The organism is Williamsia sp. Y844 (assembly GCF_056786475.1).
Genome location: NZ_JBXCJB010000001.1, coordinates 344,581 through 402,005 on the forward strand (window position 1 = coordinate 344,581; position 57,425 = coordinate 402,005).

General features: G+C 64.6%; 52 protein-coding genes (2 of these 52 only partly in view). 20 read left to right on the forward strand and 32 right to left on the reverse strand.

What is annotated here, in order from left to right:
• On the reverse strand, positions 1-1,419 hold the 5' portion of the coding sequence (locus AC1TQG_RS01690) for a glycoside hydrolase family 31 protein (RefSeq protein ID WP_482135221.1). Its footprint begins 1,008 nt before the window's first position; only the first 1,419 of its 2,427 coding nucleotides appear in the window; it begins with the start codon at positions 1,417-1,419; the stop codon falls past the left edge of the window.
• A gap of 357 nt (positions 1,420-1,776) precedes the next feature.
• Between AC1TQG_RS01690 and AC1TQG_RS01695 the strand changes: the two genes are divergently transcribed.
• Both AC1TQG_RS01695 and AC1TQG_RS01700 read left to right on the forward strand, forming a co-directional pair.
• Positions 1,777-3,156 (forward strand): NAD(P)-binding protein, encoded by a 1,380-nt coding sequence (locus AC1TQG_RS01695; RefSeq protein ID WP_482135222.1) that lies wholly within the window; start codon positions 1,777-1,779, stop codon positions 3,154-3,156.
• Between the two features lie 142 nt (positions 3,157-3,298).
• Positions 3,299-3,589, forward strand: a complete 291-nt coding sequence (locus tag AC1TQG_RS01700; protein WP_482135223.1) for a hypothetical protein — start codon at positions 3,299-3,301, stop codon at positions 3,587-3,589.
• Positions 3,590-3,891: 302 nt separating this feature from the next.
• Here AC1TQG_RS01700 and AC1TQG_RS01705 read toward each other — a convergent pair whose 3' ends face one another.
• The 5 genes from AC1TQG_RS01705 to AC1TQG_RS01725 form a co-directional block, all read right to left on the reverse strand.
• A complete protein-coding gene (locus tag AC1TQG_RS01705; RefSeq protein WP_482135224.1) occupies positions 3,892-5,532 on the reverse strand; it encodes a hypothetical protein in 1,641 nt (546 codons plus the stop codon).
• A gap of 77 nt (positions 5,533-5,609) precedes the next feature.
• Positions 5,610-7,679, reverse strand: coding sequence for a heavy metal translocating P-type ATPase (locus tag AC1TQG_RS01710; protein WP_482137226.1), 2,070 nt, complete (start codon positions 7,677-7,679; stop codon positions 5,610-5,612).
• Positions 7,680-8,018: 339 nt separating this feature from the next.
• Entirely contained in the window at positions 8,019-9,230 is a 1,212-nt protein-coding gene (locus AC1TQG_RS01715; RefSeq protein ID WP_482135225.1) for an HNH endonuclease, read from the reverse strand.
• A 215-nt stretch (positions 9,231-9,445) separates the two neighbouring features.
• Positions 9,446-10,138: a response regulator gene (locus tag AC1TQG_RS01720; RefSeq protein ID WP_482135226.1), complete on the reverse strand. Its 693-nt coding sequence runs from the start codon at positions 10,136-10,138 to the stop codon at positions 9,446-9,448.
• Positions 10,135-11,700 carry a sensor histidine kinase gene (locus AC1TQG_RS01725; RefSeq protein ID WP_482135227.1) on the reverse strand — a complete coding sequence of 522 codons (1,566 nt, stop codon included), beginning with the start codon at positions 11,698-11,700 and terminating at the stop codon, positions 10,135-10,137. The genes AC1TQG_RS01720 and AC1TQG_RS01725 overlap by 4 nt, the downstream gene beginning before the upstream one ends.
• A 105-nt stretch (positions 11,701-11,805) precedes the next feature.
• On the opposite strand from AC1TQG_RS01725, the gene AC1TQG_RS01730 reads away from it, so the two are divergent.
• From AC1TQG_RS01730 to AC1TQG_RS01740, 3 genes are all read left to right on the forward strand, one after another.
• The gene (locus AC1TQG_RS01730; RefSeq protein WP_482135228.1) at positions 11,806-13,203 is read left to right on the forward strand and encodes a cation:dicarboxylate symporter family transporter; all 1,398 of its coding nucleotides are present in this window, start codon (positions 11,806-11,808) and stop codon (positions 13,201-13,203) included.
• A 335-nt stretch (positions 13,204-13,538) separates the two neighbouring features.
• A complete protein-coding gene (locus AC1TQG_RS01735) occupies positions 13,539-14,624 on the forward strand; it encodes an SDR family oxidoreductase (protein WP_482135229.1) in 1,086 nt (361 codons plus the stop codon).
• Between the two features lie 64 nt (positions 14,625-14,688).
• Complete coding sequence (locus AC1TQG_RS01740) at positions 14,689-15,666, forward strand: pseudouridine synthase (protein ID WP_482135230.1); 978 nt, start codon at positions 14,689-14,691, stop codon at positions 15,664-15,666.
• Positions 15,667-15,705: 39 nt separating this feature from the next.
• Here AC1TQG_RS01740 and AC1TQG_RS01745 read toward each other — a convergent pair whose 3' ends face one another.
• Complete coding sequence (locus tag AC1TQG_RS01745; RefSeq protein WP_482135231.1) at positions 15,706-16,047, reverse strand: DUF1801 domain-containing protein; 342 nt, start codon at positions 16,045-16,047, stop codon at positions 15,706-15,708.
• A gap of 38 nt (positions 16,048-16,085) precedes the next feature.
• A complete protein-coding gene (locus AC1TQG_RS01750) occupies positions 16,086-16,712 on the reverse strand; it encodes a TetR/AcrR family transcriptional regulator (protein WP_482135232.1) in 627 nt (208 codons plus the stop codon).
• Between the two features lie 103 nt (positions 16,713-16,815).
• Here AC1TQG_RS01750 and AC1TQG_RS01755 point away from each other — a divergent pair, with 103 nt between their 5' ends.
• Positions 16,816-17,673, forward strand: coding sequence for an SDR family NAD(P)-dependent oxidoreductase (locus AC1TQG_RS01755; protein WP_482135233.1), 858 nt, complete (start codon positions 16,816-16,818; stop codon positions 17,671-17,673).
• A gap of 125 nt (positions 17,674-17,798) precedes the next feature.
• Here the strand turns inward: AC1TQG_RS01755 and AC1TQG_RS01760 are convergent, their stop codons facing one another.
• The 6 genes from AC1TQG_RS01760 to AC1TQG_RS01785 all read right to left on the reverse strand — a co-directional run bounded on the left by AC1TQG_RS01760 (position 17,799) and on the right by AC1TQG_RS01785 (position 22,517).
• Positions 17,799-18,335, reverse strand: coding sequence for a TetR/AcrR family transcriptional regulator (locus AC1TQG_RS01760; protein ID WP_482135234.1), 537 nt, complete (start codon positions 18,333-18,335; stop codon positions 17,799-17,801).
• A complete protein-coding gene (locus AC1TQG_RS01765; RefSeq protein WP_482135235.1) occupies positions 18,328-18,756 on the reverse strand; it encodes a DUF4260 family protein in 429 nt (142 codons plus the stop codon). Before AC1TQG_RS01765 ends, AC1TQG_RS01760 begins: the two co-directional genes overlap by 8 nt.
• Before the next feature lie 590 nt (positions 18,757-19,346).
• Complete coding sequence (locus AC1TQG_RS01770; protein WP_482135236.1) at positions 19,347-19,703, reverse strand: zinc ribbon domain-containing protein YjdM; 357 nt, start codon at positions 19,701-19,703, stop codon at positions 19,347-19,349.
• Complete coding sequence (gene ychF / locus AC1TQG_RS01775) at positions 19,696-20,775, reverse strand: redox-regulated ATPase YchF (protein ID WP_482135237.1); 1,080 nt, start codon at positions 20,773-20,775, stop codon at positions 19,696-19,698. The genes AC1TQG_RS01770 and ychF overlap by 8 nt, the downstream gene beginning before the upstream one ends.
• An 84-nt stretch (positions 20,776-20,859) precedes the next feature.
• Positions 20,860-22,086 (reverse strand): AI-2E family transporter, encoded by a 1,227-nt coding sequence (locus tag AC1TQG_RS01780; protein WP_482135238.1) that lies wholly within the window; start codon positions 22,084-22,086, stop codon positions 20,860-20,862.
• Between the two features lie 182 nt (positions 22,087-22,268).
• Positions 22,269-22,517, reverse strand: a complete 249-nt coding sequence (locus AC1TQG_RS01785; protein WP_482135239.1) for a hypothetical protein — start codon at positions 22,515-22,517, stop codon at positions 22,269-22,271.
• A gap of 209 nt (positions 22,518-22,726) precedes the next feature.
• On the opposite strand from AC1TQG_RS01785, the gene AC1TQG_RS01790 reads away from it, so the two are divergent.
• The 5 genes from AC1TQG_RS01790 (at position 22,727) to AC1TQG_RS01810 (ending at position 27,699) form a co-directional block, all read left to right on the forward strand.
• Complete coding sequence (locus AC1TQG_RS01790) at positions 22,727-24,244, forward strand: AlkA N-terminal domain-containing protein (protein ID WP_482135240.1); 1,518 nt, start codon at positions 22,727-22,729, stop codon at positions 24,242-24,244.
• Complete coding sequence (locus AC1TQG_RS01795) at positions 24,241-24,762, forward strand: methylated-DNA--[protein]-cysteine S-methyltransferase (RefSeq protein ID WP_482135241.1); 522 nt, start codon at positions 24,241-24,243, stop codon at positions 24,760-24,762. Before AC1TQG_RS01790 ends, AC1TQG_RS01795 begins: the two co-directional genes overlap by 4 nt.
• Positions 24,763-24,850: 88 nt before the next feature.
• Positions 24,851-26,002, forward strand: coding sequence for a DNA recombination protein RmuC (locus AC1TQG_RS01800; RefSeq protein ID WP_482135242.1), 1,152 nt, complete (start codon positions 24,851-24,853; stop codon positions 26,000-26,002).
• A gap of 149 nt (positions 26,003-26,151) precedes the next feature.
• The gene (locus tag AC1TQG_RS01805) at positions 26,152-26,691 is read left to right on the forward strand and encodes a hypothetical protein (protein ID WP_482135243.1); all 540 of its coding nucleotides are present in this window, start codon (positions 26,152-26,154) and stop codon (positions 26,689-26,691) included.
• Positions 26,692-26,751: 60 nt separating this feature from the next.
• A complete protein-coding gene (locus AC1TQG_RS01810) occupies positions 26,752-27,699 on the forward strand; it encodes a DUF6542 domain-containing protein (RefSeq protein ID WP_482135244.1) in 948 nt (315 codons plus the stop codon).
• A gap of 26 nt (positions 27,700-27,725) precedes the next feature.
• On the opposite strand, the gene AC1TQG_RS01815 is transcribed toward AC1TQG_RS01810, so the two are convergent.
• Positions 27,726-28,532 carry a fructosamine kinase family protein gene (locus AC1TQG_RS01815; protein ID WP_482135245.1) on the reverse strand — a complete coding sequence of 269 codons (807 nt, stop codon included), beginning with the start codon at positions 28,530-28,532 and terminating at the stop codon, positions 27,726-27,728.
• Between the two features lie 6 nt (positions 28,533-28,538).
• Here AC1TQG_RS01815 and nadE point away from each other — a divergent pair, with 6 nt between their 5' ends.
• On the forward strand, positions 28,539-29,363 hold the full coding sequence (gene nadE / locus AC1TQG_RS01820; RefSeq protein ID WP_482135246.1) for an ammonia-dependent NAD(+) synthetase: 825 nt from the start codon (positions 28,539-28,541) through the stop codon (positions 29,361-29,363).
• Here nadE and AC1TQG_RS01825 read toward each other — a convergent pair.
• The 3 genes from AC1TQG_RS01825 to AC1TQG_RS01835 all read right to left on the reverse strand — a co-directional run bounded on the left by AC1TQG_RS01825 (position 29,332) and on the right by AC1TQG_RS01835 (position 32,476).
• A complete protein-coding gene (locus AC1TQG_RS01825; RefSeq protein WP_482135247.1) occupies positions 29,332-30,282 on the reverse strand; it encodes an SDR family oxidoreductase in 951 nt (316 codons plus the stop codon). The two genes, nadE and AC1TQG_RS01825, sit on opposite strands and share 32 nt — an antisense overlap.
• Positions 30,283-30,310: 28 nt before the next feature.
• On the reverse strand, positions 30,311-31,615 hold the full coding sequence (locus AC1TQG_RS01830; protein WP_482135248.1) for an N-acetylmuramoyl-L-alanine amidase family protein: 1,305 nt from the start codon (positions 31,613-31,615) through the stop codon (positions 30,311-30,313).
• A 246-nt stretch (positions 31,616-31,861) separates the two neighbouring features.
• A complete protein-coding gene (locus AC1TQG_RS01835; RefSeq protein ID WP_482135249.1) occupies positions 31,862-32,476 on the reverse strand; it encodes a TetR/AcrR family transcriptional regulator in 615 nt (204 codons plus the stop codon).
• 98 nt (positions 32,477-32,574) lie between these two features.
• On the opposite strand from AC1TQG_RS01835, the gene AC1TQG_RS01840 reads away from it, so the two are divergent.
• Complete coding sequence (locus AC1TQG_RS01840; protein ID WP_482135250.1) at positions 32,575-33,537, forward strand: zinc-binding dehydrogenase; 963 nt, start codon at positions 32,575-32,577, stop codon at positions 33,535-33,537.
• Positions 33,538-33,556: 19 nt separating this feature from the next.
• Here the strand turns inward: AC1TQG_RS01840 and AC1TQG_RS01845 are convergent, their stop codons facing one another.
• Together AC1TQG_RS01845 and trhO are read right to left on the reverse strand one after the other, a co-directional pair.
• Entirely contained in the window at positions 33,557-34,588 is a 1,032-nt protein-coding gene (locus AC1TQG_RS01845) for a CobW family GTP-binding protein (RefSeq protein WP_482135251.1), read from the reverse strand.
• A 7-nt stretch (positions 34,589-34,595) separates the two neighbouring features.
• A complete protein-coding gene (gene trhO / locus AC1TQG_RS01850) occupies positions 34,596-35,453 on the reverse strand; it encodes an oxygen-dependent tRNA uridine(34) hydroxylase TrhO (protein WP_482135252.1) in 858 nt (285 codons plus the stop codon).
• 18 nt (positions 35,454-35,471) lie between these two features.
• Between trhO and AC1TQG_RS01855 the strand changes: the two genes are divergently transcribed.
• Positions 35,472-36,185 (forward strand): hypothetical protein, encoded by a 714-nt coding sequence (locus AC1TQG_RS01855; RefSeq protein WP_482135253.1) that lies wholly within the window; start codon positions 35,472-35,474, stop codon positions 36,183-36,185.
• 80 nt (positions 36,186-36,265) lie between these two features.
• Positions 36,266-36,859, forward strand: coding sequence for a DUF4190 domain-containing protein (locus AC1TQG_RS01860; RefSeq protein ID WP_482135254.1), 594 nt, complete (start codon positions 36,266-36,268; stop codon positions 36,857-36,859).
• Positions 36,860-36,866: 7 nt separating this feature from the next.
• Here the strand turns inward: AC1TQG_RS01860 and AC1TQG_RS01865 are convergent, their stop codons facing one another.
• The 9 genes from AC1TQG_RS01865 to AC1TQG_RS01905 all read right to left on the reverse strand — a co-directional run bounded on the left by AC1TQG_RS01865 (position 36,867) and on the right by AC1TQG_RS01905 (position 47,206).
• A complete protein-coding gene (locus tag AC1TQG_RS01865) occupies positions 36,867-37,241 on the reverse strand; it encodes a hypothetical protein (protein ID WP_482137227.1) in 375 nt (124 codons plus the stop codon).
• A 68-nt stretch (positions 37,242-37,309) separates the two neighbouring features.
• Entirely contained in the window at positions 37,310-37,945 is a 636-nt protein-coding gene (locus AC1TQG_RS01870; RefSeq protein WP_482135255.1) for an LON peptidase substrate-binding domain-containing protein, read from the reverse strand.
• A gap of 64 nt (positions 37,946-38,009) precedes the next feature.
• A complete protein-coding gene (locus tag AC1TQG_RS01875; protein WP_482135256.1) occupies positions 38,010-38,870 on the reverse strand; it encodes an SDR family NAD(P)-dependent oxidoreductase in 861 nt (286 codons plus the stop codon).
• Positions 38,871-38,923: 53 nt separating this feature from the next.
• Positions 38,924-39,487, reverse strand: coding sequence for a type 1 glutamine amidotransferase domain-containing protein (locus tag AC1TQG_RS01880; RefSeq protein WP_482135257.1), 564 nt, complete (start codon positions 39,485-39,487; stop codon positions 38,924-38,926).
• 67 nt (positions 39,488-39,554) lie between these two features.
• Positions 39,555-40,646, reverse strand: coding sequence for an NAD(P)H-dependent amine dehydrogenase family protein (locus AC1TQG_RS01885; RefSeq protein ID WP_482135258.1), 1,092 nt, complete (start codon positions 40,644-40,646; stop codon positions 39,555-39,557).
• A gap of 365 nt (positions 40,647-41,011) precedes the next feature.
• The gene (locus tag AC1TQG_RS01890; RefSeq protein ID WP_482135259.1) at positions 41,012-42,583 is read right to left on the reverse strand and encodes a GMC family oxidoreductase; all 1,572 of its coding nucleotides are present in this window, start codon (positions 42,581-42,583) and stop codon (positions 41,012-41,014) included.
• A complete protein-coding gene (locus tag AC1TQG_RS01895) occupies positions 42,580-44,088 on the reverse strand; it encodes an aldehyde dehydrogenase family protein (protein WP_482135260.1) in 1,509 nt (502 codons plus the stop codon). Before AC1TQG_RS01895 ends, AC1TQG_RS01890 begins: the two co-directional genes overlap by 4 nt.
• A complete protein-coding gene (gene betT, locus AC1TQG_RS01900) occupies positions 44,085-46,253 on the reverse strand; it encodes a choline BCCT transporter BetT (protein ID WP_482135261.1) in 2,169 nt (722 codons plus the stop codon). The genes AC1TQG_RS01895 and betT overlap by 4 nt, the downstream gene beginning before the upstream one ends.
• A 185-nt stretch (positions 46,254-46,438) precedes the next feature.
• On the reverse strand, positions 46,439-47,206 hold the full coding sequence (locus AC1TQG_RS01905) for an SDR family NAD(P)-dependent oxidoreductase (protein ID WP_482135262.1): 768 nt from the start codon (positions 47,204-47,206) through the stop codon (positions 46,439-46,441).
• Between the two features lie 194 nt (positions 47,207-47,400).
• On the opposite strand from AC1TQG_RS01905, the gene AC1TQG_RS01910 reads away from it, so the two are divergent.
• The 5 genes from AC1TQG_RS01910 (at position 47,401) to AC1TQG_RS01930 (ending at position 55,324) form a co-directional block, all read left to right on the forward strand.
• Positions 47,401-47,940 (forward strand): VOC family protein, encoded by a 540-nt coding sequence (locus tag AC1TQG_RS01910; protein ID WP_482135263.1) that lies wholly within the window; start codon positions 47,401-47,403, stop codon positions 47,938-47,940.
• Positions 47,941-48,037: 97 nt separating this feature from the next.
• Positions 48,038-49,423 (forward strand): benzoate 1,2-dioxygenase large subunit, encoded by a 1,386-nt coding sequence (gene benA, locus AC1TQG_RS01915; protein WP_482135264.1) that lies wholly within the window; start codon positions 48,038-48,040, stop codon positions 49,421-49,423.
• A complete protein-coding gene (gene benB, locus AC1TQG_RS01920) occupies positions 49,420-49,959 on the forward strand; it encodes a benzoate 1,2-dioxygenase small subunit (protein WP_482135265.1) in 540 nt (179 codons plus the stop codon). Before benA ends, benB begins: the two co-directional genes overlap by 4 nt.
• A gap of 11 nt (positions 49,960-49,970) precedes the next feature.
• Positions 49,971-52,625, forward strand: a complete 2,655-nt coding sequence (gene benC / locus AC1TQG_RS01925) for a benzoate 1,2-dioxygenase electron transfer component BenC (protein WP_482135266.1) — start codon at positions 49,971-49,973, stop codon at positions 52,623-52,625.
• A 41-nt stretch (positions 52,626-52,666) separates the two neighbouring features.
• Positions 52,667-55,324, forward strand: coding sequence for a helix-turn-helix transcriptional regulator (locus AC1TQG_RS01930; protein ID WP_482135267.1), 2,658 nt, complete (start codon positions 52,667-52,669; stop codon positions 55,322-55,324).
• A 3-nt stretch (positions 55,325-55,327) separates the two neighbouring features.
• Here AC1TQG_RS01930 and AC1TQG_RS01935 read toward each other — a convergent pair whose 3' ends face one another.
• The 3 genes from AC1TQG_RS01935 to pcaD all read right to left on the reverse strand — a co-directional run.
• Entirely contained in the window at positions 55,328-56,116 is a 789-nt protein-coding gene (locus AC1TQG_RS01935) for an IclR family transcriptional regulator domain-containing protein (protein WP_482135268.1), read from the reverse strand.
• Positions 56,117-56,204: 88 nt separating this feature from the next.
• Positions 56,205-56,984, reverse strand: coding sequence for an IclR family transcriptional regulator domain-containing protein (locus AC1TQG_RS01940; RefSeq protein WP_482135269.1), 780 nt, complete (start codon positions 56,982-56,984; stop codon positions 56,205-56,207).
• Positions 56,981-57,425 carry the 3' portion of a 3-oxoadipate enol-lactonase gene (gene pcaD, locus AC1TQG_RS01945; RefSeq protein ID WP_482135270.1) on the reverse strand. The gene runs 305 nt beyond the window's last position, so only the last 445 of its 750 coding nucleotides appear in the window; its start codon lies beyond the right edge, outside the window; its stop codon occupies positions 56,981-56,983. Before pcaD ends, AC1TQG_RS01940 begins: the two co-directional genes overlap by 4 nt.

Sequence of the window (57,425 nt, forward strand, 5' to 3'; positions counted from 1 at the left end):
CCATGGTCCCGGCCGGGTACCCACCATGTCCCAGTATGATGCACCGTTGCGGGCCAGGAGTAGCCATCGGTTTGTCGACGCTTTCGGTCGGCGGCCATACGCCCGCGCGATCCATACATCGTCAGCGATTTCTGCTGGACCCGCTCCGACACACGACTCGTCGATGATCCAGTCCAGCCACCAGAAGTCGACACCGTCGGCCTCGAACGAATCATGCAGCCGCATAAAGGAATCAATATGGCCGCGCTTGCCAAGGTCCCAGACATACGAGGGACCCAATGCACCGGCAACGTCGAGCTCCAGCGCGGAGAAGAACCGGGACGCGGGGGTCAGTGCCGGCTGCAATGTGCCGCCCGCCCGACTCGAGGCGTCACCGAAACGACTGTCGTTGCCGGCGATACTGGGATGGATGTTCAACCCGACCGCCATCTTCTCCTGGTGCGCCCAGGCCAGGAACCGCTGCGGGTCGGCGAACAGTCTGCGATTCCAGCCCCACCCGTTCCACGAGTTGGGTTCTTTGAAGTCCGTGTCGATGATCAGCACGTCCAGCGATGCTCCCACCGACTTGTACTTCGGCACCAGTTCGGTTCGGTAGTAGTGCTCGTCGTAGGGCGCATACCGCGAGAACCAATTCCCGAAGGCCTGTCGCGGCAGCAGAGGTGTTGCCCCGGAAAGGGTTCGGTAGTCCGCGAGTACCTGTTTGTAGTCGGCGCCGTAGGCGAAGATGTATCCGTCGCGGTATCCCGCGACGCTGCGGCGAGGGACATAATCGTCCCCGTCGTCAGGAACGAGGACGGATCGGGTGTCGTCGATGAAGAACCATCCGGCGCGCGAGAGCAGTCCGGGTTGCAGCGACGTCTCACCACGAACCGAGTCGAGGCAGCGCAGCCAGCCGCCGAGGTTGTCCGGCGGCAGCGGCGGGATCGACGCGGTCCAGACTTCGAGATTGGCGAGAAAGACGATGCCGGTCACTTCCGGCACATACTGTTCAGAAAGCCATGTGGGAGTGACTGTCTCACCCGAATGCACCAAATCGACCTGTGGCGCATCGGCTTCGAACCGCGACACCGGACACCTCATCGTCATCACGTCGGTCTCGAATCGGACGGTATCTCCCGACTGCCGTACCCGATACTCCGGCGTCCGCGCGTCGCGGTGATGGCCCAGCATCGTCGGACGGTCCTCGAACTGCCTGTTCGGCGAGTATTCGTACCGGACCAGACCTGGCGTGATGACGGTCAGACGGACATTGCCCACGGTGACCAGACCTTGACCGTCGTCCACCAGATCAATCGGGTCGGCAGCAGCCGTGCCACCCGACAGCGACAGAGCCCCCGCCGCCGCTGTGAGACCGATTCCCGCAATCGCCTGTCGCCGACTGATGCCCGCGTGCACACCCGGTGCACCAGTGTCTTCCACACGGCGGAGGCTACCTGCGGACCTGCGGCGATTCTCGGCTTCAACAGAATCGAATCAGCAGCCACAGGCCCATGGCTGAATCTTTTCGAAGGTTGTCATTTCCGCCAATGGTGTCGGCATCCTACCGACTGCACACTGTCAATCATGAGCGTCGAAGTCTTCGAAATCGTCCTGGCAACAACCATGTTCACATTGGTCGCGGCGTCGGTAATCTCGCTCGCCGTCAGCAAGTGGCGGCGAGAAGTTCGCCCAGGATCGCGCACGCCAACTGACGACCACGCCGGAACCCATCCGCCTGTGCCTAAATTTTCCTTATCTCCGTAACCCGGCAGTGGGAGAATCCGAGCAGGAGGTCCTGTGAATACCACCGATTATCTGGTCGTGGGGGCGGGCGCCAGCGGGCTCGCGTTCACCGATTCCCTGCTGAACGAATCGGATGCCGAGATGCTGCTCGTCGACCGACGCACCGAGGTGGGCGGGCACTGGCGCGACACCTACCCGTTCGTACAGCTGCATTCGCCGTCGGCGTATTACGGTGTCGGTTCCAGGCCACTCGGAAAAGACCGGATCATCGAGTCCGGCCGCAACAGCGGATTCTACGAGCAGGCGTCCGGCCCCGAGATCCAGGACTACTTCGCGCGGGTCCTCTCTGAAGGGCTCGCGCCGTCCGGACGGGTGGCGTTCTTAGGACGACACGACTTCGTGGGCAGCGACGACGATGTGGCACACCTCCGCGACACGGCGACCGGAGCCGTCACCGCTGTCACGGTGCGCCGACGGGTCGTCGACGCGCGCTATCAAGAGGCCTCCGTGCCTGCGACGCACACGCCGTCGTTCAGCGTCGAGCCGGATGCTCGATTCGTTCCGATCGGGCTGCTGCCGGAGCGGGCTGATGACCATCGCCGGTTCACAGTCATCGGCGGCGGCAAGACGGCGGCGGATGCCGGCCTCTGGCTGCTCGATCACGGCATCGCTGCCGACCGGATCCGCTGGATCAGGCCGCGCGACATGTGGTTCAACGACCGGGCCGGGCTGCAGCCGCTCGATCAGGTCGGTGCACTCATGCACGGCTTGGCCGATGAGGCCGAGGCGGGCGCCCAGGCGCACGACCTCATCGACCTGTGCCGCCTGCTCGAGGACGTCGGCCGGCTGATGCGACTCGATCCCGACGTGGAGCCGACCATGTACCGGGGCACGATGCTGAGTCGGCGGGAGCTGGATGAGCTGAGAGGCATCGAGGACGTGGTTCGGCTCGGGCACGTGCGCGCCGTGGGCCCGAGCCACATCCGGCTCGATGATGGCGAGATCCCGACCGAGCCGGACACGCTCGTCGTCGACTGTTCCGCACGTGGCCTCGCGCCCTCGCCTGCGGCGCCGATCTTCGACGGCGACACGATCCGGCTGCAGCAGGTGCGCCACAACTCCCCCACGTTCAACGCAGCGCTGCTCGGATTCATCGAGGCGCACCGCGACGACGATGCCGAGAAGAACCGGCTGGCCCGTCCGAATCCGTTCCCGAGCACCCCGGCCGACATGGCGAACATGCTCACCCGCACCTGGGCCGGCGCCCGCATCTGGCAGACCGAATCAGACATCCAGCACTGGATCGACGGCAGTCGCCTCAATCTGATGCGCGGGCTCGTCGAGCGGATGGGTGACGCGCATGTGCGGTCGGGGGTAGAGCGATTCGTGACCCACGTCGCCGATGCCACACGCCGGCTGCCCGCCCTGGTGTGAGGGGCTCTTCCGCCGGTTCTCCTCGAAATCCTGAGCCTCAGTATCTTGACTACGGCAGCGACAGTTTCTCGATCTCAGATTCTGACGGCTCCATCCGAGCCGCGGAACTCGGGTCTGGTGCGGCGACATACGCTTGAGCACGATGCACAACCCACCCACTCCACCCCCATTTCCTTTCCGCCGCACCGGGCGGGTGATCTACAGCTCTCGCGGGCTCTACGGCTTGACCGTGTTCATCGTGCTCTTCGTCATGCTGATCGGAGCATTGGCATACGTCTACGCAGCCAATAACTCCACAACCAATATCGTGGTGATGTTGTGCTTCCTAGGTGTGCTGCTGGCGATGGCCGGTTGGTGCATCTATTGCGGACGCCGCGTCCAGATCTGGGAACGTGAATATGAGCGCGTGATGGGCCACAAGTTCGGCGCCTAGTGGCGAAGTTTCTTGCTTGGATCCGGTGGAGCGATGAGTGCGTGGCAAGGCGAAGACAGACCCGGCTATGGCGCACAACGGAATTCAACCGCGTCACGGCGGTTAGGAAATATTTCCCCTGCGTCGTCGCAGTGGAGTGGTCAGGCAATCCATGGGTTCACCAGCTCGACCCCAGTGTGAGCGAAGTCCTTGGTGTTCCGAGTCGCACACGTTGCGGCCATTGTGATGGGTTCGCGAGTGAAACAGCCTTCGCCGCGTGAGCGGCTGCGCCCAACGCGTGCGCCCCCAAGGAACAGGGATCGTCAGCGAATCACCAGATCAGAGGTTGTGGCACTCAGGGTGATCGGCGCGATCGACTTTCCGCGCATCCACGTGCTCACGAACTGTGCCAGCTCGGGGTCGTCGGCCCGCTGCGTGTATGCCGCGTGCGGGATCTCGATCGCACCGATGAGATGGCGCGGCGTCGAAGTCAGGCCCACGTGTCCCGGCGTCATCCGCATGCCGTCCGCAGTGTGCAACTGCACCGGTATCCGGGTACCGGTCCCGGTGACGACAACGGCGTCGCGCGTGGTCACCGCGGGGTCGAAGTTCGCGACCTCCAACCGGTACCCGGATGGTCCGGCGTGCAATCCCACCTCGTCGAGCAACCGCGGGTCGACCACGCTGTAGGGCAGGCCGATGTCGATGAGTGTCTGACCATCGACCGCGGCGTCACGCGACGGCAGCGACGCCGACAGGTTCCACGGCTTGGGCGGGGCCAATGTATCGGCGGAACGATCGGCTGCAGAGTTCTCGAGTGCGCTGCCCTGCAGAGGCGAATCGGTGGGCTCGAACGTCCATGACGAGGCCTGAATATCTTTACGCCAGAAGCCGGTACGGCCGTTGTCGCGGCCCTCGACTCGCAACTCACGCTTTTCGACGCCTGGCCCGGTGGAGATCGCGGTGATGCTGGAGGTGATCTCACCCGGAATCTTCGGTTGGTGAGTCCAATCCGGCGCGGGCAATTGCACCGCCGCCGTCGAACGATCCCAGGTCTCCTGGTTGAGGTCCGTCGCACTCGGCTTACCGGTCTGCGGCTCCCAGCTGTAGCGGAAGAACACCGAGTCCGACCCCGAGGAATCGAAATCGAAGGTCCGCGTGTACATGTCGCCGTAGCGGTTCATCACGAAGGTGGTGGACGCCGCCGCCGACAACGACACCGATTGGAAGCGTCCACCCAGCGGGCTACCGATCTCATAGCTGTTGTCGTTGGGTAGCCACGGATCGGCGTAGGTGATGCGGCTACCGTCGCCGGTGAGCGACGGGATCATCGTCATCTTGGCCTGGCCGCTGGGATGCACGCGGCCGGCGATGTCGGCGTACTCGCGGTTAGCAGTCGGCGACGTGACACTCAGCGCCCACCCGCCGACACGCGTGTCCGGCAGCGTACGACCCGGTCCCAGCCACAGCAACGCGCCCCAACCCGACGTCCAGTTCCACAGCAACGGTGACTGGGTGACGTTGTCCATGGTGTAGATCCAGCCGTCGCGATCAATGCCGACGAGCTCGTCGTCATCGAGTGAGATGGCGGTGATCGCGCCGTTCAGACACGACGGCATCCGAACGATCCGCCAAGGGGCACCCGCATCCCGCGGTCGGGTTAGCAAGTCCCCGTCGACAAGCGCGAACTCCCAGTAGTGGTTGAACTGCGTGCGCTCGGTACGCAGATCGACACGAGTAGGGGCATTTGCACCGCGGTACGTGGCGAAGGTGTTCAACCCGGTGCGATCACCGGTGGACGGCGCCCCCGGCGGCAGTTGTGCGGTCCCGAACGGAACACACCCCGCCGGTCCGGCGATGGCAGAGGGCGATGCGATGGCGGTGCCCGTGCCGACGACTGTCAGGAGCGCGACAAGGGTCCCGGCGAATCGAAGGCTGATGCGGCGGACCAGAGAACGTGGCATGCGAGCACTATGCCACGGGGTCACATGCTCGTTGTCCGTTCTACGTGCCGAAACCGCAAGACGGTCACTGGTCGCTATCAGGTGCCGGATCGGACAGTCCTGTCCAACGGCGACTCGTACATGTGACCACGCAATTCGTCACCGACACTCACCTCCGGGCGCAGATCCAGACGACGCAAGAGCTGAGCGTTCAGAGCCACCACAACGGTCGACACCGACATCAGGATGGCGCCGACCGACATCGGCAGGACGAATCCGATCGGCGCCAGGACACCGGCAGCCAGCGGAACCGAGATGAGGTTGTATCCCGCTGCCCACCAAAGGTTCTGTTCCATCTTGCGATAGGTGGCCTTGGACAACCGGATCACCGAGATGACCGACCGCGGGTCGTCGCTCGCCAGGATCACTCCCGCAGAGCCGATCGCGACGTCCGTGCCTGCACCGATCGCGATCCCGACATCGGCCTGCGCCAGTGCGGGTGCATCGTTGACCCCATCACCGACCATGGCCGTGACGTGTCCCTCGTGCTGCAATTCCTGCACTATGGACGCCTTGTCCTCCGGCCGGACACCGGCGAAGTACCGATCGATACCGAGTGCCTGGGCCACCGACCGTGCGACGGGCTCGGCATCTCCGGTGATCATGACCACGTTCACGCCGATGTCGTGGAGCGCATCGACTGCCTGCCGGGATTCTGAGCGGATCTCGTCGGCGAGGCGGACTGCCCCGATCAGATCGTCGTCGGCCAGGACGTGCAGGATGATCGATCCGTCCGCCCGCCATGCGTCCGCCACCTCGACTTCGGTGCGCCCGTGGTTCTCCAGCAGACGGGGGCCTCCCACATGGATCCGACGCCCGTCTACGGTCGCCGAAACACCAACTGCTGGGGCGGAAGTGAAGTCCTTCGCCGGCGGGATGGGCAAGCTGCGCTCATTTGCCGCGCGCACGATCGCCTTGCCGAGTGGATGTTCACTGCCTGCCTCGGCGGCCGCCGCGAGGGTGAGCACGTCGTTGTCGGAGTTCGCGCCGACCGAGTGGAGGCTGGTCACTGTGGGCTCACCTTTGGTCAGGGTCCCGGTCTTGTCGAAGAGCACCATGTCGACGGACCGCATACTCTCCAGCGCGAGGCGGTCTTTCACCAACACACCGCCACGGGCGGCACGCTCGGTCGCGATCGCGACCACCAATGGGATCGCCAGACCCAGCGCGTGCGGGCAGGCGATGACCAGCACCGTGATGGTGCGGACAACCCCGTCGTCGGTCTTGTCCAGGACCGTCCAGATCACTGCGGTGATCACCGCAGCGCCGAGTGCGTACCAGAACAGCCACCCCGCAGCCTTGTCGGCGAGGCGCTGCGCACGCGAAGATGAGTTCTGCGCCTCGGAGACCAGCCGCTGGATCCCGGCCAACGCGGTGTCCTGACCGATGGCCGTAACTTCCACCCGCAGACCAGAATCTGTGGCCACCGTGCCTGCGACCACCGTGTCCCCCACGCCACGCGCAACGGTGCGCGATTCGCCGGTGACCATCGATTCATCCATCTCGGCCGTACCGTCGACAACCGTTCCGTCAGCGGGCACGGAGGCCCCGGGCCGCACCAGGACCACATCGCCCACGAGTAGGTCGGACGGCGCCACGACGACGGTCGTGTCACCGTCAACTCTCTCGGCCTCATCGGGAAGTAGCGCGGCGAGCGAATCGAGGGCCGAGGTGGTCTGCGCCAGGGAACGCATCTCGATCCAGTGGCCGAGCAGCATGATCACGATCAACAGCGCCAGTTCCCACCAGAAATCGAGCTGGTGATGAACAAGCCCGATGCTCGCAGCCCATGACGAGATGAATGCGACCGTGATGGCCAGGGCGATAAGCAGCATCATGCCCGGGGCACGCGCTCGCACCTCACTGACCGCACCGGTGAGAAACGGGCGCCCGCCCCATACGTACATCACCGTGCCCAACACCGGCGACACCCATTCGAGCGCCTCCGAGTCGGGCAGTTCGTAGTCGAGCAGCGAGGCGAACATCGGAGAGCACAGGACCACCGGGACGGCGAGGATCAACATGATCCAGAACAGCCGACGGAACTGCGCAACGTGATGAGCGTGACCACCTGGACCGCCGTGGTCGGCGTGCCCGGCCGGGTGCATGCCGGCACCGTGGTCGTGGTCAGGATGGTCGGCGTGATCGACAGCCGGGCCGGCGGCCGCCTCGGCGCCTGGATCACCCCCGCCGTCCCGATGTGCTGGGTCCATCAGCCAGGTCTACCCCTGACAGGAGTCTTTGTGGAGGGCATTCGGTCACGCGTTCCGGGTAATTTGGACCGAATCCGGCGCCGTACCGCCGGTGTTGCAACCGGTGCTGCCGCCCAGCTGCCTGGACGGCAGCACCGTGTTTTTCACACTATGGAGTTGTCAAGGATGCATGCACGGTCCCGAAAGATCTCGGGTGTGCAGGAGTAAAGAGTTGGTTGGATCAGGCGGCGAGGATCAGGCCGCGAGGGTCAGGGTTCGGCGGTTGTAGGCCGGTAACGGTTTTCGCTGCGGATCGACGTCGGCCGGTGGTATCAACCACGGGTGCCCATCCGATCCCATGATCACGTCCCAATCGGTGTTGTGGACCGCCATGTGGCAGGTGCGGCATAGCAAGCACCCGTTCTCGAGCGTGGTGAGACCACCGTCAACGAAGTGGACGATGTGGTGGCAGTCAGACCAACTCGCATGTCCCCCGCATTTCACACAGCAGGTGTCGCGGATGATGATCGCTTTACGGACCAACCCCTTGAACAACCGGTTCGGTGGACTCATATCGATCGGTACGTCCTGCCCGTCGAGGGTGATCGAGCTGATTGATGAATCGCAGGCCAACATCGCGGCAGTCGCCTCGGTGACCGGGCCCATCCACGGCAACGTGGCAGCCTCGGGATGATCGGCGGGCACGGTGACCATCACTTCGGTTCGCGGCGCCGACACCAGTGTTTGCCCACCCCCACCGCAATCCAACAGTTGATGCAGGGCGTCAGCCCGGCGCTGCGTCGGAGAACGCGGATCATCGGAACCATCCGGTTCGGGACGTGCTCTGGACCAGAAGTCCAACGCGGAGAACAACTTTTCACCGATCACCGCATCCACATCGAACGTCCCGACACAGCGACCCTCACGAACTTTGTATTCAAGGCTGTTCAGTGACCGGTCTTCGGCCGGCGGCGGCCCACCGGTGTCTTTGGCAATCTCGTTACCCAGCGCGCGGGCGGCGGCATTGATCTCTGATGGTGGCGCTCCGGAGACAGCGTGGCTCAACAGTTTCCGCTCGAACCCGATCCGCTGTTCGGCCGTGACAACTTCTTCGGACCGCCCGACAACATGCCCGACACCTTTGACCACCGCATCGACGTGCTCAGACGAGAGAAACCCATCCTTCGAATACCCGGCAGTACGATCCAAACCGGCCAGACCCGGACCGATACGTAACCACCGATACGCCGACACCGGCGCTGCACCGTTGGCCTGCAACAACTTTGATGTAGTCGAACCGGCCTTACGGGCCATCCCCAACTCGTCGATCACCGCCGCACACACCGCAAGCTGATGCTCGGCCACGTTGCGCAGAGTGATCAGATCCTTCACCACCCCCAGCGCATCGTTCGCGTCATCGGGAATCTCTAGGTCGACAAGGTCGTCGACCATCTCGAGAAGTCGCATGGCACAGCACCTTCCAAGGAGAGCGAAACCGGGGTCGTCGACCAGGGTGTCTCTGCGGGGAAGGCGTCAGATACGTGATGCTTGTGGTCGACGACTCCACCGTACCGGCTCGAACGCATGTTCGCAAGGGAGTCTTTAGCGAAACCTGTTGACCACCAACATATTTAGATAGTTTGCCGAAGCAACTCGAACTACCGCCAGTTCAGATCACCGGATCAACGACGCCACTGATACCGGATCTTCGGCCGCCCGGCGTGGCCGTAGTCGGTGTGGCGCACCAACGTTCCTTCTTCGGCGAGCCGTTCGAGGTAACGCCATGCCGTCACCCGCGACACCCCCACGATCTTGGCCGCATCGGCGGCAGTGATGCCGCCGACGGTGTCGCGGACAACCTTTGCCACCTCGTCTGCGGTTCCCGGCGCAGCACCCTTCGGTGCGGCGGATCGGTCTGCGCCGGTGCGCAATTCGGCGAAGGCGCGGTCCACCTCTGCTTGACTGGCGGCGTCGGTACCGGCCGGGAGGGCCGCGCGGTAGCGCTGATAGCGCTCGAGCCGATCGCGAAAAGCCGCGAAGGTGAACGGCTTCAGCAGATAGGCCAGCGCCCCGTTGGCGACTGCGGCGCGCACGATCTGCAGGTCGCGTTCCGACGTGATCGCGATGATGTCCGGCGCGGGGCGTAGGCCGGACAATGCAGAGGCGAGGTCGATGCCGGTGGCGTCGGGCAAGCCGATGTCGAGGAGCACCAGGTCGATCGGGGCTCCACTGGCCGATGCCGCGACGGCGGCTTGCATTGCATCCCGGGCCGTATGGGCCTGCGCAGCCGCGGTGAATCCGGGGATTCTCCCCAGATAGGTGCTGTGAGCCTCGGCGATCAATGGTTCGTCTTCGACGATGAGCACGTTGATCATCGCGCCGCCTTACCGATGCGCACCGTCACAACCGAACCGTATGTCATCTCCGCGGTGAGCGTTCCGCGGTGCCGATCGACGACCTGGGCGACCAGTGCGAGACCCAGTCCACGCCGCCCGTGCTCACTCCCGCCCTTCGTCGAATAGCCGCGCTGCATCGCCTTTGAGAACTCCGCGGGGTCCATGCCGGGGCCGCTGTCGGCGACCTGGATCAGCAGGTCGTCCCCGCCCAGACGGACCGTGACCTCCACCCACGGATCGTCCCGATCGCAGGCGTCGAAAGCGTTGTCGATCAAATTGCCGACGATGGTGACCAGCTCTGGCCCTGACAGCGGCACTTCCTCTGCGTCCGAAGACAATTCGGTGTCATCGGTGATGGTGAATCCGATACCCCGCTCGTCGGCCTGTGCGCTCTTGCCGAGCAACAGCGCCGCGAGCGCAGGTTCGCCGACGGCTTCCGACAGACGGTCGACCAGACGTTGGGACAGTTCCAGCTCGGTGGTCGCGAACTTCACGGCCTCATCGGCGCGGCCCATCTCGACGAGCGTCACGATGGTGTGCAACCGGTTCGCGGATTCGTGGGCCTGGGAGCGTAGCGATTCGGCAAACACCTTCATCGAGTCGAGTTCACCCAGCGCGCCCTGCAATTCGGTGCGGTCCCGGATGGTCACGACCTCGGTGTCGGGAGACCGCTCACCGCGTACGTGAGAACGGTTCACCACGAGCACCCGGTCGCCGGTCACGTGGACCTCGTCGCGCGCACCGGGAGAGTAGGATCGCAAGAAGAGCGGCAGAAACTCATTGTCGATCTCGCCCGACGGCAGCGACAACAAGCGCCGGGCCTCGTCATTCGCCAACGCGACACCGCGGCGGTCGCGCACGATCAGTCCCTCCGAGACCGAGTGCAGGATCGCGTCGTGGTGCTCGTACATCACTTGGAGCTCGGTCGGTCCGAGTCCGTGGGTCTGCCGGAGCAACCGTCGCCCGATCGCCCAGATCCCGATCAGTGACACCCCCAATGCGGCGAGCGCGACCAGGATGATCTGCGGAAGCTCGTCCCGCCAGCGCTGCCCGAGGGTCTGCTGGGTGATACCCGCCGACACCAGGCCGATGATTTCCCCCGACGACGAACGGACCGGGGCCACCGCCCTGACGGAGGGCCCGAGAGTCCCGGTGTAGACCTCGGTGAAGGTTTGGCCTTCCAGTGCCGGTCCGATGGTGCCCAGGTAGTCCTGGCCGATGAGGGCCGGGTTGGTGTGGGTGAAGCGGGTCCGATCGGGCGCCATGATCGTGATGAATCCGATCCCGGTGTCCTCGCGAATGCGCCCGGTCACCGGTTGGAGGATCTGCGGCGCGGTACCGGATGCGATGGCCGCTGCCGTCGAGTTCGACTGGGCCAGGGTACTGGCGATACCGAGGACCTGTTGGCGCGCTGCCGAGTCGCTGTCACGGCGGGCGTCGAGGAAAGCCAGCGCACTCCCCGCGAGCACGATCACCGCGACCACCACGAGTTGCAACACGATGGCCTGACCTGCCAGAGAGCGTGGCACCAACCTCGTCATCGACCTCTCCGCCTGAACGAAATGAACTTAACCGTGACCTCGCTCACTTTGGCGAACACCATTCTTTCAGACCCGTTCCTCGCTGCTTCACAAAGGAAGTCGATCATGACAACGACAGAAGACCGTCCGACACAAGAGCAGCCACCGGCTCCCAAGCGGCGTGACCGGACGCATTGGTTGTACATCGCGGTGATCATCGCGGTGTTCGCAGGTGTGATCGTCGGACTCGTCGCCCCCGGTGTGGGCGAGGACCTCGGTGTTCTGGGCACCATGTTCGTGAGCCTGATCAAGATGATGATCAGCCCGGTCATCTTCTGCACCATCGTCCTGGGCATCGGCTCGGTGCGGGCGGCAGCAACGGTCGGCAAAGTGGGTGGCCTGGCGTTCGGTTACTTCCTGCTGATGTCGACGGTGGCGCTGGCCATCGGGCTCGTGGTTGGCAATCTGCTCAGCCCCGGCAGCGGGCTCACGATCGATCCATCCAAGATGGGCACCGGCGCAGAACTCGCCGACAAGGCACACGAAGCCGGCGGCACCATGGATTTCATCCAGTCGATCATCCCGACCTCGATGCTGTCGGCATTGACCGAGGGCAGCGTCCTGCAGACACTCTTCATCGCTCTGCTCGTCGGCTTCGCGATCCAGGCTCTGCCCACCCGCAGCGGCGACCCGATCCTGCGGGCGGTCGAGTTGATCCAGAAGGTCGTGTTCAAGGTGCTTGGCATGATCCTGTGGCTCGCCCCGATCGGCGCATTCGGCGCCATCGCCAACGTGGTCGGCCAAACCGGTTGGAGCGCGATCACCGAGCTGTTGACCCTGATGCTCGGCTTCTACGTGACCTGCGCGATCTTCGTCTTCGTGATCCTCGGCCTGTTGCTGCGTCTGGTTTCAGGAGTCTCGATCTTCCAGCTGGTCCGTTACCTGGCCCGCGAGTACCTATTGATCTTCGCCACCTCGTCGTCCGAGTCGGCCCTGCCGCGGTTGATCGCCAAGATGGAACATCTGGGTGTCCAGCGCACCACCGTCGGCGTGGTTGTCCCGACCGGATACTCGTTCAACCTCGACGGCACCGCGATCTACCTGACGATGGCATCGCTGTTCGTCGCCGAAGCCATGGGTGACCCGCTCGCCCTCGGTGAGCAGATCTCGCTGCTGGTGTTCATGATCGTCGCCTCCAAGGGCGCAGCCGGGGTCAGTGGCGCCGGACTGGCCACCCTCGCCGGTGGCCTGCAGAGCCACCGTCCCGAACTCCTCGACGGAGTGGGTTTGATCGTCGGCATCGACCGGTTCATGTCCGAGGCCCGTGCGGTCACCAACTTCTCCGGCAATGCCGTCGCAACGATGCTCGTCGGCTCCTGGACGAAGACCGTCGACATGGAGAAGGTCGGCAATGTCCTCTCCGGCAAGGATCCCTTCGACGAGTTGTCCATGGTCGACGACGGAGACGACCGCTGGGACAAGACCGAGGAATCGACCACTGCGAAAACGGTAGTCACTGCCTGAGGCGATCGACAACGCTGCGCCGCGGTTCCCCCGGGAGCCGCGGCGCAGAACCAATTCCCTTCTCCCCTCCTGAAGATGGCTTCGGCACTGTCCCCAAACCTGTTGCGGCGAAGTAGAAGTGGCGCCGAATACGGGTGTGTCATGTGTGCCAAATCACCGGCGCGTTCGCATGTACAGTGGATCTGTTGGGATCTTCTCAGCCAGCACGCCTCCATGCTCGTCTACGGGTTCCGCAGTGAGCCAGACGCGTAAAACCGCATCCGAGAACGTCGAGTTCAATGTTCGTCGAGTGGGTCGGTCCTCGTGGGCGGCAGATCTCGGATTGGATCGATCAAATGACTTCTAACAGCACGCCCGGTGTTGCCCTCGTCGTAGGCGCAACCGGAATCGCCGGGCAGACCATCAGCGCTGCGCTGGTTGACAATGGCTGGACAACTTACGGTTTGGCGCGGGGATCGCGTAACCCGGTGGATGGTGTCATTCCGGTTGCCGCAGATCTCCTTGATCCCGGATCACTGACGGAGGCGCTGGCCGATGTCAGACCGGACGTCGTCTTCCTCACAGCGTGGATGAAGCAGGACTCCGAGGAAAAGAACATCGAGGTAAACAGCGCTACGGTTCGAAACGTCCTGGGTGTACTGGGAGACAAGGACTCGGTACGCCACGTTGCACTTCTGACCGGACTCAAGCACTACCTCGGATCATTCGACGACTATGCGACCGGCGTCATGGCCGATACTCCTTTTCACGAGTACGAGCCGCGGCTGAACACTCCGAACTTCTATTACGCCCAGGAAGACGAGCTCTTTGCAGCCGCCGAGCGATACGGTTTCGGCTGGAGTGTGCACCGTGCCCACACCGTCTTCGGCTATGCCGTTGGTAACGCCATGAACATGGTGCTGACCCTGTCCGTGTACGCCGAGATTTGCCGCGAAACCGGGGCGCCGTTCGTGTTCCCCGGTTCGAAAACGCAGTGGGACGGGTTGACCGATGTGACCGACGCGGACCTCCTGGGCGAACAGATGCTTTGGGCTGCAACAGATCCCAACGGCAAGGACGAGGCCTTCAACATCGCCAACGGCGACGTGTTCCGGTGGCGCTGGCTGTGGCCTCAGGTGGCCGAGATGTTCGGGGTGGAGCCTGTCGGGTTCGAACAGTCGCCGCGACCGCTCGACGACAGAATGGGCGACGCACCGCAGGTATGGGCCAAGATCGCGCAGCGGTACGGTCTTGCCGAGCCGGACGTGGGACGGCTCGCGTCGTGGTGGCATACAGACAGTGACCTCGGTCGCGACATCGAGTGCCTCACAGACATGAACAAGAGCAAGCAGGCCGGGTTCCTCGGCTTCCGTTCCACGGTAGAGAGCTTTGCCGACAAGGTCAGCCGCTATCGGGAGTCCGGCATCCTGCCTACCAGGTGATGCCTTCAGGCGCAGACGACCGCAGCAGACCCATGTCCATGGGCCTGCTGCGGAGGTCGGTGGGATGATGACCCACATGCCGATGCCCGCACCACTACCCGTCAAGAACGGGGTCGGACCGACGAGGCTGCGCATCCCCGCGTCGGGGCCGTGGACGACGGTCGCCGAGTTCATGGTCGCGACGTTCGACCACCTGGACTCCGACGACCTGTACCGCCGGTTCGACGACGGCGAGATCGTGGGCACCGACGGCAGCCCGATCGGTCGCGGCACAGCGCTGGGCGCGGACCCGTTCGTCTGGTACTACCGCGATCTACCGGCGGAGGAGCCGGTGCCGTTCCAGGAAGAGATCCTGCACGTCGACGACGACCTCGTCGTGATCGACAAGCCGCACTTCCTGCCGACCACTCCGGGCGGGCGATATCTGCGGGAGTCTGCGCTCGTCCGATTGCGGACCCGCCTCGACAATCCGGACCTGACGCCGATCCATCGCCTCGACCGGGCGACGGCCGGCCTGTTGATGTTCTCGGCCCGGCCCGCCACCCGTGGCGCCTATCAGTCCCTCTTCGAAAAGCGGCGGGTCGTGAAGGTCTACGAGGCGGTGTCGGCGCAGCCGCCGGGGTGGAACCCCGACGCACCGGCAATTGCCGGGCGCACGGTTCCCGTCATCTACCGGAACCACATCGCAGCGCGGCGCGGTGAATTACGAGTCACCGTCGACGACCTCCTCGAGCCCAACGCCGAGACAGTGGTCGAGGTGCGGGGTCACGGCGTCAGCGCTTCAGGACGCGGCGTGCTGCACACGGTCCTGCGTCCGCACACCGGCCGCAAGCACCAGTTGAGGGTGCATCTGTCGGCACTCGGCATCGGAATCCTGGGCGACAGTTGGTATCCCGACCTGCTCACCGAGGAACCGGACGATCATTCCCTTCCCCTCCAATTACTCGCGCGGGAACTGGAATTCACCGATCCACTGTCGGGACTGCCACAACGCTTCATCACCCGCCGGACGTTGTCCGAGGCGCCGGTGACGGAGCGCTGAGCGAACTCCAACAGTTGATCGTCGCTAACCCCGCGGCCGCTATCCCCGATTCAGCGCGACTGCGGCCTGAACCAGCGCCACGAAGGCATCAGCATCGAGTGCGTCTGCCTCGTTGATGTCGATGGCGCGCCGGACGCCCGCGCCGAGACTTGCGTTGAACAGCTCCGCCGGGTCCGGGAGGGAGGCGCCCTTGGCAAAGGTCACCTTGATCTTGTCCTTGTAGGTCTCGAGGGTGCAGATGAGACCGTCGAGCGAGAACGTCGGCACGCCATCGGGATTCGAGGCCTTACGCCACTTCGCTTCTTCGACGATGTCGGGCTCGGCCCGCATGATCAATGACCGCACCTCGTCGACCCGGGATTCCCGCCAATCGCCACCCATGGGGTCACAGTAGCGAAATCGGTCCGCGGACGTTCGTATCAGCGAGGTCGAATACCCGTCAGGACCATAGCGAGCACGCCATCGGCGAATGCGTCATCCAGCTCACCGGTTCGCAGCAGCCAGCGATGGAAGACAGGGCCGAACAGCAACTCGACTGCCAGTCCCGCGTCCACAGACTCGTCGACCTGGCCGGCCCGGATACCGGCCGTGACGCGCGCGGCGGTCGCATCGAGCTGCGGGCGGAGCAGACGTCGCACCAGTTCGTCGGCGACGGCAACGTCGATCTGAATCTCGGCGGTGATCGCGCGCTGTAGGCGGTCGTTGGCCGGATCGGTCAGTGCGGCAACGGTTCCCCGGAGCACGAGTTGAAGATCGGATTCGAGATCGCCGGTGTCCGGCAGCACAACCGAACCCCCATCCTGGGAGTTGGCCTCCAAGATCGCGTCGAAGACCACGGCGGCCTTCGATTTCCACCAGCGGTAGATGGTCTGTTTGCCCACTCCGGCGGCGGCCGCGATTCCCTCGATGCTCAGCCGGGTGTATCCCACGTCGGCGACGAGGTCGCGCGTCGCGGAGAGGATCGCTCGACGGGCTCGGTCGCTGCGCCGGGAGGCGTCGGGGCCGGACGCATCTGAACGCGCAGGATCCGGCGGGGTCGCTGTCATGCCGTCAGCCTACCCCCAACGAGACGAGACGCATCGTCTTGACTGTCGTAAGACCTTGTGCAATTATGACGAGACGCACCGTCTCGCTGGAGGTATTCACACCATGACCGAAGCATCACGCACTACTCGTACCTGGCTCATCACCGGCGCAGGCCGCGGTCTAGGTCAGGCATTTGCACAGGCCGCCCTGTCGCAAGGTGATCGCGTCGCCGGGACGGTCCGTCGCCCCGGAGCGCTGGCAAAGCTACAGGCCGAACACCCGAACTCGGTGCAAGAGATCCAGCTCGATGTGCGCGACGCCAGCGCCGTTGCCGCAGCCGTCGATCACGCTGTGCAAACCTTCGGTGGCCTCGACGTCGTCGTCAACAACGCCGGCGCCGGTTTCGTCGGCACCCTCGAAGAGGTCGATGAGCAGCAGGCCCGCGATCATCTGGACCTGAATCTGTTTGGTGCGATGTGGGTTTCCCAGGCCGCAATCCCGCACCTGCGGGCGAACGGTGGTGGCGACATCGTGCAGATTTCGACGGTCGGCGCCATCGGCTCGATGCCGATGTTCGGACTGTACAACGCGAGCAAGTGGGCCCTCGAAGGATTCAGCGAGGCACTGTCCGCTGAGGTCGCGCAATTCGGGGTCCGGGTGACGATCGCCCAGCTCGGCGGATTCGCGACCGACTGGGCCGGGTCGAGCATGTCGTTCGCCGCGCCGAAACCGGAATACGATGAACTCCGCACGGCATTCTTCGGAACTCCCGAGATCCCTTGGCCGACTGCCGATTCCGATTCACCGTCGACCGATGCCGATCCGCGCCTGGCCGCCGACGCGCTGCTCGCGCACCTGGCTGACCCCGACCACCCGTTGCGGGTACTGATCGGCGACGACGCGCGGGATCATGCCGCTCTGGCCTACGCGGCCCGCCGGGATTCCTACGGCGAGCGCAGGGACTTCAACTGGCCTTCGTGAGTCTCGGACCGCACATCTCGGGTCCTGTGGGCCGATCGGGAATCTGACACTCATCGGCGGTGAAAACTGCCACGATTCCGCGCCCCCTCGGGAATCTCCTTCTCGAGCAGGCTCAAGACCAAACCTCAGGCGAAGGCAGCGAGGCCGGCGCGCCAGGCTCCGGCCAGCTCAACGCCGTCCGGAAACCGCTCATCGATCTCCAACGAGACCATGCCGTGGGCGAACGCCCAGATCGCACGGGCACGGTCCTCATCTCCACCGACCGCCTCGACCAGCGGGCGAGCCGAGCGCTCCTCCAGACCGGCAGGCAGCAGATCGCGGCGGAGTGGACGGTAGTTCATCAAGCGGTAGAGGTGGGGGTGAGCGAGCGCGTAGCGGCGGTAGGCGGCACAGAGGGCGGCAAGAACCTGCCCCCGGCGGCCGTCGGACGAGCCTGCGTCGGAGGCAGCCTTCTCCAAGGCCTCGGCCAGCTCGGCAAAGCCATCCGCCACCACCAGCGCTTCGAGAGCGGCCTTGTCCGGCAGGTGCTTATAGAGGGACGGCGCACGGATGCCGACGGCGTCGGCGACGCGGCGCATCGTCAGCGCCACTGGGCCCTCCGCCTCCAGGAGGCTGCGTGCCTCGCAGGCGATCTGCTCCAGGCGAGTATGTGCGTCAGGCACGAACCAATCCTTCCTTGGTGCGAAGGTTGTAACCGGCCAGCCGGTCCACCGCGATGTGCAGCATCCAGGCCAGCAGGAAGGTGAACAGGACGGGGAGCTGGAACGGGCCGACGGAGTAGGCGACGGCCAGCGCAAGCGGGATCGCGGTGCGGTGCGCGGTGTTGTACCAGGGGACAGCGCGGGCCGGTAGCTGTCCCTGATGGGTGGGCTTCGGAGCGCCCATCGCCGCGAAGAAGGTCAGGTCCGGGGCGATCATGCCCACTGCGAGCGCGATCCAGGCGCCTGCGCCGTGGTTGACGCCCTCCAGGATCGCGAATGCAAGTAAAAACGCGGCCCACAGGCCCCATCCTGCACGGCGAGCATGCAGGCCCGGGGTGGCACCGGAGGTGGTGGAACCCTTCGGGGAAAGCGTGCTGCACATGGCGACTCCTCGTGACTCATGCCGATTCTCGCGTGATGACTAACACCGTTAGCCACACGGTATGGCTAACACAGTTAGCCGTCAAGTGGCGACCGAACTACATCGACAAACTCTGGTGGCGACATGGTGTAAGTGGCTTGGTCGTCGCGGCCTCCGTGGATTCCGGGGTAGGTCATCACCTCGTCGACCCTGCCGACAGACACGCACACGTCCGCAAATCTTGCTTTGCTGAGACGGCCCCCTGCATGTAAGCCAAAGGCCACACGGGCGAGGACGAGCACCACCGTCACCGAGCATCACCGACATTGAATGTGAAGACGCCATGAGCGCCGCTAATAACCCCGGCATCACCTCGTACGCGAAAGCCCCCCGCGTAGACCCTCCAGAACCAGAGCCACTCGATGTTGTGCGATGCGACGAGTCCAGCCGCCTTGAATTGTCGTGGCCCGCGAAGGACGCCACAATGCAGACAGCGGATTCTCGCGGTTTCGAGCGTGAGACCTTTGCGGCCGTGGCAACAAGCGGAACCCGTCAGGCCCTCGACGGGGTATCCAGACCTCCTACACGACAGGCGCTTTCGCCGCCAACGCTCAGAGAACCTTCTTCACCACGCTCGACTTCAACTGCATCTGCCCAAAACCCGGCACCTTCGCATCGATATCGTGATCGCCCACACCATCGGAGATCAGCCGAATGCCGCGCACCTTGGTGCCGATCTTGACGACCCCACCACCGGCACCTTTGACCTTCAGGCTCTTGACGATGGTCACGGTGTCGCCATCGGCGAGGACGTTCCCGACCGCATCAGTGACGACGCCACCCACATCGGCAGCATCGTCCGCACCGGGCGCCCACTCGTGACCACACATCGAGCAGACCAGCAACGCGCCGGACTCGTACGCGAACTCACTCGCACACGCCGGACACGGAGGTAGAACGTCAGACATTGAACCTGAACTCGACCACGTCGCCGTCGGCCATCACGTAGTCCTTGCCTTCGATCCGGACCTTGCCTGCAGCCTTGGCAGCAGCCATCGAACCGGCGGCGTCGAGGTCAGCGAAGGAGACGATCTCGGCTTTGATGAAGCCTTTTTCGAAGTCGGTGTGGATGACGCCTGCAGCCTTGGGAGCGGTGTCGCCCTTGTGAATTGTCCAGGCTCGGGACTCTTTTGGTCCGGCGGTCAGGTAGGTCTGCAGACCCAGGGTGTGGAAGCCGGCGCGTGCCAGTGCGTGCAGGCCGGGCTCGTCCTGGCCAATCGAGTCCAGGAGTTCCTGGGCATCTTCGGGGTCGAGCTCGAGGAGTTCGCTCTCCACCTTGGCGTCGAGGAACACCGCATCTGCCGGTGCCACAAGCTCTTTGAGCTTTGCGACGCGCTCGGGATCGGTCAGCACCGACTCGTCGGCGTTGAACACGTACAGGAACGGCTTGGTGGTCATCAGGTGCAGCTCACGCAGTTTCGCAAAGTCCAGCGAATCCTTCTGCGAGAACAGCGTCTTGCCCTCGTTGAGGACCTTCTGCGCTTCCTGCGCCGCATTGAGGACCTCGACGAGTTCCTTGTTCTTGCGCGATTCCTTCTCCAGCCGTGGCAGCGCCTTCTCCAGCGTCTGCATGTCGGCGAGGATGAGCTCGGTTTCGATCACCTCGATGTCGGAGACCGGATCGACGCGACCGTCGACGTGCACCACGTCGTCGTCGGAGAACACCCGGACCACCTGACAGATGGCGTCGGCCTCACGAATGTTGGCCAGGAACTGGTTGCCCATTCCTTCACCAACAGACGCACCCTTGACGATGCCGGCGATATCGACGAACGACACGGTCGCAGGCAGGATCTTCTCGCTCGAGAAGATCTCGGCCAGGCGGTTCAGCCGCGAATCGGGCAGCTCAACCACACCGACGTTGGGCTCGATGGTGGCGAACGGGTAGTTCGCAGCCAGCACATCGTTGTTGGTCAGTGCGTTGAACAGGGTGGATTTGCCAACGTTGGGCAATCCGACGATTCCGAGGGTAAGGCTCACGAGCAGCCAGTCTAGTTCGCCGCCGCAAGTCACCTGCGGGCCGTCCGACCAGCGACCCGATCGGGGGCCGCTGGTCGGCGCCGGCTAGCTCGTCTCGGGTTCTGCGTTGCTGTTGTCGTCGGGAAGGATCAGCTTCGCGTCCTTGCCGTTGGCGACCACTGTCTCGCCCGCGCGGATCCCGATCTGTTCGTTCAGGTACCGCAACACAACGGCCACCACCGCCGCCACCGGGACGGCGAGGAAGGCGCCGATGATGCCGAAGAGCGTGCCGCCTGCCGTCACCGACAGCAGCACGATCGCCGCGTGCAGATTCATCGACTTCGACTGCAACCACGGCTGGAGCACATTGCCCTCCAGCTGCTGCACCGCCACGATGATGCCGAGCACGATCAAGGCGGTCCACGGTCCATTGCCGACCAGTGCCACAAGCACCGCGAGGGCGCCGGCGACAAAGGCGCCGACGATCGGGATGAAACCACCGAAGAACGTGATGATCGCCAACGCGTAGGCGAGCGGCACCCCGAGGATGACAAGGCCGGCGCCGATGAGTACCGCATCGATCATGCTCACCAGGGCCTGTGTACGGATGAAGCCGCCCAGCGTCGCCCAGATCCGGGACAGCACCTCTGCGATGTGCTCGGAAGCCGGCGCGCCACTGGTCCGGCGCAACCATGGCAGGAACTTCGGTCCGTCCTTGAGGAAGAAGAAAGTCAGGAACAGGACCGTGAACAACGTGATGAGTACCGATGTCGCGGTGGTAACACCGGTGAAGACGCCGGAGGCGATCGTGGTGCTGGACTTTTGGATCCGGTCGGTGATCGCGTCGACCGCAGTATTCAACTGTTCGTCACTGACCCGGAACGGTGGTCCCTGCAGCCACTCCTCGATCTCTTCGACGCCGTCGATGGCCTGCGACGCCAGATCACCGGACTGGTCGACAATCGAGGGTGCGATCGCGCTGATGATGCCCGCCACCACCCCAATGGCCAGCAAGAGCACCAGCGCCGAAGACGTCGCCGGGCCGATGCCCTTTTTCCGGAGCCAGCGCACCGGTGGCCACAGGACCGTGCAAACGATGATCGCCAGCACCGTCGGCAACAAGACGACCCAGGCCTCGCCGATGATCCACGCCAGCACCCATGCGCCGCCTGCGATCAGGATCAGACGGAGGCTGTGCTTTGCCAGCCACTGGCCACCGTCCCCGATGATCTTGCCGCGATTCTTCTTCGTCGCATCCTGCGCGCCGGACACGATCGTCTTCTCATTCTCGGGCCGCTTCTTGCCCGGTTCGCCCGCCGGTGTTGTTGCCATGCGTTGATGTTCACATGCCGCTCGCCCGGACACACTTCGACCTGCCGAGTCGCCACAAGATGTCCGCCACAGTTGATACCGCGACCGCGAGGGAGGCAGGTATGCAGACAATTACCCGAAAACGGCTCCCGGCTGCGCGATGGCGCCGAGTTTCGCGGCGCGGTCGAGTCCCGGTAGTTGCCTCAGCCGCGGCGGCGTTGCAGCCAGCGGAGCTTTCCGCCGACGGCATCGTCATCGCGTGTCGGCGAGCTCGCATCCCCCGGCTGATCGGACACCTCGTCGGTGACCCCCGGCTGAGTGGACAGACCCTTTTCCGCTTCGATCGCCGTCCGCACCGACTGTTCGCCGTAGAGACCCATCATGATCTCCACACCCCAACCAGGGAATTGCGACAACGGCGCTTCTTTGCGTCCCCATCGTGTTACGTACATGTGACCACCCTGGCACGCTCATACGCGCTTTGTCCCCGTTTTCCTGCGGAAAGAGTCTAAATCCGGGACGAAGGTCCCAGATCGGGGCGAGGTCTCATTGTGATGTGCGCCACAGCACATTTTGCGGGTGCTGTCCAGCCTCCAGATGCTCGAATTGTCGCGTCCGATTTCCGCTAGTCCTGTGCCTCGAAGACTGGGACAGTGGTCCCATGCCCACCGACACCGCGACGAATCCGAGGCAGCTCGATTTCGATGCCTGTTTTCGTGCCCTCCAGGCCAGGGATGCACGATTCGACGGTCAGTTCTTTGTCGCCGTCCGAACCACCGGCATCTATTGCCGGCCCTCGTGTCCGGCCATCACCCCCAAGCCCACGAACGTCTCGTTTGTCCTGACCGCGGCCGTTGCCCAGCAACAGGGTTATCGGGCCTGCCGTCGTTGTCTTCCCGACGCGGTGCCCGGGTCGCCGCGCTGGAACGTCAATTCGGATCTGGCATCCCGCGCGATGCGCCTCATCGAGGACGGCCTGGTCGATCGCGCCGGCGTGACCGGCCTGGCCGACCACCTGGGTTACTCGCCGCGTCAGCTGGGCCGGGTGCTGGGAGAACAGATCGGGGCCGGACCCCTCGTATTGGCCCGCGCTTATCGCGCGACGACCGCCCGGATGCTGATCCAGTGCACAACCATGTCGATGTCGGACATCGCCTTTGCCGCCGGATTCGCCAGCATCCGCCAGTTCAACGACACCATTCGTGAGGTCTTCGCGCAGACACCCACCCAGTTGCGCGCGAAGGGCGCACCGCGTCAAGCGGCTGCCACCGGCGCTGCGGTGACCCTCAAGCTTGCTGTTCGGCAACCCTTTTCACCGCCTTGGTTGCACTGGTTCCTGTCCGCGCACGCGGTGCCGGGCATCGAGAGCTGGGACGGTGAGTTCTACCGGCGTTCGATGGCCCTACCCCACGGACCGGGCGTGGTCGCCTTGCAGATCAACCCTGATCACGTCCGGGCCGACATCGCACTGCACGACATGCGGGATCTCGGGGTCGCGGTCCACCGGATCCGCCAACTCCTCGATCTCGACGCCGACGTGGCGGCGGCCAACGAGGCACTCTGCGCCGACCTCTCGCTGATCCCCCTGATCGAGCGCATGCGCGGCATCCGCGTGCCCGGCAGCATCGATCCCACAGAGTTGTTGATCCGCACCATGATCGGCCAGCAGATCTCGTTGCCTGCCGCGCGCACCCACACCGGAAGGCTCGTGGCCGCGCTCGGCGAGCCGCTGGAAAATCCGCTCGGCGACATCACCCACCTGTTCCCCACCGCCGCGGCGATCGCCGAACACGGAAGCGAGGTCCTGACCGGCCCGGCCGCGCGGACCACCTCCGTGAGCGGCGTCGCCCGTGAGATCGCCGACGGAGCCCTGGTGATGCATGCCGGAATGCCCGCCGCCGACGTGCGCGCCCAACTCGTCGCACAACGCGGAATCGGTATCTGGACAGCCGACTACGTCGCGATGCGCCTGCTGAACGATCCGGACGTGCTGCTGCATACCGACCTCGTGGTCCGACGGTCGGCGGCCGAACTCGGCATCGACCTCGACAACACTGCGCACTGGTCGCCCTGGCGCTCCTATGTGTCGATGCATCTGTGGCGCAACATCATCGCCCGCAGTTCACCCTCCCTCTCCAACGGCTCGACATCCGTTTCACCACGAAAGCAGGTCTCATGAGCACCGCAGCCTGGTCCACCATTGCCACCCCCACCGGTCCGTTCACGATGATCGTCAACGACGACGCCGAGGTCCTCGCATCGGGCTGGTCCGACGATGCCGAGTACCTCAATGTCCTGATACACAAGTCGATTCGTCCCTTGACGCTCGTCAACAAGCCCGACCTGGGCGCGGTCACCACCGCCGCCGAGCGGTACCACCAGGGCGACCTGGCCGCCATCGACAACATTCCCGTCCGGCAACGGTCGGGCGAGTTCCTCGAGCACGCCTGGGAGGTGCTGCGCACGATCCCGGCCGGATCGCCGGTCAGCTACACCGAATACGCCGCCCTCAGTGGTCGTCCGGCCGCGATCAGAGGAGCTGCGAGTGCCTGCGCCCGCAATGCCGCAGCCCTGTTTGTGCCCTGTCATCGCGTACTGCGCTCCGACCGGTCGTTGGGCGGGTTCCGCTACGGCCTTCCCATCAAGTCCTGGTTGTTGGCTCACGAGGAACCACACACCCCGAGTCCGCAGTTGTGAAGGCATCGGCCGAGTAGATCTCTTCACAACTGCAATCTCGAACCAGTCGCAACGGGGTGTGTCAGACCTCTGATGCACCATCAACACCATGAGTATCACCGCAGTCATACTGCTGATCGTCGGACTGGCAGTCGGGTTCGCCTTGGGTTGGCTGGTCCACGACAACAGGTCCGGGACCGAGGTGGCTGTCGCCCGCGCCGAAGCCGACGCCGCCCACGCCAACCACGAACTCCTGGTCCGATCGCTGTCGGCCGCCAGTGAAGACGCCGCACGCCGGCAGTCTGGCGCGATCGGGCAGCAGGTCTCCCACATCGTCGGACCGCTACGCGAGACGCTCGATTCGCTGGCCGGGGAACTGCGGCGCACCGAACACAATCGGATCGCCGCGTATGCGGGGCTGACCGAGCAGGTCAGCGGTATGCGCGAGACCTCCGAACACCTCGGACATCAAGCGCAGCAACTGGCAGGCGCGATGCGCTCACCTCAGGCCCGCGGACGGTGGGGCGAACTCCACCTCGAGCGGGTCATCGAGGCGGCCGGGCTACAACGGCATTGCGATTTCACGACGCAGGTCAGCGGCACCACTGCCGATTCCGCGCGGGTGCGCCCCGACCTGGTGGTGCACCTCGCGGGAGGACGCGATGTGGTGATCGATGCGAAGGTCCCACTGTCTGCGTACCTCGAAGCCTCCGACAGCACCGATCCCGCCGTACGCGCGAAGGCCTACCGCGCACACGCCAAAGCGCTGCGTACACACGTCCAGCAGCTCTCGTCCAAGGCGTACTGGGAAGCACTGCAGAGCTCGCCGGAGTTCGTGGTCCTCTTTGTCCCGGGTGAGGCGATCCTCGAAATGGCCTGCCGCTCGGATCCCGAACTGATCGACTACGGCTTCACCAACAACGTGGTGATCGCCACCCCCACCAGTCTTGTGGCGCTCCTGCGCACGATTGCGCTCGGCTGGCGGCACGAGGCGCTGACCCGCGATGCCCAACAGATCCATCAACTCGGCAAAGAGCTGTACCAGCGCATCGGCATGGTGAGCAGGCACATGGACAAACTCGGCGGATCGCTCACGAAAGCTGTGGAGTCGTACAACAGCGCCATCGGCACGATCGATTCGCGCGTCACGGTCACTGCGCGCAAACTCTCCGACCTCGACGCCTTCTCCGATCTTGACGACCTGCAGCCTCCGGTGGCCATCGACGCGCAGCCCCGGCGTACCGGAATCGGCCTCAGCTGACCCGATCGGCTGCGGATTTCGTCGTATCCAAGCCACTTGACTGAGCAACTTGGATGCGCGGCCCCGATTCTCCTAGTGAACTTCAAGCCCACTCCAAGCGGCTCGGGACAACCTGATTCCAGTCGCCCTTCACACCTGGAGTCGTTCACATGTATGTCAGCCACGATCGTCGGTCCGATGTCACGGCCAGCACCTGCTCGGGCAGTGTTGTGGTCGGAGGATGGCTCCTCACCATGGCCGCCGTTGCGGCATTTGCGTTCACCACCGGCGACACCCTGCGCGACGGACACGACGCAGTCCTGGTGAGCCAATCGGGTGCCTCCTTCGACCAGAGCCTGTCGGCCACCCGCTCGGCCGCACGCCGGACCTCACCACGCATCGACGAGACCGGCCTGGACAACACCCTTACCCCGGACCCGGAAACGCCTGCCACACCCGCTGCTCCCCGGGGAACCTGCGGTGCGGGCGCGACGACCTCCACCACCGAAAGTGTGCAGCGGGTGAGTGACCGCGAGCTGACGTCCCGATCGACCCACATCCACAGCGGGGCGAGCATCTCCCGGATCACTGCCTCGGCGTGCCGCGTTGGTTCCTCACCGAAGCTGAACCTCAGCGGGGTCTCTGCCCCCTCATCGGGCCGGGCGGCAGGGGCTTCACGTCCCGTCCAAACGGAACCGGCGGTGAAGTGACCCACGGCATCACCTGTGTTCGGTACCAGAATTCTCAGGATTTACCGGTACGGTCGGTATGTGATTTCTGGGCCACGCTCGCGTTCGGGGGTTCCCCTCGACGAGCAATCCGCACTTCCCACCGCACCCGGTGTGCCATGGTGGGGCGCTGTGCTGCTGGCAGTCGGCCTGACCTCGGTCGGAGCAGTGATCGTGGTCGCAGGTGACGACGTTGCACTCGGCTTTACATTCAAGGCGCTCTACATGATCGGCTGCGTCGCTGCGGTGCTTGCCGTCCGGCGCCGGGCACTGTTCACCGCCGTCGCACAGCCACCGCTGGTTCTGTTCGGTGTGGCAGTCATCACGCTGTACTTCCTGGTGTCGGCCGCCGATTCGGGCCTGAAGAAGCTCGTCTTCAATGTGGCTCTGCCCGTGGCGAAACTGTTCCCGGTGATGGGGTGGACGTTCCTCATCGTCCTGGCCATCGCCGCCGCGCGGGTCTGGCTGACCCATCCCAAGAACGCCGGGAAGGTAGTCAAGACCGGCGACGGCAGGACCTCCGCGTCCAAGTCGCCGAAGAAGAGCGCAGACAAGTCGACGGCACGCTCGGCACACAAAGCCCGGCCTGTCCCCGGCACGACCCGGACCGACAAGACCCGAAGCAGTGCCGCGAAGGCGCCCCGACCGCAACCCCGTCCCGCAGTGATCGACGGCGACGGATCGGCACCCACCGCGACACCCAGGTCCCGCGTGCCCCAGGCTCCCCGGCCGCCCGTCCGCACCACCGATCCACGCCCCCGGGCAACCGAACCCCGAATCCCCGAATCCCGGATCCCTGAACGCGGAGACGATCTGGGCGGCCCGCCGCGGCGCCGACGCGCGGCCCCAGAGGTACCCGAGGCCCGCACTCGTCGCGCAGCACCCTACGACGACCGGCAGCCGCCGCCGCCCGGCGCGCGGGCCTACCGTGCGCCCGAGGAAATCATCTACGCGCCACCACCCCGGATCCGCGACCGCGACCTGCGCTGACGCTTGGCCGCCCGGCCCTCTTCAGGTCAGACCGCCAGTTCGAGAGTCTGCCGAGCCGCCCGCCCCAGCTCGACGCCATAACCCGGACCATGGCCAACCGCATGTACGGCCAGCGGATGTAGCTGGTGCAGCGCGATGCGTTCGGGCCAACCGTCGACCAGCTGGTACTCCTCTTCATAGCCCGCGATGACCGCATCGAGGGCCGGGCAACCGAACAGCGCGAGCATCGCCAAGTCGGTCTCGCGATGCCCGCCATGGGCCGCCGGATCGATCATCACCACGCCATCGGGTGTCCACATCACGTTGCCGTTCCACAGATCACCGTGGATACGGGCCGGCGGCTGCCCGTCATCGAACACCCCGGAAGCGATGAGCTCGCAGGCCTCGCGGGTATCCGATTCGTCGGCGCGGCCCAGGTTCCCGGCAGCGACTGCATCATCGACAAAGGCAAGCACGCGTTGCTGGGCGTAGAACTCACCCCAGTGCGCGGTCGGGGTCGATGGCATGGGCCGGTTCCCGATGAACATCTGACCGGTGAATCCGGCCGGAGCACTACCGAACGCATCGGCACCACATCCGTGCATCCGGGCCAGCACCGCGCCGAACTCCTGCGCATGTCGCGGCGTCGGTGCCGCAGTGGCCAGTCGGCGCAGCGTGATGTGGTCGTCCCCGACGTCGAGCACCTCGGGAACGGGAGCCCCGGCATCGGCAAGCCATCGGAGGCCCGCCGCCTCGGCAGCGAAGAAGTCGCGGGGAGCGTCGGATCGATGTTTACGGAATTCGCGTGGGGTCACGGCTCCAGCGTGCCGGAACGGTACCGGTCCCACTACCATTTGCGCATGGCCAGCCTGCAAGAGCGAATCATCGCCGAACTCGACGTCTCCGCGACCATCGACCCACAGCAGGAGGTGGACCGGCGGGTGAACTTCCTCAAGCAATACCTGCTGAGCACCGGCACCAGCGGGTTCATCCTCGGTATCAGTGGCGGGCAGGACTCCTGCCTGACCGGCCGACTCTGCCAATTGGCCGCGGAATCCGTGCGTGCCGAGGGTGGCAGCGCAACTTTTGTCGCGGTGCGGCTGCCCTACGGCGAACAGGCCGACGAAGAAGACGCCCAGATCGCACTCAAGTTCATCGACCCCGATCGCTGCGAGGTCTACAACGTCAAGCCCGGCTCCGACGCCACCGCCGAAGTGGTTGTGCAGACACTCGGTGAGCCGCTCCGAGACCTGGTGCGCGGCAACATCAAGGCCCGCGAACGGATGATCCTGCAGTACGCGGTTGCCGGGCAGGAGAACCTCCTGGTGGTCGGAACCGACCACGCCGCTGAGGCGGTCAGCGGGTTCTTCACGAAATACGGCGATGGCGGCGTCGACATCACGCCGTTGACCGGCCTCACGAAACGTCAAGGCGCCCAGATCCTCTGGCATCTGGGTGCCCCCGAATCGGTCACCACCAAGGTCCCGACCGCCGACCTCGAGGACGACCGACCGGCACTGCCCGACGAAGAAGTCCTCGGAGTGACGTACAGCCAGATCGACGACTATCTCGAGGGTCTGGAAGTCGATGCCGCGGTCGCCGAACGCATCGAATCGTTGTTCCTGCGCTCGGCGCACAAACGCACCGTTCCGGTCACCCCTTTTGACGACTGGTGGAAGAGCTAGCACCCGAATCCGACGCAGCGGCAGACGCTTCGAGGCTCCGCGCACTGACCCGCGCAATGTGATCGAACTGGTTGTTCGCGATCCGCATGACGATCTCGTAGGGCAACGCGAACTTCCGGGACATCCAGTACCCGAACCGGATGTCGAACGACGTGTACACCATGAACCGGTTTTTGCGAACGCCCTTGAGGATGGCGTCTGCCGCCTTCTCGGGGGTCACCGCAACTTTGTGGAATCGCCCGATCTGCCGCGCGATGACCGGGTTGTCACGGTCGACCCCGGCGATCTCGACGGAGTTGACCAGCGGGGTGTCGACCCCACCCGGACAGACGAGCGAGACGCCGATCTTGTGCCGCCGCAGGTCCATTCGCAGAACCTCGGACACACCGCGGATCCCGAACTTGCCTGCACTGTAGGCAGCGTGCCACGGCAGTGCCAACAGGCCCGCCGCCGATGACACGTTGACCAGATGGCCGCCGCGACCCCGCCGGACGATCTGCGGCACAAAGCACTCGATGATGTGGATCGGCCCCATGAGATTGACATCGACCATCTGCTTCCAATGGCGATGCTCGAGGTTTTCCACTGTGCCCCAGGCCGATACACCCGCGATGTTCATCACGACGTCCATCACGCCGACCTCGGCGTCGACTTGCTGGGCGAACCGCTTGACCCACTCGTAGTCGGAGACGTCGCCGGCGCGGTGGAAGACAACCTTGCCGTCGGCGCCACGCACCTGCGCAACCGTCTCGTCGAGGTTCGCCACGTTGATGTCGGTGAGTACCAGTGCCGCACCCTCCTTGGCCGCCGCCAACGCGGTGGCCTTGCCGATCCCGCTTCCGGCACCGGTGATCAGTACCCGCTTGGCTCGCAGGTCTTTCACAGGAGGTTTCATCACCAGTAGGTCTTTGACACTCATGCCTCAACCCTACGGGTCATACCTGTACTCAGATGGGTAGTTTGCCGCCAAAGATCTCGTAGACGACCGAGAGCATCGCCTCCAGGACCTGCGACGCCACATCGTTGCCCTGCGTCGCCAACAACCCCTCGATTCCCTCCGAGTCCTCGGCCTCGAGCAGCGAACTGATCAGAGGCAGAAGCGACTGCAGACCGGTCAGATCGATTCCTTCGGACCCGGCCCCGGACCCCGGCGCCGTCGTTCCGTTCTCAGTACCGAGCGGCTGGCTCGGCAGGCCCATACCCGGAGCGACCGTGCGTGTCGGTGCTGCAGTCTTGGGTGCTGTGGTCTTGGGTGCCGCGGTTGTGGGTGTCGAAGCCTTCGGTGCCGGAGCAGCGGCGGACGGGCTCGACGCTGCGGTCGTCGGCGCTGGTGCTGTCGGTGCTGCTGTGGTCGGCGCGGCTGCGGCCGGGGCGGCAGTCGTCGGTGCGGCGGTGGCCGATGCTGGTGCTGCCGGCGCTGCGGTGGTCGGGGCTGCGGTGGTCGGGGCCGCGGTGGCCGAGTCCCCGGTCAGCAAGAACCTGATCATTCCGTCGATCAGACCGATGGCGTACTTGAGCTGGCCATCTGGACCGGTGAGAGCCGCGGCGTCTGCGGGATTGGACAGATTGCCCAGCTCGACGAAGACGTTGGGCACCTTGGTGAGGTTGGGCGCGGCGACATCCGACCTGGTCTGCAGGCCGTCCTGCGCACCGGCGTAGTTCGCGGGCGCCAGTCCGGCATCCTTGAACGCGTCACGCATCAGTCCGGCGGCGTTGAGGCCGGGACCGGACTGCACCTGCTGCACCGTGGCATCGGGCACCGGGAGCTGCGGAACGATGATGTGGAAGCCACTCTTGCTCTCGTCGACTCCGGGAGAGGTCGAGTCGGCGTGAACATTGACTGCCATATCGGCATTCGAGGCATTGGCGGCGTTGATCCGCTCGTCGATGCACCCGCCCCAGCCGGTGTCGTCCTGGCGACTCAGGACCACCTTGGCGCCCTGGCTTTCCAGACCGGCCTTCACGAGCTGCGAGATGTCCCAGTTGACCTTGTGTTCGGCCACCCCATTCGGGCTGGTGGCGCCGGTCGTCTGGCAGTCCTTGGTTCCACCCCGACCGTCGGGTACCTGTTTCTTCAGGTCCTGACCCGCCGACGACCCCTGATGTCCGGGGTCGATGAAGATTGTCTTTCCGACAAGCGAATCGCCCTGTGCCGGGGCGGGCTCGGCTGACGCCGTCGTCGGCATCGCGATCAGTGAAGCGGCGAGGGCCAAGGTGGTGAGCCCGGCGGCGCGCATGTTCTTCTTGGTCACGGTGTTCCTTTCGCATGCGCCGAAAAGGGCCGGCGCGGCCTTCGGACCGATCGGTTGATGGTGTGGCCGGCCAGGACTCGACTCGGACGCCACTTACGCAACTTCAGTCACAGAATTCACTTCTGTAACAGTGAACCAGTCCTTGAGACTTTTGGGAAATGGGTGTCCGATACGCCCGAAACCGTTGTCAGGTCGTGACCCGGCCGATGCTCAATCGTTCGGTCGCAGCCGATGACGACGCGGTTGTCACCGGGTAGCCTGCGCAGGCGCGGACAGCGGGCTGTTCGAAGCCCCGGCTCGAAATCCGTCGATCGCGAGAGCGGCGAATCGGCGGGCGGCAGCGGTCCGCCCCTCCAAACGCGCTGTGGCCAGTCCCCGACCGGCGAGCAGGACCAGGACAAAATCGTCGACGACAAAATCGGCGCGAAGCGCGCCGGCATCCTTGGCTCGACGGGCGATACCGGCCAGTTGATGCAACACCTCGCGGCGATGGGTCGCGAAGTCGAACAGCTCCGGCTGGGCCGACATGAACGCATCCGTGAACCCCTGGTTCTGTGCGTTGAGGACAGCGAGACGCTCGATGACTGTGCAAAATGCCCGCCACGGATCGGGATCATCTACGGCGTCGCCAACGATCCCGCGACAAGCACCGAGCTCGTCCATGAAGACTTCGACCATGAGCGCGTGCTTGGTCGGAAATCGCCGATAGAGCGTCGCGGGACCGACTTGGGCGTGGCGTGCGATCTGGCCCATCGTGACATCGAGTCCATCGCGGGCGAACAGCTCGCGCGCCGCGGATAAGGCGCGATCCCGGTTCTCTTGCGCGTCGACGCGAAGCACCTGAGGCAATGTCTCGTCCATCTCTCTCACTTTAACGATGTGGACGCCTGCGTCCACTAACTTTCGATCCGGGGGCATCCCCCCGACAACTTTCGCGGAATCAGTTCAGGAGCAACCCAATGCGCGCAGTGACCATTCGAACCTTCGGTGACCCGAACGGCATGGGGATCGTCGATCTGCCGGAGCCGCACCCGGCCTCCGGCGAAGTACTGATCCACACCGACGCGATCGGGGTCGGCGGTGTCGACGTCCTGATCCGGCGGGGCACGCTCGGCGGGTCCGAGTTCGCCCAAGGCATGATCGCGGGCAGTGAGGTCGCGGGCACCGTGACCGCGGTCGGCGACGGTGTCGACTCGTCGTGGATCGGCCGACGCGTCTGGGCGTTCACGGGCACCACCGGTGGATACGTCGAGCAGGCAGTGGCTGCCGTTGGCAACATCGTGCCGCTTCCGTCCGACCTCACGTCTGTAGACGCCGTGGCCCTCGGAAGCGCCGCGCCCGTCGCGCATTTCGGCCTCGGCCGCGCACACCTGGCCAAGGGTGAGACCGTGCTGGTGCGCGGGGCGGCGGGCAGCATCGGCATCGCAGCCGTAGAACTCGCGGCCCGGGCCGGCGCCGCAGCGGTCGCGGTCACCACGTCGTCCACCGAACGCGGAGAACGACTTCGCACACTTGGGGCCACCCATGTGCTCGATCGAGCCGGACACGGCGATGCGACCGCGCCCACCGAGTTCGACGTGATCCTCGACATCGTCGGCGGCCCGGCCTTGCCTGCTTTCATCGACCGGCTCGCCCCGAACGGCAGGTTGATCGCCGTAGGTGTTGTCGGCGGGTTTCCGCCGGTGGACTTCGGTACCGCGCTACTCGGCGCGTTCCGGAAATCGATCTCATTCGGCACCCTGAGTCTCGACACGGTGCCCCGCGACGAACTCGCACGCGTTCGCACAGAGCAGTTCGACGCGGCCGTTCGGGGCGACCTCCACGCAGTGGTCCAGGACGTCCTGCCGTTGAGTTCTGCTGCCGATGCGCACCGGCTCATGGATGCAGGCGAGGTGTTCGGTCGGATCGTGCTGGTGCCGTGACCCGGCGCCCCTGGCCGGCCTAGCGCAGGTAGCGGGTGATGCTGAGCATCGACTGCTCGTCGACGTCGCCTTCGATACGGCATCCTTCGAGCGCCGAAAGCACTTGTGTCTCATCGATTCCCGCGCCGATGATCACGATCTCGGTGCGCCGCGACTCCCCCGGTTCCCATTTCTGCGCATGCACACTGACGTAATTGCCGACGGTGTGAATGAGGTACTTGCGCCGATGTCCCGCGACATCGAAATGTGCAAATCCCTTGATCCGGAAGACCCCGGTCGGCGGTTGTTCCAGAAATGCCGCGAGCGATCGGGGCTCCATCGGAGCCGACTCGGCAAAGGTGACCGCCTGGTAGTCGTGGTGCAGGTGTTCGCAGTGGTCGTCTGCGCCATTTTCGCCTGCGACCTCCATCAGCAACTCGTCCAGACCGAGTTGGCGCGGACCGTCGTCGGGCACCTGACGCGGGGTCAGATCGGTCAAAAATCCCAAATCGACTGCGGAGTCGCGGGTTTCGATGATCGGCGCAGTGGGATTGTGGCTGCGGGCCACCTCGCGTGCCGTGTCGATCGTCTCAGGGCCTGCGAGGTCGACCTTGTTGAGCACGATCAGGTCGGCAAGTGCCAGATGCTGATCGATGCGGGCGTGCTGAGCGCGGGTGTCAGCGTGATTCGCGGTGTCCACCAGGTACACCAAACCGCCGTATTCAACGCGAGAATTGGTGCTACCCACCACCATCCGGATCAGATTGCGCGGCTCCGCGAGCCCGCTCGCCTCGACAACGATCAGGTCCAGCCCCGCCTTTGGTGCCGTCAACGCCTCGAATGTCGCATCGAGTCCGTCGTCGTCGACGGTGCAACACATGCAGCCGTTCCCCAGTGCGACGGCGCCGTCCACCTGACCGGCCACCAGCATCGCATCGATGTTCACAGACCCGAAGTCGTTGACCACCACGCCAATTCGCAATCCGGACCGCGTGCGCAGCAGGTTGTTGAGGAGCGTCGTCTTCCCGGCACCGAGAAATCCGGCGACCAGCAGAACCGGTATCGCACTCACGCGTCCCTCATATCTGGGCGTCGGCCTGACACTGCTCGCAGACCACCACCAGTTCCCGGCCGCCGGGATCGGGATAGTTCGCGACGTTCTTCGTCTCCGCGCCGCAGCGGGTGCAGGCCCCGATGACCTTCGCGTGGTCGGAGAAGTCCAGGCTCATCCGTTTGTCGAACACATACAGCGAACCGTCCCACAGACCGTCGTCGCCGTACTTCTCGCCATATCGGACGATGCCACCGTCGAGTTGGTACACCTCGTTGAAGCCGCGATTGCGCATCAGAACCGACAACACTTCGCAGCGCACGCCGCCGGTGCAATAGGTGACCACCGGCTTGTCCTTGAGGTGGTCGTACTCGCCACGCTCGATCAGGTCGATGAAGTCGCGGGTGGTCTCGGTCGGCGGCACGACGGCATCGCGGAACCGGCCGATCTGGGCCTCGAGATGGTTGCGGCCGTCGAAGAAGACCACGTCGTCGCCCCGCTCGTCGACCAGCTTGTGCACGCCCTCCGGACTCAGGTGGGTGCCGCCGCCGACCACTCCGGACTCGTCGACCTGCAGTTCCCCGGGTGCGCCGAAGGTGACGATCTCGGGGCGCACTTTGACGCTCAGGCGAGGAAAGTCGTCGCCGAGTCCGTCGGACCACTTGATGTCGGCGTTCTTGAACGCCGGATAGGCCCGCGTTCCGCGCACATAGCGTTTGACCGCACCGATGTCGCCGCCGACCGTGCTGTTGATTCCGTGCTCGGAGATGATGATCCGGCCCGTGACCCCGACTGCTTCGCATAATGTGTGCTGCCAAAGCCGTATTGCCTCGGGATCGGCGATCGGCGTGAAGACATAAAACAGCACGATCTTGGGTGTCGACACACAGGTAAGGGTACTGACATGGGGAAATCACCGATCGGGATGGTGCTGGTGTGCGCCGCGGCGATCGTCACCCTCGGGGGATGTTTTGCCGAGGACGGGCCGAGTACCAAGGAGCTACCGCCCACCGACGAGTTGTCCACCGAGCGGCCGACGTCCACGACCACCACGTCCTCCCGCGGCACGTTGACCACCACCACCCGATCCGGCGCCCTGACGATCGGGGAGGTGATCAGCATCGCACCTCGCGTCGACAACACCGACTTCCACGAGGCGGCCCCCACCGCGGGTAAGCCGGTCGAGGACACCTCCGAGTTCCACTTCAGTACCGCCGACGGCGACGTGCACTGCTCCACCGTGGACCGCGACACCGCCACCCTGGCGTGTGATGTGGCCGGGGAGGACGCGCGGCCCGAACCGAACTCGACGCCGGCTGCCTGTACTTGGGAGGGCGGCTACGTGGTGCTGACGGAGACGTCCACCCTGGGCACCTGCACCGACACGCCGTGGGTATGGGTCCGCAGCGAGCCGCTGTTGTCCGGCTCGACGATCTCGGTCGGGAACTTCCAGTGTCTGGCAACCCCCAGCGGGTTGTATTGCCTGAATACCAGGTCAGACAACGGTTTTGCTGTGCGGGACGGCGCATATCGGGCAATCTCCGGGGCCGACCCGGCACCTGCGGCGCTGACCGAGATCCCGGCGCCGGGCGAGCCGATCGCCACACCGGCCGGTTGAGTAGAAACGGCTATAGACTTCAACGAATCACATGTGGCCTCGGCTGGAGGCGAAGTTGACGTCTGTGAAAGGTGAAGGTCATGACCTATCCCCCGCCGTACGACCCGAACAACGACCCGCTGCGCAAGCGCGACGACAATTCCGACGCCCAGGGCGGCACCCCGGCCCCGGGTGACGAGTACCAACAGCCCGGCTACCAGCAACCCGGATACCAAGCACCCGGATATCAAGCGCCCGGGTATCAAGCGCCCGGATACCAACAGCCCGGGTATCAACAACCCGGATACCAAGCACCCGGATATCAGCAGCCGAACTACTCTCAGCCCGGCTACGAGCAACCGGGCTACGGCTATCAGCAACCCGGTTACCAGCAGCCCGGCTACCCTGCCGCAGGCGGTTACGGATATCCCGTCAATCGGGAGACGAACTCGAACGCCATCATCGCGCTCGTCTGCGGCATTGCCGCCTTCGTGATCTGTGGTCTCGGCGCCATCCCGGCGATCATCTTCGGCAACAAGGCAATCGACGAGATCAACGCGTCGGGCGGCACCCAGGACGGACTCGGGATGGCCCAGGCCGGACGGATCATCGGATGGGCGGCCGTCGCCCTGTGGACGATCGGGATCGCCCTGTTCGTGATCCTGCTGATCGCGGCCGGTGCGTCGTCGAACTGATCCGACTCTAGGACAGCAACAGCACGCCGCAGGCGATCAGTGCGGCGAACTTGACCACCTCGAAACCGATGTAAACCAGGTGGGCGCGCGAGCCCGCCCCGCTCTCGTCCCCGGCCAACACGCGGTCCGAGCGACGGGTCAGTGCCTGCCGCACACCCACGATCTGGATGACCAGCGCGCCGATGGCAACAGCGGCCGCCGCCACGGTGGCCGACGTCGGCGATCCGATGATGAGCCCGGCCACCAGGGCGGCGGCAAGCACCGCCTCGGCAATGTTCAACGCGCGGAACACGAGTCGACCGATGCCCAGTCCGATTCGCAGCGTCACCTCCGGCGCGCGGAACTTCAGCGGCGCCTCGATGAACGAGATCGCAAACACCATGCCGATCCACACGAATACCGCTGCTGTCGCCAAACCCACGTCGCAGTCCCCTCATCCGTTTCCGGTGACTAATCCTCTGGCAGACCGGAGAATTCGATAACCGCGGTCAGGTCGTCGATAGCCTGACACAACTCGATGATCCGTTCCACAGTGCCCGGTGCAGACAAGACCTTCAACCGGTCTGCAGGCCCCAGACCCAGTCGGACCGCGGTGTCGTAGACCTTGGCATCGATGGGTCCATCGCCGCTCAGCGGTTCGACCAATCGGTCTTCGACAACGATTCCGCGCACACGGGACAGTACCGACGACAGACCGTCGAGTCTCTCCCGAAGGGGCGTCAGATCTGCCGGGTACGCGATGGGATCGGTGCTCGGCCACATCGTGATGTCTGCCATCGGATATGGGTTGTCGGGCAGCCACGACCGAACCCGGAAGCGGTCGGTGCCGACGCACGTCAGGTGATAGCGCCCATCGGGTTGGGCAGTGCATTCTTCGATCTGCGCAAGTGTCCCGACGTCGACTCGTTCTTCGCCGCCACCGACCTCGCTGCCGCGCGAGATCAGCACGACACCAAAGCTGTTCGTTCCGTCGATCGCCGTACAGTCGGCCACCATCTGCCGGTATCGGTGCTCGAATACCTGCAGACTCAGCGGTTCGCCGGGCAGCAACGCGATTCCCAGCGGGAACATCGGGTGTGCGGTCATCACTCAAGCATGCCTGGCAAACTCGGCCCGGCACAGCCCGACCGGCCGATCTGGTCAGAAGTGGTCACGTGAGGCCACGGCCCAGCAACCGGTCTGTTCCGGCGGCGCGAATCGCCGACACCCGCTGCAGGACCCGCGCATACCGTGGCATCACCTCGGCGGGCTGATGCCGGACCGCGTGGGTGATCCACGACGCCGCCTCGTCCGCCGTCAGCGCGGGCAGCCCGTTGTATTCGGCGGTGGGTGCGATCATCGGTGTCCGGATGAGCGGGAAATAGACCGTGGTGACCACGATTCCGTCGCAGGCGAGTTCTGTTCCGATGCTCCGGCCGACGATGCTCAGGGCGGCTTTCGAACCCGCGTATGCCGAGAACTTCGGCATCGATCCGGCGGGCACGCCCCACGTCGAGATGTTGATGATGTGCCCGCTCCCACGCGCTTTCATGCCGGGCAGGAACCCCAGCATCAGGCCAACCGGACCGAAGTAGTTCACCGCCATGGTGCGGCGATAGTCGTGCAGCCGGTCGACCGAGTCGATGGCGGTACGCCGGATGGACCGTCCGGCATTGTTGACCAACACATCTGGCGTGCCGTGTTCCGCGAGGATCTCATCGACGAGCCGCCGGACGTCGGCTTCATCGGCCAGGTCCGCGGGATGGCAATGCGCAAGACCGCCGTCGGCAACAACGCGGTCCCGGACTGCCTGCAAACCCTCGGCGCCACGGGCAACCAGGATGATTTCGGCGCCTTGCTTGCCGAGTGCCAGTGCGGCGGACTCACCAACCCCCGACGATGCACCTGTGATCACGATCTTGCGACCACGAATCGGCGCGGGCGTACCGGTCATGAAGGTGTCGCCGAGCGAATGCGGACGGGCGAGGCCGAAGCGGGCCAGGTGCGCGCCGAGGCGCCGGACTGTCGTCATGACTGCCCACCCTTACACACCCGCCCGCCGATGGGACAGACCTCGGACCCGGGTCAGGACTTGGCGGCCGCGAACTCGCGTACCAGGGCATCGGCGAATGCCGGCAGGTCGTCGGGATTGCGGCTGGTGATCAGCACGTTGGGGCCTTCGGTGCAGACCATGACCTCGCGATCGACCCACTGGCCTCCGGCGTTGGTGATGTCGGTGCGCACGCTCGGGTACGACGTCAGGGTGCGCCCACCGAGGACGTCGGCCTCCACCAGCGTCCAGGGTGCATGACAGATCGCCGCCACCGGTTTGCCCTCGGTGAAGAACGATGCGATGAACTGCACCGCGTCGGGGTCGGTTCGCAGGTTGTCCGGGTTGGCGACACCACCGGGTAGCACGAGCGCATCGAAATCGGCAGATGGAACCTCCGAGACCACGGCATCGACCGTAAAGGTGTCGGCCTTGTCGAGGTGGTTGTAGGCCTGGATCTTCCCGGCTTCCGTCGACACCAGATGCGGCGTGCCACCGGCGCTGCGGACCGCTTCCCAGGGCTGCGTCAACTCCACCTGTTCGGCACCTTCGGGTGCCACGAGAAACGCGATCTGTTGTCCGTCGAGTTCATGTGCCATGTTCTTTCGGTACCCGCGCCGGTGACGCCGCAAACTCGGGGCCGACGAAGACCCCGAGGTGGTGCGGTCAGCGCGCCACGGCAGGCGCCGAAGCGGGCCGCACCAGGCCGCGCGGACGGACGATGCCGAGTTCGAGATGGGTGATCACGCCGGGTTGCGCATCGCAGACATCGGGGATGGCGTTGGCGCCGATATACCCCGTCCACGGCAGAGCGCCGTTACCGTCGTCGTCGTTGGTGCGGACGCCGCGGGAAAGGCTCAGATCCAGCCCCGGATCACCCTCGATGACCACGCGGTAGTTGGTGTCGTCCCCGCAATCAAAACGGGGTTCGATGTCAGCTCCCATGACCCAGAAACCGTGGAACGTGATCAGTGGCGCGCCGTCGGCCCACGCGGTCCATTCGTAGTGTTGGCCTGCAACTGTTCCGGCCTCGACAACGCCACCGGGATAAGCGATGTCCTTGGTGGCGGTGGCCAATTCCAGTGTGGTGGTGATGTCGGTGATCGTCGCGCCCAGGGTCTGGGCGATCATCTCCATCGACTGCGCATAGATGTGATGGGTGTCCGGAGAACGGCTCGGGTTGGCGAGAACATCGTCGGGAGCGCGCCCGAAGCCAAGGGACGGAATGTAGTTGGACGGATGGGCGAGGAAGTCCGCGGTCTCGTATACGTGGACCCTGTCGACCCGGCTCATCAGGCGAAGCAAGGTGAGCGGCAGGAGGTCGCTCGCGAATCCCGGATGCAGGCCTGACCCATGGAATGAGGTGCCGCCGGCCTGGCAGGCCGCCTCGACCGTGTCGAGGAATTCACTGGTGCGCTCTGTACGAAAGAACGGGCCCATCGGGGTGACCACGTTCTTACCTGATCGCAGCAGCCGACAGACCATGTCGAGGTCCGGCAGAGTTCCTCGGGGTGCAAAATGCACGCAATCAGCGTCCAGCGCGATGATGGCATCGACGTCGTCCGTGGCGATCACACCGGTGTCCGGCAGATCCACGAGTTCACCGGCGTCCTTCCCGACCTTGTCGGGGTTGGTGACCAGGACGCCGACCAGCTCGAAAGCGGGATTCTCCACAAAATGTCGTATCGCCTGGCGGCCGACTTTTCCGGTGGCCCACTGGATCACGCGGTAGGTGGGCTCTGCATGCGACGTCGTCATGGGACTCCTGAGTGTGTGTCGGGTCACTCAACGTAACACGGCCAAGAGCACCCTTCTCGGAATCGAGAACGGTGTTCCAACACCGATAGACCTTGATGATCAGCACGTTTCGACACCGGTACCACACTCCACTGGACGTGACAGGGGTCACAGTTTTACGGTGGGGTATGGCTACCAAGACATATAGAAAGCAGGTCGTTCACCACTGCCCTGCCTGCGGCCAACACATGGAGGTCGAGGTGCACGAGTTCCGCACGTTCGGGGGCGATATCCACAAAACGAAATCAGAGCCGGCGTGCACGAACCCGGAGTGTCCCGAGCCCAAGCTCTGACCCTGCCCCGAGACCCCCCGGCTCACTTGGGAGTCAGCTGCGGGTCGCGCGGATCAGGTCCGCGCAACGCTCACCGACCATCATCACGGTGATGTTGGGGTTCACGGTGGTGTGTTCGGGGAAGACGGAGGCGTCCGCCACCCGCAGCCCCAGCACACCTTTGACCCGCAGTTCTGGATCGAGCGGCGAGTCGATGTCGTCGACGGCGCCCATCCGGACACTGCCCGCCAGGTGGTAGACGGTGTTGTGCGTACGGCGGATGTAGTCGGCGAGATCCTCGTCGGACTGGACGTCGATGCCCGGGAACAGTTCGGCCCCTGCCCACGGCTCCATCGCCGGTTGCGCAACGATCTCGCGGGCGCGTCGGATCCCGGCGATCATGATTCTCATGTCGTAGCCGTCGGGGTCGGTGAAGTAGCGCGGATCGACCAGCGGTTTGTCCCGAAAATCCCGGGTCCGTAGCCGGATCGACCCGCGTGAGTGGGCATGTGTCACGTTCGGGGTGAGTACAAAGACGTTCTCCGACGTCGGATACCCCTGCCGAACGGTGTGCATGTCGAAGGGCACAGATCCGTAGTGCATCATCAGGTCCGGACGATCGAGACCGTCGTCGACGGTGTCGAAGATGCCGATCTCCCACCATTGCGTTGACTCAGTTGGCATGGGCTGCTTCGCCTCCCACGAGATCACACCTTCGGGGTGATCCTGCAGATGCGATCCGACGCCCGGTGAATCCACCAGCACGTCGATGTCGAACTCCCGCAGGTGATCCGCCGGGCCGATCCCCGACAACATCAACAGCTTCGGCGAATCCACCGCACCGGCCGACAACACCACTTCGGAGTTCGCGCGGATCGTCTTGGTGTGGCCGAACTGGTTGTCGACCACATCGACGCCCACACAACGGGTCCCGTCGAAGACGAGCTTCTTGGCCCGCAGCCCGGTCAGCAGTGTGAAGTTGGGGCGATCGGCGATCGGATGGATGTACGACACCGACGACGACGAGCGGGTGCCGTCGGCGCGGCGATTGATCTGAAAGAAGTTCGCGCCGTGGACAACCGTGGGTCCGGTGTTGAACTTCTCGGTCGGGATCCCGGCTTCGGCGCAGGCTTCGAGCAATGCCACACCGCAGGGATCGGCCGGTGGGACGTTCATCAGATGCACCGGGCCGCTGTCACCGTGGTGTGGATACTCCGGGCCGGCGTCTTCGTTGGTCTCGAGCCGCTTGATCAACGGCCACACCGACTCCTTGTTCCACCCCGTCGCACCGTATTTCGATTCCCATTCGTCGATGTCCTCGGCGGGTGGCCAGAATGCGATACACGAGTTGTGCGACGAGCATCCACCCATCACCCGCGCCCGAGCGTGACGCAGGAACGAGTTGCCGTTTTCCTGCGGCTCCACCACGTAGTCCCAGTCGTAGCCGGACTCGAGCAACTCCATCCAGCGATCGAGTTGCAGCACTTCAGGAATGCCGTGATCGTCGGGGCCGGCCTCGATCAGCGCAACACTGATCGACGGATCCTCCGACAGTCGTGCCGCAACAGCACAACCGGCCGATCCGCCGCCGACGACCACATAGTCGAAAATCCGCTCTGTGCTCATTTGCTGTTCTCCGAACTCGTGTCCTCGAACCAGCCGGTCACCGCCGGCGCGATGTTCTGGTAGACGTGCTTGGCCTCGCGGTACTCACCAAGGCCCATGGGCCCCAACTCCCGTCCGACACCTGATTGACCGAAGCCGCCCCACTCCGCCTGCGGGAGATACGGATGATAGTCGTTGATCCAGATCGTCCCGTGCCGCAACCGATTTGCCACCCGTTGCGCTTTGCCTGCATCCTGAGTCCAGACAGCGCCTGCAAGGCCGTACACGGTGTCGTTGGCGATCGCCACGGCGTCGTCTTCGTCGGTGAAGGTCTCGACGGTGACCACCGGGCCGAATGCCTCGTCGACCACCACGGACATGCCCCGGCGTACCTGATCCAGAACTGTCGGCAGGTAGTAATAGCCGGCATCGAGATCGGATTCGCCCGATGTGCCGGTGCCGAATTCACCACCGCAACGCAACCGTGCGCCTTCTGCGACACCCTTGCGTATGTACGCGTCGACCTTGTCCCGGTGCGCGGCCGAGATCAGCGGGCCGGTCTCAGCTGAGTCGTCGAACGGTCCGCCGAGCCGGATCTGCTTCGCCCGGGCGACCAGCGCATCGGTGAACTTCTCGGCAATGCTGTCCTGCACCACAATTCGCGCACCCGCCGAGCAGACCTGCCCCGAATGCACAAATGCCCCGTTGAGCGCGTTGTCGACGGCGGCGTCAAAATCGGCATCGGCGAAGATCACGTTCGGATTCTTGCCACCCAACTCGAGGGCGACCTTCTTCACCGTCGCGGCAGCGGCAGCGGCGATGACCCGTCCGGTGACCAGGCCACCGGTGAACGAGACCATGTCGATGTCGGGATGTTCCGACAGAGCCGCGCCGGCCTGGGGTCCGGTGCCGGTGACCAGGTTTGCCACACCCGGGGGCAGCCCCAGATCGTCGAAGACCCGCATCATCAAGATCGCGGTATGTGGCGTCAGCTCAGCAGGTTTGAGGATGAAGGTGCAGCCGGCCGCCAGGGCAGGTGCCATCTTCCATGCGGCTTGCAGCAGCGGGTAGTTCCACGGCGTGATCATCCCGCAGACGCCCACCGGTTCGTACTGGATCCGGCTGACGACCTCGTTGCTACCGGCGTCCACGAGGCGACCGGCATCCTGCGCCGCGGCACGACCGAAGTACTCGAAACAGGCTGTGATGTCGTCCATGTCGATATCGGACTCGATCAGGCGCTTGCCGGTGTCGAGGGTTTCCGCGCGCGCGAACTCCGATTTTCGTTCCCGCAGAGTCGCGGCCACCCGGAGCAGGAAGGCACCGCGATCAGCAGCGGGCACCGACGACCACCGGCCGTCATCGTATGCCGCTCGGGCCGCCGCGATCGCCCGCTCGGTGTCGGCCGGGCCTGCCTCGCTGACCGTGCCGACCAGCTCGCGCGTTGCGGGACACTCGATGTCGCGGGTGCCCCCGTCGGCCGCGGATTCCCACGTGCCGTTGATGAACAGGGTTTGTGCGGTCATGGCTCCTCTTTGCTGGTCGGTGTCGTGCCGTCTTTGTCATCTGCGCCGTTGGGCATCGACTCGAAGTCGGTGGACCAGTCGATGACCGGTGCGGCGTCGACCGTTGTCGAATCGCCGCCGACCGAACGACGCAAGAACTCGAGGTGGCGTTCATAGTGATCGAGCACGTTGCTGATGAGCTGTTCTTTGGAGAATCCGAAGACATCGAACCCGCTGCTGCCGGAGGCGGTGAAGACCTCGAGTCGGAAGAACTTGCCCGGACTCTTCGGTAGCCGTCCGTACTGCGGGATCAGATGTTCGGTCGGATAGACCTGGTAATGGAAGCCCCGCTCCCCCACATACAGCACATCGAGGTGGTACGCGTGGATGCCACTCGATTCGACCAGTTGCTCACCAACCGTCGCTTCCCTTCCGGCAGAGGTCAATTCGTCAGCGACCTCGCGCAGTGCCGGACCGACCACGGTCTTGGCGTACCGCTCGGTCGCGGCGGCATCGGGGTATCGCACCGAACGCGCGATGCGCTGCCGCCAGTGCAGCGGAGTCCCGCCTGCCGACCGGCTGGACAGCACCTTCGGAATCGACAGACGCGCCGATTCGACCCAGTGTTGCTCCACTTGAAGTGCTTTGAACAAACCCAGCATGATGAAGACGATCACGATGGCAAACGGAACACCCATGATGATCGTTGCGTTCTGCAACGTGGTGATGCCGCCGATCAACAACATCGAAAAGGTCAGCACGCCGGTGGCCGCGGCCCAGAAGATCCGCACCCAGGCCGGGCCGTCGGACTCGTTGTCCGGCATCCGCGAGCTGAAATGCGACATCACCAGTGCCCCGGAATCTGCGCTGGTCACATAGAACAGCAACCCGGTGATGGTGGCGACGACAATCAGGAATGGTGCGGCCGGATACTCCTTGAGCAGGCCATAGAACCCCTCCTCCGGCACATTCACCGCGGTGTCGCCGAACTCTGTGTTACCGCCACGGACCAGTTCGATCGCACTGTTTCCGAAGATCGAGATCCACAGCAGGATGAACATGAACGGGACGGTCAAGGTACCGAGCACGAACTGGCGGATCGTTCGTCCACGCGAGATCCGGGCCAGGAACAAGCCGACAAACGGCGCCCAGGCAATCCACCAGGCCCAGAAGAACAGGGTCCACGACGACAGCCATTCATCTGGCCGGTCGTAGGCAAACGTATCGAGGGTCATCCCGGGGAACCGGCTGATGAAGTCGCCGGTGTTCTGCACGATGCCATCGAAAAGGTACGCGGTGGATCCGGCGATGAGTATGAAGAGCATCAGGCCAACGGCGACGATCACGTTGAGTTCGGACAGTCGACGCACACCCTTGTCGATGCCGGAAACCGCCGACACCGTGGCGATCAGAACGGCGACCGCGATGAGTCCGGCCTGCGCCCAGGTGCCTCGTTCGATGCCGAAGAGTTCGTCGAGCCCCACATTCAGTTGGGCCACACCGATTCCCAGGCTGGTCGCCAAACCGAAGATCGCGCCGAGCAGCGCCGCTATGTCGACAAAATTGCCGAGGCCGCCCTCGACCCGCTTCCCGAAGATCGGATAGAGGGCCGATCGGATGCTCAACGGAAGGTTGTGCCGGTAGGCAAAATAACCCAGCGCCATGCCGATCAGCGCATACAGGGCCCAGCCGATGATCCCGTAATGAAACAGCGTCCACGTCAACGCTTGTCGAGCAGCCTCGGTTGTCTGACCCTCACCCTCCGGTGGCGCGAGGTACTGCGTGACAGGTTCGGCGACCGAGAAGAACATGAGGTCGATACCGATTCCGGCGGCAAACAACATGGCCGTCCAGGAGAACAGGTTGTAGACCGGCTTCGAATGGTCGGGCCCGAGTTTGACCCGGCCAACCGATGACAGCGCAGCCCACACCACGAAGGCCAGGACAACCGTGACCAGCAGGATGTAGAACCAGCCGAGATTGGTGGCGACCCAGTTCACCGCAGTGCCGATGACGTCGTCGGCGCCCTCCTGATCGATCAGCGCCCAGACGATGATCCCGATGATGCCTGCACTGGAACCGATGAAGACCGGCCAGTTCACGGAGACCTTTTGCGGCGATTTGGTCGATGCGTCAGAGCCTTCAGATGGGGCCGAACTCTGGGGGTTATCGGTCGAAATGGCCATATCGCGTCCTCAAGTGGTTGTCCGAAAGCTTCGTCGGGTTCAAACCAAAATCAGTCAATGTTTTCTCTGGCAAATCATCGCTTAACAACGTATCAGCGTTCGGAGTCCTACTTCGCCGGGATGCGGCAAGCAATAGATCAGACCCACTTCCGTAGACACGATCAGGAGTGTCGCCCCACGAAGTTTCAGCGTGGAGCCATCCGAATCGCACCGTCGAGGCGGATGGTCTCGCCGTTGACATATCCGTTCTGTAGCAAGGTAAGTGCCATTCCCGCGTAGTCTCCGGGGTCGCCGAGCCGCTTGGGGAACGGAACGTCCGCGGCAAGCCCGTCCCGGATGTCCTCTCGGAGGCGAGCGACCATCGGGGTGTCGAATACACCCGGGGCGATGGTGTTCACCCGAATACCCACACTGGCGAGGTCACGTGCCGATACGAGAGTGATGCCGTGGACCGCGGCCTTGGATGCGGTATACGACGTTTGCCCGATCTGCCCATCGAATGCCGCGACTGAGGCAGTCAGCACGATTGCGCCCCGTTCACCGTCGATCGGTTCATTACGCGCGATGCGAGAGGCCACCAGCCGCAGCACGTTGTACGTACCGATGAGGTTGACCTCGATGACATGTCGAAAACTGTCGAGCGGGGCCGGGTTCTTGTCCCGATCGAGGATCCGCATCCGGTCTCCGCCGCGACCGGCGCAGTGCACAGCTCCGCGTAGGGGCCCGTGAACTTCGGCTGCGTCGAGCGCTTCGGTGAGCGACACCTCGTCCGTGATGTCTGCGGGTACGAACAGCGCCGCGTCGCCGAGGCTCTTGGCGGTTGTCGTGCCGTCTGATGCCGGCAAGTCTGCGATCACCACTCGCCCACCTCCTTCGACGATGGCGGCAGCGGTCGCGGCGCCGAGACCGGAGGCCCCGCCTGTGACGAGGAAGGTGTTGTCTTTCAGTTGCATGGAGTAGCCCGGCTTTCTCTCAGTTCAGCATCAGCGCACGCCGTCGTACGTCACTCAAACAACGCGTAGGTCACTCAAACACTATGTAGCGGGTCACATCGGCGGTTCGTCGACGCACCGAACATATGCTCAAGACCAATCAGTCCGCGCGCGTCGAGCCCGCCCCCCCACCCGAGCCAACCGAAGGAATTCCAATGTCGATCCGCAGCCTGAATCACGCTGTCCTGTTCGTCTCGGACGTCACGCGCAGCGCGGTCTTCTATTGCGACCTATTGGGATTCGAACGGCTTCCGATCGACTTCCCTGGCGGCGCTTTTCTCCGGGGTTCGAACTCCGCGAACGACCACGATCTCGGCCTGTTCCAGGCCACCGGCCCTCGTCCCGCCGACGGTTCGGTTGGGCTCTACCACCTGGCCTGGGAGGTCGAGACCCTACGCGAACTCGCCAACACCCGCGATCGACTCCAGGCTGCAGGCGCACTGCATGGAGCGGCGAATCATGCCGGAACCAAGGCCCTGTACGGCCGGGACCCCGACGGCATCGAATTCGAGGTCACTTGGCTGGTGCCCGATTCCCGCCTCGAAGAAGAGATCGTGCCCGGTGTTGCGCCGACCCGCACCCTCGACCTCGCCGCCGAGATCGAGCGATACGGCGCCGAAACCCCCGGCGGTCCTCGCTCTGACCTGGAACTGATGTCGCGGATCATGGCCCGTCTCGCCGGCCACACACGCTGATCAGCCCCTCCCCCTTGGATAGCACTAGGCCTTTGCCTAGTGTGATGTAGGCCACTTCGTGTGACGGTGTCAGGAGAACCCACACCTGGAGGCACTGATGAGCGCACCGACAACCAACGAACGTGGCCACGTGGCGGATGTCCTCGCCAATGCGGTGATCGACGATCCCGAGGCCGGGGTATTCCGTACCAATCGACGCATCTTCACCGACGAGGACATCTTCGAACTCGAGATGAAACACATCTTCGAGGGCAACTGGATCTATCTCGCCCACGAGAGTCAGGTGGCGGATCCCGGCGACTACTTCACGACGAACATCGGCAGGCAGCCGGTGGTCATCACCCGGGACAAGCAGGGTGAGTTGCACTGCCTGGTGAACGCCTGCGCCCACCGCGGTGCCATGATCTGTCGGCGCAAGACCGACAACCGAACCACGTTGACCTGCCCGTTCCACGGCTGGACGTTCCGCAACGACGGAACACTGCTCAAGGTAAAGGATCCCGAAGGGGCCGGATATCCGGAGTCGTTCAACGTCAACGGTTCTCACAACATGACCCGGGTCGCCCGGTTCGACAGCTACCGAGGATTCCTGTTCGGCAGCCTGAGCGCCGACGTGCTGCCACTCCGTGAACATCTGGGTGACACCACGACCGTCATCGACATGCTCGTCGATCAGTCCCCACAGGGCCTCGAGGTATTGCGGGGCACCTCGACGTACACCTACGACGGCAACTGGAAGGTGCAGGCGGAGAACGGTGCCGACGGTTACCACGTGACCGCGACCCACTGGAACTATGCCGCGACCACATCGCGCCGCGGAACCGGCGAGTCGAAGAACGACACCAAGGCGCTGGACGCCGGCAGCTGGGGCAAGACCGGCGGCGGGTACTGGTCGTATCCGAACGGCCATCTCTGCCTGTGGACCTGGGCCGGAAATCCGCAGGACCGACCGCTCTGGGACAAGCTCGATGAGCTCAAGGAAGAATTCGGAGATGCCAAGGGCGAGTTCATGGTCAAGGGTTCACGCAACCTGTGCCTCTACCCGAATGTGTATCTGATGGACCAGTTCTCCACGCAGATCCGACACTTCCGGCCGATCGCTCCGGACAAGACCGAGGTCACGATCTATTGCATTGCGCCCAAGGGGGAAAGCGATGCGGCCCGCGCGCACCGGATCCGGCAATACGAAGACTTCTTCAACGCCTCGGGCATGGCAACCCCGGACGACCTCGAAGAGTTCCGGTCCTGCCAGCTCACGTTCCGGGCGCAGGCCGCTCCCTGGAACGACATGAGCCGCGGTGCACAGCATTGGCGTACCGGTCCCGACGAGGTCGCCATCTCCCTCGGGATGGAGAACATCGTCTCGGCGGGTGTCAAGAACGAGGACGAAGGCCTCTACCCGGTCCAGCACGGCTACTGGCTCGACACCATGCGCACGGCGCTGGCCGCAGAAGAACAGACCGAGACGGGAGCAAGCCGATGACCAGTATCGACACGGGCAAAGCCCTGGGCACCGAAACCGGGAATGCCCTGATCACGCAGAACATCATCGAGCAGTTCCTCTACCGAGAAGCGCGATACCTCGACGACCGTGAGTTCGAGAAGTGGCTGGACTGCTATGCCGACGACGTCGTCTACTGGATGCCCTCCTGGGACGACAACGATCGCCTGGTCGAGGATCCACAGCGCGACATCTCGCTGATCTACTACGGCAACAAGGGCGGCCTCGAGGACCGTGTGTTCCGAATCAGAACCGAACGTTCTTCTGCCACATCGCTTCCCGAACCCCGCACCAGCCACAACATCAGCAACGTCGAGGTCATCGAACGGCGCGGCGATCTGGTTGATGTTCGATTCAATTGGCACACCATGTATTTCCGGTACAAGACCGTCGATCCCTACTACGGAACCTCGTTCTACACGATCGACTTCTCCCGAGAGCAACCCCTGATCCGGCGCAAGACCGTGGTGTTGAAGAACGACTACATCCACCACGTCGTCGACGTCTACCACTTCTAGAGGATCCGGATATGACAACCACCGAACAGGCGCCCACTTCGGCGGCCGCCACAGAGCTCGACCATCAGATCGCGCTGTCATTCGAGGACGGCGTCACCCGTTTCATCACCTGCCGGGAAGACCAGACGGTGGCCGACGCCTCGTACCGTCAGCGCATCAACATTCCGCTGGACTGCCGCGATGGGGCCTGCGGCACCTGCAAGGCACTCTGCGAGTCCGGCGACTACGACGGTGGAAACTACATCGACGACGCCCTGTCGCAAGACGAGGCAGCGGCCGGATACGCACTGCCGTGCAGCATGAAGCCACGGTCGGATCTGGTGCTCCAGATCGCCGCGACCTCCGCGATCGCCAAAACCGAGGCGGCCACCTACACCGGCACACTTGTTGAACTCGAACACCTCTCACCGACCACGGTGCGGTTCGCGGTGGAGATCGCCAATCGGCCCGCACTGGCCTTTCTGCCCGGGCAGTACGTCAACATCTCGGTGCCCGGCACCGACGTCACTCGCAGTTACTCATTCAGCAACGACCCTGGCGATGAGCGGCTGAGCTTCCTGGTCAAACTCAACCCTGGCGGCGCGATGTCGGACTACCTCGCCGACCGGGCGGCAATCGGCGACACCCTCACCTTCACCGGGCCTCACGGTTCGTTCTTCCTCCGCGAAAGCGACCGTCCCGTACTACTTCTGGCAGGCGGTACCGGACTGGCACCGATCCTGTCCATGTTGCGCAAGCTCGACACCGAGGGCAGCACCCGCAAGATTCACCTGATCTACGGTGTCGGCACCGACAACGACCTGGTGGAGACCGCGTCACTCGACGCACTGGCCACCCGGCTCGATGGATTCACCTGGGACCACTGCGTTACCGATCCGACCAGCGCCGCGCCCAACAAGGGGTACGTCACGAGTCTCATTGCACCGCAACATCTCTACGACGGAGATGTCGCGCTCTACCTCTGCGGTCCACCGCCGATGGTCGAGTCGGTGCGAGTCCACGTCAAGGACGCCGGGATCGAACCGACCGGCTTCTACTACGAGAAGTTCGCACTCGCGGTACCTGCCGCCACCACACCCGCGGACACCCAATCACCGGCCGAGGAACCGAGTTCCGACGAGGAACTGATCCCGGCACCGGAGGCACGTGCCATCGCCGCACAGACGATGTTGCCGGCCGCGCAGATCGAACCCTGGCCGACGCCGGTCGAGGTGATCGACGAGGGCACCGCGCCGCGGCAGATCGCCGCGCAGATCATGTTCCCCGCCGAACCCGTGACCGAACCCCACACCCGGGTCCCCGATACGGACGCGGCAGAGCCCGAATCCGTCCAGGCGGCGGTCACGACGGCCCCGCGCGTGCCGGCGACGAGCCCTGTCACCCTGGGCACCGGCGGTTACCAGATCGGCGAGGATCATCCGGCCGTATACGAGTCCGATGCGATCTTCGAGGCGCGTTCGGCTCTGGAACTCGGCGCGCTCGAGGTCACCTTGGGCCGCTTGAGCACCAGGCAGCTGGCCGGGTACCGACTGCTCGCCGAGTCCACACTGCCGCACGTGGCGGGCGATCATTTCGTCGACGCGGCCGAATACACGGAGACCAACGCCGCGTTTCACGACTATCTGTTCACCCTGACAGGTAACGAACACCTGCTGCAGGCCTACACGGCACTGGGGGTCAAAGGCCGGATGAGCGAGGTACTGCGTAACGCCACTTGGTGCCATCCGCTGTGCGCTCAGGACCACATGGACATCGTTGCCGCCTTCGAGGCCGGCGACCGCGACACCGCACGCTCGCTGATCATCGCCCATGCCGACAGATCCAAGCAGACGATGCGCCGGGCCATGGCCGATACCCGAGCAGCCCGCGCGCCACGCTTCGTCACGCCCGGCAGATTCACCGGGAAGGTTGTGGTCGTCACCGGCGCCGCGCAGGGTATCGGCGAGCACACCGCACGCCGCATCAGTGCCGAGGGCGGCGAACTCGTCCTCGTCGACCGGTCCGAACTCGTCAAAGAACTCGCCGACGAGCTGACTGCAGGCGGGGCCAACGCCATTGGCGTCACCGCGGACCTGGAACACTGGGCGGGTGCGGACAGCGTTGTCCACCAGGCACTGTCGGCGTTCGGCCACGTCGACGTCCTGATCAACAATGTCGGCGGCGCCATCAACTTCAAACCGTTCATCGAGTTCACCGACACCGAGATCCGCGCGGAGATCGACCGCTCGCTGCTCACCACCCTGTACACCTGCCGCGCAGCCCTGCCGACGATGGTCGACCACGGCAGTGGTGTCATCGTCAACGTCTCCTCCGCCGCCACGCGCGGTATCAACCGCATCCCGTATTCGGCAGCCAAAGGCGGGATCAATGCGATCACCGCCTCCCTGGCGATGGAGTATGCCGAAGCCGGTATCCGCGTGGTGGCGACCGCACCCGGCGGCACCGAGGCTCCCCCGCGGCGCATCTCGCGCGGGACGCCGCTACCGGCGGATGAGACCCAACGCGCATGGCAGCAAGCTCATGTCGATCAGACGATCGGATCATCGCTCATGAAGCGGTACGGCACCCTCGAGGAACAGTCCGCGGCCATCTGCTTCCTGGCCTCCGACGAGGCGTCGTACATCACCGGGACGGTCCTCCCGGTTGCGGGCGGAGACTGTGGGTGAATCTCCCCGGACATAGGTCGACCCGGTCCTAGAATGGACCGATGAGGTCTGCGACGGTCTGTGTCGGGCGGGACCGGGAACTCGGGGCGATCGCTGCACAACTCGCAGCGACCGCCACCGACGGCGCGCGGATCGTCGCGGTGTGCGGCGACGAAGGCATCGGGAAGACCACATTCGTACAAGCCCTCGCCGAAGCACACGACGGATCGGTGTGGTCGGCCAGCACTGCGCCGTGGGAGTCCGCAAGCGCCGGCGCAGTTCTCCACCAACTCTTCCGGCAAGACCTGCCGCACGACCCTCGCGAGGCCGCCGTAAAGATCGCCGAATATGCCTCGGCTGCAGCCGATTCCACCGGACCATGTGTGGTGATCATCGACGACGCGGAGCAATCCGATACACAGTCTTTGCAGGCCTTGACAACTGCGGTCCGCCATCATCGCAGTGTGCCGCTGCTTGTGGTCCTGACCATCACCGACCTGACATCACCGGCGACCGAGCTCGCCTCCGACATCGTGGTGCTCGACGGCCTCGACGCCGCGGCCGTCTATGAGCTCGCGTGTCACCGGGCAGTGGTGATCCATCCGGCGATGGTCGCGGAGCTGACCGAGCACACCGGTGGCAACCCACGGCATGTCACGGAGCTGCTCGATGAACTACCCGCCGGGGCCTGGGCCCATCCGGGCACAGCGCTGCCCGCACCGCCGCGGGTGGTCTCGCGGGTGCGTGCGCAGCTCGGCCAGTGCGGGCCGGAGGGACGGTCACTGATCGAGGCCTTGGCCATCCTCGGCGGATCCGGTTCGTTCACCGAGGCTGTGACACTTGCTGATTCGCCGTCACCGCTGACCGCCATCGACGAGGGCAAAGCCGCGGGCCTGCTCATCGATGCATCCGAACTCCGGCATTCCTACGGCGCCGTACTCCGAGATCGGCTGACCCGGGTCGCGGTCCTCGACATCATGGGCGCCGCCTCGGGAGGCCGCGCCCACCTGCGGGCCGCCGACATCGTCGACGATCCGGTCCGCAGCCTGATCCACCGCGTGACCGCCACCGCCACCACCGATGAGGAGCTGGCTGACGAGGCCGAGGTTCTGGCACGCCAACGCGGCATGGCAGGCGCCTGGTCGGAAGCTGCCGAACTCTTCAGGGCCGCCAGTCGCCTCTCGACCGACAAGTCGGCGCGCGAAGACCGTCTGACCCGCACCGCGGATTCACTGGTGGCAGCAGGCCATACCGCGGCGGCCCTCTCGCTGGTCCCTGATATCGAGGCAATGCCCGAGACAGCACTCGGTAATGCGGTGCTCGCCTATCTCGCGATCGTTCGTGGCCGCGCCGCCGAAGCCGAGATCCGGATGCAGCGGGCGTGGGACATCGTCGACAGCAGCACCGACCCCGAGGTGGCAGCACTCATCGCCCAGCGCCACGTCCTGCATTCGTTGAGTCGCTGCCGCGGCCACGAGGTGGTCGAATGGGTTGACCGCGCACTGGCTTTGGCGCAGCCCGACTCCCCCGCCGCCATCGAGGCGGAAGCGATCCGCGGCCTGGGTCTCGCGTCGGCAGGCCGGCCGGATCTGGCCGACGATGCCTATCGAGGCCTGGCACAGCGCGTGCACCCCGGCGTCCAGGCACAGCGTGTCAGTCTCGGCCGAGGCTGGCTCCAACTTGCCAACGACGACATCGACGGCGCCCGTACCAATCTCGAAACCGCCGTTGCCACCGCCCATATGGGCGGTTCCGCGCGAATCTCGATGTGGGCCTACGGCTGGCTGGCCCGACTGCAGTTCCTCACCGGCGATTGGGACCAGGCGCTGAGCACCGTTGCCGATGGTCGCCGGTTGGCCGATGCGAGCGGAATCGTGCTGGTCACACCACTGTTGGAATGGACTGCAGCCCAGGTCCATGTGTTGCGGGGGTCCTGGGACCACGCCCACGATGCCCTGCGTGCCGCCGAGACCGTCACGCGGGACTACGAGATCATGCGGGCACCGACGCTGATCGCCCGGGCCCAGATCGCCGAGGCGAACGCCGACTACGTAGCCGTGATCCGCGCACTGGATCCGGTCCGCGCCATGGCGCCGGGAACCGCGCTCGAACAGCCCGGCTTCTGGCCGTGGGCCGATGTTCTGGCCAATGCCCTGGTGATAGACGGGCAATTCGCCGCCGCCCAATCCCTGTTGGACACACAGGAAGAACTCGCAGGCAAGGCCGATCACCGGTCGACACTGGCCCGACTCGGATACGCACGCGGGCGACTTCTCGGAGCGTCTGGCGATCTCCCAGGCGCACGGCGGTCCTTCGAGAAGGCACTGTCGTTGCTTGACGGCCTACCGCTGCGCTACGACTTGGCGCGCGTCAATTTTGCCTACGGCCAGACCCTGCGCCGGGCAGGTAAGCGGCGGTCAGCGGACCCACTCCTGTCCGCCGCGCGCGACATCTACGCGTCATTGGGTGCAACAACATACTCCGAACGCTGCGACCGGGAACTGCGGGCCGGGGGCGTGAACGCCACCCTTTCACGCGCGGACGCCGGGCTGACACCCCAAGAAGGCGCGGTCATAAAGCTTGTTTCCCAAGGACTTACGAACAAAGAAGTGGCCGCAGAGCTCTACGTCTCACCCAAAACGGTGCAGTACCATCTCACCCGCATCTATTCGAAGCTCGGCTTGCGGTCGCGCGTCGAGCTGGCAAATCGGTACCACTAGCCCTCAGCGGTGTCTGCCGCCCAGATCGGTAGTCAGATCGGCCGCGACCTCGACGAGGAAGTCAGCAGTCTCTGCCGCAAAGGATTCGGCAGTCGACCGCGCCGATGACGTCGAGCAGGCCAGCGCGCCGACCACCGTTCCGCCGGCATCTCGCACCGGTGCCGCGAGCGAGATCAACCCCACTTCGAGTTCCTGTTCGGTCAACGCGTATCCGCGCGTCCGGATGTTTTCGAGCTCGCGTTCGAGGTCGGCGCCGGAAGCGACCGTCGACTCCGTCAATCGGTGCCCGAAGTCGGTCTGCTCGATGAGCGACTCCACAGCGGCCGGCGATGCCCAGGCCAGCAGAACCCGGCCCATCGATGTGGCGTACGCCGGGATCCGCGTCCCGACCGACACATTGATGCTCATGATCCGACGGACCGGGACACGCGCCGCGTAGACCACATCCGACCCGTCGAGCACACCCAACGATGCCGACTCATGGGTTGTCTCCGCGATTCGCAGCAGGTGGGGCATCGCGGTGTCTGCGAGCGAGTGGGACGCGGTGTAATGCTGCCCGATGCTCAGCACGCGAGGGGTCAGGGACCACCGCCCGCCGGATCCGGCGACGTAACCCAAACGCTGCAGTGTCAGCAGGATCCTGCGCACCGCAGGCCGCGAAAGTTCGGTGGCGGTGGCCAATTCGGCCAACGTCGGGTTCGGCCGATCGGCATCGAAAGCGAGGAGTACGGCAAAGCCGCGCTCGATGCTCTGGATGTAGTCCCGATCTCTGTCCACACCGATCTCGGTCACAGGTGTCCCTCCCGGTTGTCCGCGGGCTCCACCGTACGCATTGCGGGCAGACGGCGGGCCGTCAGGTGGCGGATTCTCCTGTTGTCGATCAGCGTGCGGATGCTGCACGGGCCACGTCGGCGGTGATGGCCGTCGCGGTCTTCAGCAGTTCGGGAAGCAGGTCGCCGCGCACGGCATCGAGGCTGTACCGCGCGGATTGGGTGGACATGTTCACCGCAGCGATCACCGAGCCGTCACGCCCATCGATCGGTGCCGCCAGCGAACGCAGACCCAATTCGAGTTCCTCGTCGACGATGCAGAACCCGTCGTGCCGGACCCGCTCGATCTCGTCCCGCAGTTCGGTGGTCGTGAGCTTGGTGCGTTCGGTCAGGGCGACCGGCGACACCCGATCGAGGTAATCGTCGAGGTCCGACGGTTCCAGACCCGCGAGCAGGACACGCCCCATCGACGTCGCGTATGCCGGGAATCGGGTGCCGATCGTGATGGACACCGCCATGATCCGGCTCACCGGCACGCGCGCCACGTAGACGATGTCGTCGCCGTCGAGTATCGACACCGATGCCGATTCGTGCACCGTGGCAGTCAGCGCTTCGAGATGGGGTCCGGCGACCTCCGGCAGCGACAGGCTGGACAAGTAGCTGTAACCGAGGTCCAGCACGCGCGGGGTGAGCCAGAAAGCAGTGCCGTCAGATCGCACGTACCCGAGATCGGCGAGGGTCAGAAGGAACCGTCGCGCAGCCGGCCGTGACAGCCCGGTGGACGCCGCCACCTCGCTGACGGTCTGCCGGGGATGGTCGGCATCGAACGCGCGGATCACCGCCAGCCCGCGGGCAAGTGACTGGACGTGGTCACCGGAGCCGGCGGTCATGAGCGCAAAATGTGGTCGCGGAGGAGCGCCGACACCGCGGCGGGCTGCTCTCGATTCACCAGATGCGCTCCGGGATCGAGGATTTCGAGTCGGGATCTTTCGATCCCGTCGACCAGAATCTGAAGTGTCGATGGTGGTGTCGAGGGATCCTGGGCTCCGGCGATCGCCAGCGTAGGCGCGGTGATCTTTGCGAGTTCATCGCGAGAATCCCAGTGAGCCAACGCCTCGCAGCAGGCCGCGTAGCCCTCATTGTCGGTGCCCTGCACCATCTTCAGTGCCATTTGCACCAACGCGGGATCAGAGGATGCCAGATCGCTCGTGAACCAACGGTCGACAACGGCCTCGGCGATGGATGCGGAGCCCTGTGCGCGGACGGTCGCCGCGCGCTCGAACCAGGCGTCGGGCTCACCGAACTTGGCCGCGGTACAGAGCAATGCCAAT

Excerpts from the sequence above, each read along its gene's own strand:
- AC1TQG_RS01905 (WP_482135262.1), bottom strand. The coding sequence starts at position 47,206 with ATGCAACTGAAAGACAACACCTTCCTCGTCACAGGCGGGGCCTCCGGT.
- AC1TQG_RS01755 (WP_482135233.1), top strand. The coding sequence starts at position 16,816 with ATGACCGAAGCATCACGCACTACTCGTACCTGGCTCATCACCGGCGCA.
- AC1TQG_RS01730 (WP_482135228.1), top strand. The coding sequence starts at position 11,806 with ATGACAACGACAGAAGACCGTCCGACACAAGAGCAGCCACCGGCTCCC.
- AC1TQG_RS01740 (WP_482135230.1), top strand. The coding sequence starts at position 14,689 with ATGATGACCCACATGCCGATGCCCGCACCACTACCCGTCAAGAACGGG.
- AC1TQG_RS01720 (WP_482135226.1), bottom strand. The coding sequence starts at position 10,138 with ATGATCAACGTGCTCATCGTCGAAGACGAACCATTGATCGCCGAGGCT.
- benB (WP_482135265.1), top strand. The coding sequence starts at position 49,420 with ATGACCAGTATCGACACGGGCAAAGCCCTGGGCACCGAAACCGGGAAT.
- AC1TQG_RS01885 (WP_482135258.1), bottom strand. The coding sequence starts at position 40,646 with ATGACGACGTCGCATGCAGAGCCCACCTACCGCGTGATCCAGTGGGCC.
- AC1TQG_RS01895 (WP_482135260.1), bottom strand. The coding sequence starts at position 44,088 with ATGACCGCACAAACCCTGTTCATCAACGGCACGTGGGAATCCGCGGCC.
- AC1TQG_RS01805 (WP_482135243.1), top strand. The coding sequence starts at position 26,152 with ATGTATGTCAGCCACGATCGTCGGTCCGATGTCACGGCCAGCACCTGC.
- AC1TQG_RS01725 (WP_482135227.1), bottom strand. The coding sequence starts at position 11,700 with ATGACGAGGTTGGTGCCACGCTCTCTGGCAGGTCAGGCCATCGTGTTG.
- benC (WP_482135266.1), top strand. The coding sequence starts at position 49,971 with ATGACAACCACCGAACAGGCGCCCACTTCGGCGGCCGCCACAGAGCTC.
- AC1TQG_RS01825 (WP_482135247.1), bottom strand. The coding sequence starts at position 30,282 with ATGAGTGTCAAAGACCTACTGGTGATGAAACCTCCTGTGAAAGACCTG.
- AC1TQG_RS01860 (WP_482135254.1), top strand. The coding sequence starts at position 36,266 with ATGACCTATCCCCCGCCGTACGACCCGAACAACGACCCGCTGCGCAAG.
- AC1TQG_RS01870 (WP_482135255.1), bottom strand. The coding sequence starts at position 37,945 with ATGACCGCACACCCGATGTTCCCGCTGGGAATCGCGTTGCTGCCCGGC.
- AC1TQG_RS01800 (WP_482135242.1), top strand. The coding sequence starts at position 24,851 with ATGAGTATCACCGCAGTCATACTGCTGATCGTCGGACTGGCAGTCGGG.
- AC1TQG_RS01795 (WP_482135241.1), top strand. The coding sequence starts at position 24,241 with ATGAGCACCGCAGCCTGGTCCACCATTGCCACCCCCACCGGTCCGTTC.
- AC1TQG_RS01705 (WP_482135224.1), bottom strand. The coding sequence starts at position 5,532 with ATGCCACGTTCTCTGGTCCGCCGCATCAGCCTTCGATTCGCCGGGACC.
- benA (WP_482135264.1), top strand. The coding sequence starts at position 48,038 with ATGAGCGCACCGACAACCAACGAACGTGGCCACGTGGCGGATGTCCTC.
- AC1TQG_RS01700 (WP_482135223.1), top strand. The coding sequence starts at position 3,299 with ATGCACAACCCACCCACTCCACCCCCATTTCCTTTCCGCCGCACCGGG.
- AC1TQG_RS01780 (WP_482135238.1), bottom strand. The coding sequence starts at position 22,086 with ATGGCAACAACACCGGCGGGCGAACCGGGCAAGAAGCGGCCCGAGAAT.
- AC1TQG_RS01815 (WP_482135245.1), bottom strand. The coding sequence starts at position 28,532 with ATGGTAGTGGGACCGGTACCGTTCCGGCACGCTGGAGCCGTGACCCCA.
- AC1TQG_RS01790 (WP_482135240.1), top strand. The coding sequence starts at position 22,727 with ATGCCCACCGACACCGCGACGAATCCGAGGCAGCTCGATTTCGATGCC.
- betT (WP_482135261.1), bottom strand. The coding sequence starts at position 46,253 with ATGGCCATTTCGACCGATAACCCCCAGAGTTCGGCCCCATCTGAAGGC.
- AC1TQG_RS01735 (WP_482135229.1), top strand. The coding sequence starts at position 13,539 with ATGACTTCTAACAGCACGCCCGGTGTTGCCCTCGTCGTAGGCGCAACC.
- AC1TQG_RS01750 (WP_482135232.1), bottom strand. The coding sequence starts at position 16,712 with ATGACAGCGACCCCGCCGGATCCTGCGCGTTCAGATGCGTCCGGCCCC.
- AC1TQG_RS01855 (WP_482135253.1), top strand. The coding sequence starts at position 35,472 with ATGGGGAAATCACCGATCGGGATGGTGCTGGTGTGCGCCGCGGCGATC.
- nadE (WP_482135246.1), top strand. The coding sequence starts at position 28,539 with ATGGCCAGCCTGCAAGAGCGAATCATCGCCGAACTCGACGTCTCCGCG.
- AC1TQG_RS01840 (WP_482135250.1), top strand. The coding sequence starts at position 32,575 with ATGCGCGCAGTGACCATTCGAACCTTCGGTGACCCGAACGGCATGGGG.
- AC1TQG_RS01785 (WP_482135239.1), bottom strand. The coding sequence starts at position 22,517 with ATGTACGTAACACGATGGGGACGCAAAGAAGCGCCGTTGTCGCAATTC.
- AC1TQG_RS01940 (WP_482135269.1), bottom strand. The coding sequence starts at position 56,984 with ATGACCGCCGGCTCCGGTGACCACGTCCAGTCACTTGCCCGCGGGCTG.
- AC1TQG_RS01765 (WP_482135235.1), bottom strand. The coding sequence starts at position 18,756 with ATGTGCAGCACGCTTTCCCCGAAGGGTTCCACCACCTCCGGTGCCACC.
- AC1TQG_RS01880 (WP_482135257.1), bottom strand. The coding sequence starts at position 39,487 with ATGGCACATGAACTCGACGGACAACAGATCGCGTTTCTCGTGGCACCC.
- AC1TQG_RS01930 (WP_482135267.1), top strand. The coding sequence starts at position 52,667 with ATGAGGTCTGCGACGGTCTGTGTCGGGCGGGACCGGGAACTCGGGGCG.
- AC1TQG_RS01770 (WP_482135236.1), bottom strand. The coding sequence starts at position 19,703 with ATGTCTGACGTTCTACCTCCGTGTCCGGCGTGTGCGAGTGAGTTCGCG.
- AC1TQG_RS01865 (WP_482137227.1), bottom strand. The coding sequence starts at position 37,241 with ATGGTGTTTGCGATCTCGTTCATCGAGGCGCCGCTGAAGTTCCGCGCG.
- AC1TQG_RS01890 (WP_482135259.1), bottom strand. The coding sequence starts at position 42,583 with ATGAGCACAGAGCGGATTTTCGACTATGTGGTCGTCGGCGGCGGATCG.
- AC1TQG_RS01710 (WP_482137226.1), bottom strand. The coding sequence starts at position 7,679 with ATGCACCCGGCCGGGCACGCCGACCACGGCGGTCCAGGTGGTCACGCT.
- AC1TQG_RS01835 (WP_482135249.1), bottom strand. The coding sequence starts at position 32,476 with ATGGACGAGACATTGCCTCAGGTGCTTCGCGTCGACGCGCAAGAGAAC.
- AC1TQG_RS01715 (WP_482135225.1), bottom strand. The coding sequence starts at position 9,230 with ATGCGACTTCTCGAGATGGTCGACGACCTTGTCGACCTAGAGATTCCC.
- AC1TQG_RS01745 (WP_482135231.1), bottom strand. The coding sequence starts at position 16,047 with ATGGGTGGCGATTGGCGGGAATCCCGGGTCGACGAGGTGCGGTCATTG.
- AC1TQG_RS01875 (WP_482135256.1), bottom strand. The coding sequence starts at position 38,870 with ATGACGACAGTCCGGCGCCTCGGCGCGCACCTGGCCCGCTTCGGCCTC.
- AC1TQG_RS01910 (WP_482135263.1), top strand. The coding sequence starts at position 47,401 with ATGTCGATCCGCAGCCTGAATCACGCTGTCCTGTTCGTCTCGGACGTC.